Origin of the sequence: Alkalicoccus urumqiensis (assembly GCF_002993335.1) — a bacterium.
GTDB classification, from domain to species: Bacteria; Bacillota; Bacilli; order Bacillales; family Salisediminibacteriaceae; genus Alkalicoccus; species Alkalicoccus urumqiensis.
Map to the genome: position 1 here is coordinate 1 of NZ_PVNS01000006.1, position 57,028 is coordinate 57,028.

Genomic DNA, 57,028 nt, shown 5'->3' on the forward strand with positions numbered 1-57,028 from the left:
CGTCATTCCGAAGGAATATTTTCCTCCGATAACGAGGGCAGAATACAAAATGATAGTTTAACAGAGAGACAGTTGTATTGGTTTTTCTATATTGATTTTCCATAATGCCACTGTATCATTTTAATGTGTTTACTGCAACATTTCCCCCGAGAAAAACGAACGATTCATCCTACGATTTAAACCGTAGGCTTTCTCGTTCGGAAGTCCGTAAACAAAACAAGGAAATAGAAGCCGGCTTGTGGAAAAGAAAACGAAAGGGAGGCGGGGACGATGATCCGGACGAGTATCGCACGGCACGAGCGCGGGTGGTCGATGACAGAACATACGCATAAGGAGGGGGAAATCAGTGTCGTTCTGTCCGGAGAGCCGTACGCAGCGGTCAACGGCGAATTGGTACGGGCGGTTCCCGGTACGGTGCTGCAGTTTGCGCCGGGAACTCCTCACGCCTTTCAGGCAGACGGGCGGGTCCGGTTTGCGGTGCTTCATACAGAGCAGCGGATTCAGGAAACGTCAGTCACGTATTTGAGGCCGGGAGATGCGGCGGTTTACGAGCAGCTTTTCCGCAGGTGGCTCATGGATGCAGAAGGGGCCGAAGCACTGCAGCATGCCTGGATGGAGCTGCTTTGTACCTTTGCCTCAGCCCACGCTTCCAGCTCCCATGCGTATCCAGTCACGGTAGCCGCGGAAGCGCTGGCCGAAGGAAGCGGAACCATTGGCGAAGCTGCGGCGGAGGCCGGATGGTCGATTTCCTCGTTCCGGCGCCGCTTTATCGAACAATACGGCATGGCGCCGAAGCAGTATCAGCAGCTCCACCGCTTGAACAAAGCCAAGCAGCTGCTCCGGGAAGGAGAGCCGGAGGTGGAGCGGATCGGTCAGGAACTCGGTTTCCAGACGGTCCATGCATTCAGCCGCTGGTTCAAACAGCAGACCGGGATGGCTCCGACCCGCTGGTACCAGGCGCAGCACGATGCGCGAAATGGATAAACAAAAGACCAGAACGGATAAAGACAAGGACTCCGGCGGCACCTATACTGAACGTATCCAGCCAAAAGGAGGACCCACACATGAAAATGACGATGGGAAAAAACACGATGGAGCTTCCCTCCAGAGAACTAACGACACTACGGGATTCGACGGACCTGTTGGAGGATACCAGTGCGCTTCAGGAACGACTGCAGGAGGACGGCTGCCTGCTTCTGCGCGGGTTTCATCCGAGAGAAGAGGTACAGCGGGCGCGTCTCGGTATCCTGGAGGAATTGGAGAAGGAGAAGAAGCTCGACAACACGAAACCGAAGGAAGAAGCGTGGGCGGCAGCGGGCGCAGGCGGCGCGTTTTACGGCGGGTCCCGGGCAGAGGGGCCCCGCTCTCTCAAGCCGTTTTACGATCTCGTCGAGCACGAGCGGGTGCTTTCGTTCTTCAGCCGGCTATTCGGTGAAGAGGCGGTGGCGCTCGCCTACAAGTGGCCGCGTGCGGTACCGCCCGGCGGAAGCACCGGTGCCCATTATGACAACGTCTATATGGGCCGCGGAACAGAAAAACTGTACACGATGTGGCAGCCGCTCGGTGATATTTCCTATAAAGACGGACCGCTTGCCATCAGCCTCGGATCACACAAACTGGAAAAACTGAAGCAGACGTACGGCCGGATGGACGTTGATATCGATCATGTCGAAACCGGCTGGTTTACGCACGAACCGCTGGAAATGGTGGACCGGTTCCACACGCAGTGGGCGACAACCGAATTCCAGATGGGCGATGTGCTTCTGTTCGGTATGTATACAATGCACAGCTCGTTCAACAATGAGAGCCCGCGCTTCCGCATCAGCGCCGATACCCGCTTCCAGCCGGCTTCGGAACCGATGGACGAGCGCTGGATCGGCGATCATCCGAAAGGGCACTATGCCTGGGGAAAAGAAAAACCGCTCGTCCCCGTTGAAGAAGCACGCCGCTGGTGGGAGGAAGAACTGAAGTAAACGTTGTAATAGAACAGAGGCAAATTCAACGCAGATTCATAGTTATTGCTTTTTGTTATAGGACACTTCTCCGCTCCCCGGCAGAAGCTTGCCGTGGGCTTGTCTTCCAGCCGGGCGCTGTCTGCACGGCTGCAGCGCATGAGCGGAGCCGGCCTATGGTTTGAGCCGCAGGGCAGCGCTCATCTGCCATGCGGCGCGGCCGCGCGGAGCCATGCTTCTTCAATCGAAGCATAGTCCAGCTCCAGCGCCTGCTCTGGTTCCTTCACCCCTGCCGGGCACTCCGAAGTGATTTCGTTGATGGCAAAGCAGACTAAGTGACTCATAATAACGGCAGCACAAGCTGTCTGATTTATTCAGCAGAGGGCCTTCAAAAAACCTGTTTTCTGCTATAGACTGGCAGTTTCCTGCTAGTTTACGATGATTTCTCAGCCGAAACCGGAAGTCGTCGACTCCGGGAGGATCCGAACGAGGCGAAAATCCACGCCGCGTCAAGCGGCTGAAAGCACGAGCGGAGCCGGCCTTTGGTTTAAGCCGCAGGGCAGCGATTTTCTGTCATGCGGCGCGGCCGCGCGAAGCCGTGCCTCTTGTAATTGAAGTATTGTCCAGCTGCAGCGCCCACTTGCTCGAGGTTCCTTCACCCCTGCCGAAGAAAGCAAAGAGCAGCTTTCGTCGGCAGGGCCTCCAGGACAGGTCGCTCGTGACCAGGGCGCTTCCGCTTTTCAGATTCCCTCCGGAACGCGTACGGGTGCAGGTGAAGGCAGAGGTATACTTATTCACTCTCTATTACTCTGTCTCCACTCTGAACAGACTGTGTAAACGCAGTCTGTTTTTTTGATTTGCAGAAGCGGAACTTTCGGAGAAAAAAAGGAAGCTTTCCTGCCGTGGAGGCGGTCCGGCAGGGTTGGAAAAAATTATTCAAAAAAATTATGAAAAAGGGTTGCAATCTATTTTCGTTGTTATATAATAAAAAACATATTAAACAACTGTTATAAAACAGTAATCAAAACCAGCAGGGAGGGATTGGATGAGCTGGACAGAGGTGGAAGGCATTCATATTCATGAAACGCTGTACCAGTTTTTAGAACAGGATGTGCTGCCGAAGACATCCATGGAAACAGCTTCTTTCTGGAAGGGGGCTGCCGCACTGATCCGGGAAATGCAGCCGCAGATCCGGGACGTGCTTCAAAAACGCGAAGAGCTGGAACAGCGTGTACATCAGTATCATAAGGAACATCCCGGCCGCCCCGATCCCGAAGCCTACCGATCGTTTTTAACATCGATCAACTATCTGGAAGAAGCGGCTGAACCGCAGCCGGTGCAGACGACGAATATCGATCCGGAAGTGGCCGAGCAGGCCGCACCGCAGCTCGTCGTCCCGCTCTCCAACGCGCGCTATGCGCTGAACGCATTAAACGCCAGATGGGGAAGCCTTTACGACGCTCTTTATGGAAGCGATATCATCGATGAAACAGAAGGTGCAGAGAAGGGCAGTACGTACAATCCGGCAAGAGGTGCCAGGGTGACGGCGTATGCAAAGAAGCTTCTGGATCAGTGGTTTCCGCTGGAAGAAGGAAGCCACGCGGAAGTTTCCGCCTATACCCGGAAAGAAAATGAACTCGTCGTTACACTTGAAGGCGGAAACGAAACGGCGCTTCAGGAGCCGGAACGCTTTATCGGCTCGAGCGGGGAGGATACATTTTACTTCCTTCATCATAAGCTTCACACCGCCATTCATATTGACCGCAGCCACCCCGTCGGCCGGGCGGATCCAGCCGGCATTAAGGACATTGAAATGGAAGCGGCGCTCACTGTCATCATGGACGCGGAAGACAGCGTGGCTGCCGTGGACGCCGACGATAAATGCACGGTGTACCGGAACTGGCTCGGCCTGATGGAAGGCACGCTCCGCGCCGACATGGAAAAAGGCGGCCGCACCGTGACACGGGAGCCGGCACCGGATAAAATCTACCGGAACAAAGCCGGCGGCGAAAGCCGTCTCCGTGGACGGGCACTGCAGCTCATCCGGAACGTCGGTCACCTGATGACGACCGACATGATTCTCGATGAAAACAGAGAACCGGTATCGGAAGGACTCGTCGACGGGCTTGTCACCGCCTTGATCGGCTCACTTGATCATCGGCAGAATCGGCCGAATTCTCCTGCCGGCTCCATTTACATCGTCAAACCAAAAATGCACGGCCCAGCAGAGGCCGCCCTGACCGACACGTTGTTTTCACGGATCGAGGAATTACTTGGACTCCCGGCGTATACGATCAAGGTCGGGGTGATGGATGAGGAGAAGCGGACGTCACTGCAGCTTCGGGGGGCTATTCAGGCGGTGAGGCGGAGAATTTTCTTCATTAATACCGGCTTCCTGGACCGGACCGGCGATGAAATTCATACGGCGTTTTACGCGGGACCGATGATCCGGAAGCAGGAGATGAAGGATGCGCCGTGGCTTGCGGCCTACGAAACGGCGAATGTGGAAGCCGGGATGGAGGTGCTTCTGCATCAGCGGGGCCAGATCGGCAAAGGAATGTGGGCGATGCCGGACGAGATGAAGCAGATGCTCGAACAGAAGCAGTCCCAGCTCCGCGCCGGCGGCAGTACCGCCTGGGTGCCTTCGCCGACCGCGGCAGTGATCCACGCGATTCATTACCACGAGGTGGATATGGACGACGTGTATGAGTCGCTTCCGCCGGCTGCCCCGGAGAAGATGCTGATCGTCCCGGTCGAGGAAAACCCGTCGTGGACCGATGAGGAGATTCAGATGGAGCTTGAAACGAACGCGCAGGCCATTCTCGGCTACGTTGTCCGCTGGGTGGACCAGGGGATCGGCTGCTCCAAAGTGCCGAACCGGGAAGGAACGGCGCTGATGGAGGACCGGGCGACGCTCCGGATCGCAAGCCAGCATATGGCGAACTGGCTGTACCACGGCATCTGCAGCGAAAACGACGTGCACGAGGTGATGCGCCGCATGGCGGCACTCGTGGACGAGCAGAACGCAGGGGACCCGGCGTACCGGCCGATACATCCGGATCTGGAGACGCATCCAGCCTATCAGGCAGCGCTTGAACTCGTCCTGGAAGGGCACCGGCAGCCGAACGGCTACACAGAACCGATTCTGCACCGGAAACGAAGAGAAGTGAAAGAGGCACAGAAACAGCATTCCTAATTATGCGGACCGGTGAGAGCCGGTCTGACTACCAAATTGGAGAGGGGTAATTACAATGAGAATGATGACACGCGAAATGACGTCCGCAGAGGAATTGGTTCGGAAGTGGATGATGAACCAGCAGGAAATCGGCCGCACAACAGAGGATATGAAGCATACGCGCTTTGTTTACGGCAGCCGGATCATGGAAATCGGGGAAGATGGTACGATTCGGGAGCGGAGCGAAGGCGATGTCATTATTTTCCGCTCTCCGGAACAGCCGCAGCCACCGGCGCATCTGTGCCGCTGCTGTTCGATGGAATATGACACAGAGAAAGATGCACTGCAGTGCTGCGCATACCTGGACTAATTTTTCTGTCTTATCTGTTATATAACATAACTTAAAAATAAAAACTGTTTGGTACAGGAGGAGATAGTATGACACAAAGAAATGAACTGACAGCCATGTGGGAAAGCAGCCGATTTGAAGGAGTGGAGCGCCCGTACACGCCGGAGGAAGTTCTCCGGCTCCGTGGATCGCTGCAGATCGAACATACACTGGCCCGGCGCGGCGCAGAGCGTCTCTGGAGCTCCATGGAAGAGAAGCCGTACATTAACGCGCTCGGCGCCCTCACCGGCAACCAGGCGATGCAGCAGGTGAAAGCAGGACTCGAAGCCATTTACTTAAGCGGCTGGCAGGTCGCCGCTGATGCGAACCTCTCCGGGGAAATGTACCCCGATCAGAGCCTGTACCCGGCAAACAGCGTGCCGCACGTCGTACGCCGCATCAATCAGACGTTCCAGCGAGCCGACCAGATTCAGACGGCGGAAGGCGGCGGGGAAACAGACTGGTTTGCGCCGATCGTCGCTGACATGGAAGCTGGATTCGGCGGACCGCTCAACGTTTTTGAACTTGCCAAGCAGATGATCGAAGCCGGCGCAGCAGGTGTTCACCTCGAGGATCAGCTCTCCTCTGAGAAGAAATGCGGCCATCTCGGCGGAAAGGTGCTTCAGCCGACGCAGGTAGCTGTCCGGAACCTGATTTCCGCGAGGCTTGCAGCGGACGTCAGCGGGGTGCCGACCGTCATTATCGCCCGCACCGATGCGAACGCAGCGAACTTGATCACGAGCGATGTCGACCCGTACGATCATGAATTTTTAACCGGGGAACGGACGGCGGAAGGATTTTTCCGGACGACACCGGGGATCGAGCAGGCGATTTCACGCGGCCTGGCCTACGCGCCGTACGCAGACCTTCTCTGGTGTGAAACGAGCGAGCCGGATCTCGACGAGGCGCGCCGCTTTGCGGAAGCGATTCATGAGAAGTTCCCTGGCAAAAAGCTCGCCTACAACTGCTCGCCGTCGTTCAACTGGAAAAAGAAGCTGGAGCCGGAGGTTATTGCCTCGTTCCAGGAGAAGCTCGGAAAGATGGGCTACGCGTTCCAGTTCGTGACACTCGCCGGTTTCCACGCGCTGAACCACAGCATGTTTGAACTGGCGCTCGGCTACCGCGACCGCGGCATGGCTGCCTACTCGGAGCTGCAGCAGCGTGAATTTGCATCCGAAAAAGACGGCTACACCGCGACGCGCCACCAGCGGGAAGTCGGCACCGGCTACTTCGATGAAGTATCGCAGGTCATTTCCGGAGGCACCTCCTCCACGCTCGCCATGTCGCACTCCACCGAAACCGCACAGTTTTAAATGGATAGCCGCCCGGGGTCCCAGCCGATCCCGGGCGGCTTTTTTGCTTTGGGGAAAAGTGTGGGGGCAGCGGGTGTAGCTGCCGGTGGATAGGAGTTGATGGCTAAGTTGGAATTTCATGGTGCGTTATGGGAATTCTCACAGGAGAAGTGGGAATTTCGGTACTGGAAGTTGGACTTTCCGATCGGTTTGGGAATGGGTTCCGGAGTTATAGGACTCGCAGCGGGAGTTGTGGGACTCCCGGCCGCCGTTGTCGGACTGGCACCGTCCGTAATGAGACTCCGCCGGGAGCCATACCCCAAACAACAGCTGCAGGCGAGCCCGCAGCAGCCGTGCTCCGGAAAGAAAAAGATAAGACACATGCCGTTGTCCCGGTCATTCAGCCAGTTTTTGTTGAGCGCTTTCTGCTAAGCTGGGCGTAACGTTCTGTTCGTGAGTCCCGAAAAAGAAAGGGTGTTTGGATGAAAAGGAAGGTTCTCGTCTGGCTGGTGCTGATTGCCATTTTTGCTGCAGGAACAGGTGCAGGAGCTGCGACAAGCAAGATGATCGAAGTGTATTACAACGTCAATGACATTAAGATCAACGGGGAATCGGCGATGCCGTCGAATCCGGACAACAATCCATTCATCTACAACGGCACCACGTACGTACCGCTCCGGTTCGTCAGCCAGGAGCTCGGTGAAACGGTCAAATGGGACGGCGCGACGAAAACGATCACCATCGGCGGCCCGTCGGAAGGTGCCGGCACGGTCGGAAATGGCGTGCAGTATTTGACGTATCAGCAGGACCACTTCCAGGGACAGGGGAAACTGGGTGTGGACGGCAGAGTGATTCACAGTGACTGGTTCAGCCTGGCAGGATCCATTACTTCCCACGAAGGGAAATCATACGGGACTTACTTAGCTCTCGGCTTCAACAGCACTGCATCAAAAAATGTGTATTATGAACTTGCAGCAAATAATCAATACCGGACGATGACCGCAGAACTTGCGATTGTCGATGAAACGAAAAATAGAAGCGGTACCGGCCAGGTGAATATTTACGCAGACGGCCGGAGAGTGGCTTCAGAAACCATTCAGCCGGGAATGCGGATGAAAAATCTCAGCGTGAATGTAAACGATGCAGATGTCATTAAAGTGGAGTATGTCAGCATGGACGGCTATCCGCCTTCTGCTCTCCTCGGCAACCTCCAGTTCAACAAATAACATAACAAAAAGCGCTCCGGTCGTTTCCGGAGCGCTCTTATTATGGCTTTACCAGTCGTTTTCCTGCGCGAGCATGGCGACGGCCATGGCATTCATGTCCCGGCTGCCGACGGTTTCGGCGTACTCGGCCGTGATGATGCCGCTTGTGGAAAGCAGGCAGCGGATGTGTGCAGCCAGGTCCGGATGGACGGTGCCGCCCGCCTTTTTGTACGAACGAAGCAGCCGGTCCAGGCTGTCTTCGCCGAAAAGGAGCAGGTGGGAGGCAAAGTCGGTCGACACGTCGCCCGCGCCCGCTTCGGTCCAGTCGATCAGTCCGGTGACGGCGGAGCTCCGGTCGATCAGAATATGACCGGGGTGGAGATCGCCGTGAAACACGCCCGGCGCATCCGGCCAGTATGCTTCCTGCTCAAGCCACGTCGCCCAGCGTTTCTTCCGCGCAGGATGCACGGTGTAGGTGCGGAGGGTCCAGTCGATGCGGCGCTCCATCTCCGCGCGGAAATCCCGTACGATACGGATGCCGGCCGCTTCGGCTGCATGTACCGGCACGGCGTGCAGGGAGGCGAGCGTCGAGCCGAGGGAATCGTAGTAAGCCTCCGGGAGGTTTCCGCGGTCCAGCACCCAGCGGTAATCCTGAAGTTCCGGGTCGATCGTTGCGGCAGGCGTCCCCGGCACAGCCGGATACGCGATCAGCTCCTCTGAGAAAATCCGCCAGTCGGGAACGGCAAACGTGACGTGCTCTTTCAGCACGGCGAGCAATCGTCTTTCTCTCTCCGCATGACGCATCGATGCCTCAGAGCGCGGCAGGCGGAGGATCCACTGCTGTCCGCTCTGATCCGCTGCATGAGCGGCCAGGAAATCGACGCCCGATTCGTTCAGTTTTACGGTCGTATCGTTCAAAAGAAGCCCGTGTTTCGCTGCAAGCTGTATGATGTCTGTTTGATTCATTCGTTAACGCCCCGCTTTCTTCATTTTTTTCACGAAAATGAAGAAGCGTATCGGATTCTTCCGGGAAGCATACACAGCCCTCCTCTAAAAAATTAAAGCAGCCGCTCGTTCCGTTTTTCCATCCGTTTGAAATGATAGAGGAACCGCTCTTCCTCCTGCTCGTTCAGCTCGTACGTGCCGAGGGTGCCGCTGTTTTCACGGAGGGCGAGCAGCGCACGGTGCTGGATCTCTTCGCAGGCCATTGTTTTTCCAAGAATCTCACTCAAGGAGGCCATCGTTTCCGGAACGATATCCGGGTAGTGGTATTTCACCGGTCCGCCGGAGGCCGCCTGGCGGTAAAATTCCCGGATGACCTCGGCCCGGGCCGCCCCGCTTTCTTCCATCGCCAGGTAAATCTGCACGGCGATGCCGCCGCGGATCCGGCGCTGGGAAATGCCGGCGAATTTCCGTCCGGCAACGCTTAAGTCATACCGTCCGGGGCAGTAGGACGTTTCGATTTCGCCGTCTTCGATCTTCCCCTCCAGCTCCGGAAGAAGCGAGCGGATGAAAGCGACCATCGCTTCGTAGCCTTCATCAATCGAGAGCGCGCTTGAATCGGGAAAGAGGAGCGAGAGGTTGTAGACGTGCCGGTCGAGGACGACAGCCAGTCCGCCGGAGTTGCGGACGATCACTTTGTAGCCCTGGGAATGCAGGAAGTCCACGCCTTCCTCGATGCCGGGCAGGCGGCTGTCCTGAATGCCGAGCACGATCGTTCGTCCGTGCACCCAGCTTCGTGCAATGCCGGTATCCTCCAGTCTTCCGGCCGTTTCACATAATGTATCGTCCATCGCAAACGAAGCCATCGGATTCATCGACAGCCCGGTGACAGACTGATCGATCATGAGCCACTGCTTCCTCTGCAGGACGGAGGGGATTGATGTCATGAATACGTTCGTCCTTTCTCTGTTTCACTGCCAGCCATTATATCACGCAGCGCGGATTCCTGTGGAAAAAGATTGCCCCGGCCGCACGGGAAAGGTACAATAATTCCTGTCATGAATCATACATAGAACGGGTATAGAACAGAAGCCGGGAGGAGGAGCTGCCATGGGACGTCCGGATGGCCAGTTAGTAGAAGAAAAGGTATTTAAAGATCCGGTCCACCGCTACATTCACGTGCGCGATGAGCTGATCTGGGAGCTGATCGGGACCCGTGAATTCCAGCGGCTCAGACGGATCCGCCAGCTCGGCACGACCTACGTCACGTTCCACGGGGCGGAGCATACGCGCTTTAACCATTCCCTCGGCGTCTACGAAGTGATGCGGCGGATGGTCGAGAACCTCGAGAAGAAAATGACGTGGGATGAAGACGAGCGGCTCGTCTGTCTCGCCGCGGCGCTGCTGCACGATATCGGCCACGGTCCGTTTTCCCATTCCTTTGAAAAGGTGTTCGGAACGGACCACGAGGACTGGACGAGAAGGATCATTACCGGGGACACCGAAGTGAATGCGGTCCTCTCCCGTATGGGGAGTCGTTTTGCGGAGAGGGTTGCGGACGTGATTGGGAAAACGTACGAGAATAAGCTGATCGTCAGCCTGATTTCGAGTCAGATTGATGCCGACCGCATGGATTATCTGCTTCGGGATGCGTTCTACACCGGGGTGAGCTACGGTAATTTTGATATGGAGCGGATTCTTAGAGTGATGCGGCCGCAGGAGGATCAGGCGGTGTTTAAGCTGAGCGGCATGCACGCGGTGGAGGATTACATCATGAGCCGCTACCAGATGTACTGGCAGGTGTATTTCCACCCGGTGACGCGGAGTGCCGAGGTGATTTTGAGCCGCATTCTGCACCGGGCGCGGGAATTAATGCGCGGCGGCTATCCATTTCGTCAGGAGCCGGTCCACTTTCAGTCGCTGTTTTCCGAGACGCTGTCGATCCGGGATTATATCCGGCTTGATGAATCGCTCGTGCTGTACTACTTCCAGGAGTGGGAGGACGAGGAGGATCCGATTCTGCGGGATTTGTGCCGGCGCTTTATGAACCGGCATTTATTTAAGTATGTGGAGTGCGACCCGAGCAAGCAGATGCTGATCTGGCCGGAGCTTCAGGAGCTGTTCCGGAAAATCGGGCTCGATCCATCCTACTATTTGATCATTGATTCTTCGTCGGATCTCCCGTACGATTTTTACCGGCCCGGAGAAAAGGACGAACGCCTGCCGATTCATCTGCTGATGCCGGACGGTTCGCTGAGCGAGCTGTCGCGCCAGTCGGATATCGTGGAGGCGATCTCCGGAAAGAAACGGACGGACCACAAGCTGTATTACCCGCGTGACCTTTTGGAGGATCAGTCGGAATACGCCGAGGAAAAACGCCGGATTTTGACGCTTTTACATGCACAGGAGGGATCATAATGCTGCAGGAACATGCCAAGCTGCTCGCCCTATTGAAAGAGACCGATGAGGTGACCGGGCGGAAAAAACTGCAGAAGCTGGTGTACATAGCCAAGCGGCTCAAGCAGCCGTTCCAGGAGAAATTTCAGTTTCATATGTACGGACCGTATTCCGAGGAGTTGACGCTGCAGATGGAAGAGATGGCGCAGGCTTCGTTTATTCAGGAAACGCACGAGCAGAAGGGCGGCTACTATCAGTACCGCTATTCGCTGACGCCTGCCGGGGAGGAATTTCTCGACGCGGCGATGCCGGAGGGAGCCGGTCTGGATGCGGAGCTTTTGGAAACGCTGAACGAGCGGAGTGCCAAGTTTTTAGAGCTCGTGTCCACGGTGCTCTATTTCGACCAGCTGCCGAAAGAGGAAGTCAAGGCGAAGGTGTATAAGCTGAAAGCCCGCCAGAACTACAGCGATGAAGATATCGATGAAGCCTACGCGTTTATCGATGCGCTCCGGAAACGCTGAGCGGCATAAAAAGACTGTCAGACGATTTTTTGTCTGACAGTCTTTTCGAATCGATTACTGGTCGGCCGGCCGGACGCCTGCTTTCCCGTAGTTGTTCGGAGACATTTCTTCAATAACGACGGTGACTTTCTCGGCAGGAGCCTGCGTCGTGCTCGTGACGGCTTCTGTCACTTGTTCCACGAGTGCTTTTTTCTGGTCGTCGGTGCGCCCTTCCAGCATTTTTACGGTTACGATCGGCATAAAATCCTCTCCTTTTATTAATATGGAATGCAGCATTTGTGCCGCTGTGTTTCAGTATACTAGAAATTTACCGCCGGCGCCCGGCTTGCCAACCGCCGGTTCCGCTGTGGTAAACTGGAGAGAGGGAAAACACGACAAGGAGGATGAATCCACATGAATGAAGCAGATCGGAAGAAGAATGAGAAAATCAAAAAAATGAGCGGCAGTTTCAATATATTAAGCAACGATTCCACCGACGGCCACGGCGGCTACGGTGTCGGTACGATCAATTTGAACAACGTCACCCCGGTATTTGTTGATCCGGAGGAAAACACCGCATTTATCGACATGGGGGCGCTTCACGCGCGGAGTGACGTGGAGAAGCGGATCAAGTTTCTAAAGGACAGACAGGAAGTACCGAACGGCAAGCTGTACTGGCTCGTCTGGGTGACAGTCGAGCATCTTGACGGAAAACCGGCCTATACGGGTGTCGGTGCCTGCGAGATGATCGTCGACCGTTCGATCCGCCGCGGCTACAAGAGCATGCCGGAGCACGTGAACAACATGGATAAATCGATGAAAGGAAAAATTGCCGTCGATCATATGGACGACCGCTCCAAGGGCGTTCTCCGCCGTTTCCTGAAAGACTTTAATCAGGAGTACTGGGATGCGTCGACCGATGAATTGAAAAACCATCTCCACACAGACGACGAATAGAGCACGGCCGGCAGCGCTGAGAAGCTGCCGGCTTTCTTTCTGCCGGAAGCCTGTTTGTGAACAAAGTGTGACGAAGGGGTGTTTTCCATTGAGTCCCACCCTCAGATTTAGTACACTTTAATTCACACGCAAGCACCATACTAAGACAGGAAAACAGACGAACGGGACCCACACACTCCCCTTCGTCTGTTTTTCTTTTTGTGTTTTTAAGTAGATGGCTGCGGCGGGTTCAGCCCGCAGCGGTTATAAACGTATTGCCGGCCGCGTCAAGCCGTGCTTCTGCCGGGCAGTGCCAATCGTCAAATGAGAACTTGTGTTCCCTTTTAAGTTGTGCTATGATAGCGTTAACAATGACTCGGGCGTTCACTAAAGAAAGGGGCTGTTCCTGATGAATTGGCAGCGCATTGTTCCGCATATCTGGCTGGAGGAGAAGGCAGTGGAGGCCGGCAGACTGTATGCAGAAGCATTCCCGGATAGTCAGTTTCTCTCCCATATCGTACTGCCGGATACCCCGTCCGGCGATGCAGAAGTGGTCAACGTGGAGATCTGCGGTCAGCTGTTTCAGCTTCTCGGCGGCGGTCCGCTCCATGCGCACAATCCGTCGATTTCCTACATGGTGTCGTTTTCCGACAAGAAGGAACTGGACCGATCGTGGGAAAAGCTTCAGGAGGACGGACAGATCATGATGCCGCTCGATGCCTACCCGTTCAGCGAGCGTTTCGGCTGGGTGCAGGACAAGTACGGTGTGTCGTGGCAGCTCATGTACGCGCCGCATGCGGAGGTGCAGCGTGTCACACCGGCGCTCATGTTTACCGGTGAACAGGCCGGAAAAGCGGAGGAGGCTGCGGCGCATTACATGGCGCTCGGCGGCGGAGAAATGATGGAAGGGCACTTCATGCGTCACGGTTCCGGAATGGAATTCGATGAAGAAGGGACGATTGCCTATGCACGGTTCTCGGTGGATGGCAGTCAGCTTGTTGTGATGGACAGCGCCTATCCGCACGGATTTTCGTTCAACGAAATGCATTCGCTGATCTACCAGGGAGCGTCGCAGGAAGAGCTGGACCGGGCGTGGGAGCACTTGAGCGCCGATCCGAAGGCTGAGCAGTGCGGCTGGCTGAAAGACCGCTACGGCGTTTCATGGCAGGTCGTTCCGGTGGAGATGAACGATATTATGGAACGTGCGGACCACGAGCAGCTGCGGCAGCTCGTGCAGGTGTTCCTGCCGATGAAAAAGCTGGACGTGGATGAAATCAAAAAGGCCGTATCTTTCTCCTGAACAGCAGGAGAATGCCAAAGCATACGTACGAATCAGCCGGAGCGGATGGGACGCTTCGGCTTTTTTCTTTGAAAGAAAGCCGCTGATTTCTGCTTTTCCACCAGGAGCACTTGCGGTCCGGTCCGATTTCCGCTATTTTTGGAAAGGAAGATCGAATGACAGGACGTTCGTGAACGAATGAGGAGGAGAAAACATGAGTATCTGGTTTACCGAAAAACAGACCGAGCATTTCGGAATTACCGCCGAAATTACACAAACCTATGTCAGTGAGCAGACGGAGTTTCAGAAGCTGGACGTTGTGGAGACGAAGGAGTTCGGCAATATGCTGCTTCTCGACGGCATGGTCATGACGACGGAGAAGGATGAGTTCGTCTACCATGAAATGATGGCCCACGTGCCGCTTCACACGCATCCGAACCCGGAGCACGTGCTCGTTGTCGGCGGCGGGGACGGCGGCGTGATCCGCGAGATTTTAAAGCATCCGGAAGTGAAAACAGCGACGCTCGTCGAAATCGACGGCCGTGTGATTGAATGCTCGAAGGAGTACCTGCCGTCCATCGCAGGTTCGCTCGACGATCCGCGCGTGACGGTGAAAGTAGCGGACGGCTTTATGCACATCGCTGAAAGCACGGAAGCGTATGATGTCATCATGGTTGATTCCACGGAGCCGGTCGGCCCGGCGGTAAATCTGTTTACACGCGGGTTTTACGAAGGGATCTCCAAAGCGCTGAAGCCAGACGGTGTATTTGTCGCGCAGACCGACAACCCGTGGTTCCAAAAGGAACTGACAGGAAGCGCGTTCCGCGACATTCAGGAGACGTTTCCCGTCACCCGCCTGTACACGGCAAACATTCCGACGTACCCGAGCGGCCTCTGGACGTTTACGCTCGGATCCAAAGTCTACGACCCGCTTCAGGTGGATGAAGAGCGCTACCACGCGTTTGAAACGAACTATTATACGCGCGCCATCCACCACGCTGCATTCGTGCTGCCGAAATTCGTGCAGGATGTGCTGAGAGGAGACGCGTAAATGTTTTTCGACGAAAAATATTCCGGCCGGAAATACATTCTGGCTGATAAAACGTATGAGGAGGCGCCGATCGTCTTTTTCGGACTGCCGATGGACTACACGGTCAGCTTCCGTCCGGGCTCTCGTTTCGGACCGAACCGGATCCGCGAGGCGTCGATCGGTCTGGAGGAATACAGCATCCACCAGGACCGGAGTCTGGAAGACATATCGGTTCATGATGCCGGCGACATGCTTCTGCCGTTCGGCAACGCCGCCAAAAGCCTCGAGCAGATGCGCACGTACGCCGGTCAGCTCTACCGCGACGGCAAGTTTCCGCTCGCTGCGGGTGGCGAGCACCTCGTCAGCTGGCCGCTCATTCAGGCGGCGCACGCCGAATATCCGGATCTTATTCTCATCCATATCGATGCCCATGCGGATCTGAGGGAGGAATATGAAGGCGAGACGCTGTCGCACTCCACGCCGGTCCGGAAGGCGTGCGGCCTGCTCGGTCCGGAAAATGTCTATTCGTTCGGCATCCGCTCCGGCATGAAAGAGGAGTTCGACTACGCGCGGGAGTCAGGCATGCACCTGAGCTTATTTGACGTTAAGAAGCCGCTGCAGCGCGTGCTTCCGTCCCTTCAAGGAAAAAACGTCTACGTAACCATCGATATCGACGTGCTCGACCCGGCCTATGCTCCTGGAACCGGGACGCCGGAAGCAGGCGGCATCACTTCCCGGGAGCTTCTGGAAGCGATCGGGCTGATAGCCGATGCGGATATGACGGTCGTTGGAGCGGACCTGGTCGAAGTGGCGCCGGCCTATGATCCGGCAGAACAGACGTCTGTTGCCGCAGCGAAGTTTCTGCGCGAGATGATGCTCGGCTTTCCGAAAGACAGAGAGTGCCGGTAACGCGGTCCGCGCCGGCCTTTTCAATCGAACGCGGCGTTTTCCCCGGCACGGCCCTTGATTGGGGGTTGTGTTCTCCGTTATAATTAACGGGTTATGAGGAAAGGAACGGGTGAATACGCAATGAATAAGATGGATGTAGCGATCCGGATTCAGACGACGATCCGGGACGGAAAGCAGCGCGAGCGTCATACGATGGACTGCGAGGGGGAGCTGATGTGGCGCGGGAGTCTTCTCGTTCTCCGCTTTCAGGAGCCGCACGAGGAGGAGACGGACCGGACGCACCAGACGATGCAGCTCCGGGACGGGCGCCTCTCCGTGCAGCGGAAGGGTGCTGTGGAGATGAATCAGCGCTTTGTGGAAGGTGTGAAAACGGAGGGGACGTTTACGAGTGCGGCCGGACCGATGCTTATGGAAACCGACACAGAGACCGTTGATTATACGTGGAATGAAGCGGAGCAGCAGGGGCGGATTAATCTTGTCTACGTGCTCCGCCTGGCCGGGCAGCAGACCGGCACATACAGTATGGTAGTGACATTTGAGGAGGGACGCCAGGGATGAGCCAGATGGAGGAACTGAAAGGAAAACTGAAGGAACAGCTGCACCAGGCAGTGGTAAGCGCCGGACTTGCGGATGCGTCCGAGATTCCGGAGATCGTTATTGAAACGCCGAAGGATAAAGCACACGGAGATTTTGCGACGAACCTTGCGATGCAGCTCGCACGTGTGGCGAAGAAGGCACCGCGCGCGATTGCGGAGGATATCGCCTCCCACGTTGACCGGAGCGAAGCAGGCATCCGCGAGCTCGATATCGCCGGACCCGGCTTTATTAACTTCTTTATGCAGACTGACTACCTCGGGGACATTATCCAGAGCGTGCTGACGCATCCGGAAGCGTTCGGCACCTCCGACATCGGCGGCGGTAAGAAAGTCCAGGTGGAGTTCGTTTCCGCGAACCCGACCGGCACACTCCACCTCGGCCACGCACGCGGCGCCGCTGTCGGCGACTCGCTCTGCAACCTGCTTGAAGCAGCCGGATACGACGTCGAGCGGGAATACTACATCAACGATGCCGGCAACCAGATCGACAACCTCGTCTACTCGCTGGAAGCGCGCTACCTGCAGGAAGTCGGCGAACCGGCCGAAATGCCGGAGGACGGCTACCAGGGGGAGGACATCATCGGTTTCGCGAAGGAAATCGTCGAGAACTACGGCGACCGCTTCAAAGACAGCGATGTGGAAAAACGACGCGCCTTTTTCCGGGAATACGGCTTGAAGCGCGAGCTCGACAAGCTGAAGGCGGATCTCGAGGAATTCCGTGTTTCCTTTGACCACTGGTTCTCTGAATCCTCCCTGTACGATGAAAACAAAATTCAGCCGGTACTCGATGATCTTGCCGCACGCGGCAAAACGTACGAGGCGGACGGCGCAACATGGTTCCGTTCGACGGAATACGGCGATGACAAAGACCGTGTCCTCATCAAAAACGACGGCACGTTCACGTACCTGACGCCGGATATCGCGTACCATAAAGACAAGCTGAACCGCGGCTTTGAAGAGCTCGTCAACATCTGGGGCGCCGACCACCACGGCTACATTCCGCGGATGCAGGCAGCGATTCAGGCGCTCGGCTACGAAAAAGAGCAGATGAGCGTACAGATCATCCAGATGGTCAACCTGTTTGAAAACGGGGAGAAAGTAAAGATGAGCAAGCGTACCGGAAACGCGGTGACGATGCGTGAGCTGATGGAAGAAGTCGGCATCGACGCGACGCGCTATTTCTTTGCGATGCGCGCAGCGGAGACGCACCTGGACTTTGACCTGACACTTGCCAAATCGGAATCGAATGAAAATCCGGTCTACTACGTGCAGTACGCACACGCACGCATCTGCAGCATGCTGCGCCAGGCAGACGAGAAAGGCTTCACGGTCAACCCGGATGCCGATCTGTCCGTACTGGAGAGTGAAAAAGATCTCGATCTGATGAAGAAAGTAGGCGAATTCCCGGAAGCAGTCGCAGACGCAGCTACACGCCGCGCCCCGCACCGGATTACGAACTACGTCTACGATCTCGCCCAGACACTGCACAGCTTCTACAATGCAGAAAAGGTCATCACCGACAACGAAGAACGGACACACGCACGGCTCGCCCTCGTCGAAGCCGTCCGCATCACCCTGAAAAAAGCCCTCGCCCTCGTAGGCGTAAACGCACCAGAAAAAATGTGACAAACCGCCGGGCGGTCTATGCCCGGCGGTTTTCGCATGAGCGGAGGCGGCCTGTGTCCTGAGCCGCCGGGCAGCGCTCTCCTGCCCTGCGGCGCGGCCGTCCGGAGCCATGCGTAAGAAAAGCGGGAACGGGCTGGAAGAAGAGAGAACCTGTCCGGGCGGTCTATGCCCGGCGGTTTTCGCATGAGCGGAGGCGGCCTGTGTCCTGAGCCGCCGGGCAGCGCTCTCCTGCCCTGCGGCGCGGCCGCCCGGAGCCATGCGTAGGAAAAGCGGGAACGAGCTGATAAAAAGCAAGAATCCGGACGGGCGACCGTCCGGCTGTCTGCAGTGTTTCACGTGAAACAGCTGTGATATGATGGAAGAAACTTCTTCTGGAGGGGGTCTCCGGCAGTGCGGATGACGATTAAGCAGATAGCAGAGCTTGCGGGTGTATCGAGGGCGACGGTATCGAAAATTATTAATGACTACGATGATATTAACGATAAGACGAAAGAGCGTGTCAAAAAGATTATGGAGGAGCATAATTACCGTCCTTCCTATTCGGCACAGACGCTTGCCCGAAAGAAAACGAACGTCGTCGGCGTCGTGTACGCCGGGGAAGTCAACGCCGATTTCAATCACCCGTTTTTCGTGGAGGTGCTGAGCGCATTCAAGCGGACGATCGGTACATACGGCTATGACATGCTTTTTTTCTCCAACGAAAAATTTCACACCGGCAGTGAAGATTTTCTCGCGCGCTGCCTTCATTACAACGTGGACGGCTGCGTCATCATTAACGGAGGCAATATCCAGTCCTCCGTATACGAGCTCGACCAGAGCGATATTCCGTGCGTCGGCCTCGATCTGGAGCTGACCGGTCCGAAATCCAGCTACGTCATGTCCGACAATGACCAGATGATGGGTCTCGTCGTCGACTATATCCAGCAGCAGGGATGGGAAAACGCCGCCTATGTCAGCGGCATGCAGACGTCCATCATCGCCACCATACGGGATCAGAGCTTTTATAAAGCAGCGGCGGATGCCGGGCTGACGCTGAAGAAAGAGTGGATCTTGGAAGGGAATTTCTCCGAACAGGGAGGCTTTGATGCCATGAAGCGGCTCGAAGCCGGAGGTCCGCTCCCGGACGTCGTTTTCGCTGCGGGGGATATGATGGCGTTCGGGGCTGTAAGGGCGTGGCAGGAGTCGGGACGCGGGTTCGATTCCATGGCGTTTATCGGGCTGGATGATATTTTTGCGTCGCGGTACCTCGGACTGACAACCGTCCGGCAGCAGCAGGAAAAGCTTGGGGAGAGTGCAGCCCACAGCCTCTTCGGCTGGATGGAAAACAACGTGGTGGACCGGGAAGTGCTCATTCCGGGGGAACTCGTCGTGCGCGCTTCGACGACAGCAAAAAGATAGAAGAAGGCAGCCCGTGTATCTGTCTTTTTGCATCGTTTTCTAAAAAAGCGAGTCTTTTTCGCCTATCCTGCGTCTACAGAAACAGAAAGGGGCGGTCGGGATGAGAAAAGAGAAGCGAAGCACGAAGTGGAAAGTCGGTGGTGCGGTAGGAGCTGCGGCTGTTATTTCCGCGCTGCTGATCTATGATGCAGGAAGTCCGCAGGAAGAGGCAGCGGATCCGGCCGGCGGCGAAAGCGGTGCGCAGGAAACGTCTGAGGAGGAAGCAGAAGCCGCGCATGCAGAAGAGGAGACGGAATCGGCAGAGCCACAGGAGGACACGGCGGAACCTTCTGGGCCGGATGAACCGCAGAAGGAGCCTGCGGAGTCCGAAGAGCCGGTCCGGGTGAAACCGACGTTTGAAAAGCTCGACTTTGAAGACAGCGGTGCGTCGTCATTTACCGTGGAATTCACGCAGCAGGAAAACAGCTGGCAGGAGACGTACGTGCCGTTTTCCCCGGAGCTGATTCCGGTGGAAGGCTATATCCCGGAAGGCTGGGAAGTGACCGAAATCGAAGAAGCGGAGGACGGGGTGCCCGACCGCGTGTCGATCGAAGGGACGCTGATGGTGGAGTATTTTGAGCCGGAGGCCACGGCGGAGGATGTGGAAGCGCACTTTGACCACTTGTTTGACGGCGGGTACATTTTCGAGGAGGAAATCACTACGTTGTCCGAGGATGAATTTCCCGAACTCGAGGGAGGGCTTCCCGAAGACTTCATCGAAACGGGCTATATCTTTGAAGTGGCCGGCGAATTCTATTTTGAGTTGTACTACGGTCAACTGAACGGCCGCTACTTATCTATTTTTAATCAGAATGCGCACTATGAAAGCGAATTGTGGGGGCACGGCGATGTCTTTTTAAACGTGCTGTCGCCGGCGGAATAATACGAAAAGGCTTCTCTTCGGAGGAGTCTTTTTCTATCTGAATTAAACAAAATTTCGAATCGAAACGAACTATTTTTCATGAAATACAAAAAAACACTAGATGTACGTACCTCTATCTGTTAGAATAAGTGAGGTTAGAAAAACTGACAAGGTGTATTTATAAAAAGGAAGGTGACCTACATGCAGGAAGTACTGCTTGCCCTGCTCGCAGGACTGATCGTTGGACTTGTTTTTGGTATCGTCAAACTGCCGATTCCGGCACCACCCGCACTTCCGGGAATTATGGGTATCTTTGGAATCTATTTCGGCTATAAACTATATGAATGGGCGTCCGTGACCTTTTTCGCGTAACCCTCCCCCTGACTGCTCATACAAAGCAGAAGGGGGCTTTTTTTGTGCCCTGCTGGAGACATCGGTATACTGAACACAGAAGGAGGAATCAGAAATGAACGTACATAAAATTGAAACAGAAGAAGAACTGGAGGCGGCGTTCCGCGTCCGCAGGGACGTTTTCATCACGGAGCAGCACGTACCGGAAGCAGATGAGTTTGATAAGTGGGACACGCTGACGTCCGGTGCTGTGCATATTCTGGCGGGAACGGCCGGGGAGCCGGCGGGAGCGGCACGGTTTCATATGAAAGGCAGTCAGGCCAAGCTCGAGCGGATCTGTGTCCAGAAAGCGTTCCGCGGCAGAAGGCTCGGCAGCCGGATTCTGGAAAAGCTCGAAGAAGAGGCAGTGCGCGCCGGTGCGTCGTCTTCCATTCTTCACGGCCAGACACATGCGGAGGCTTTTTACCACCGCCACGGGTACGTGACGACGTCCGAGCCGTTTGATGAGGACGGCATTGAGCACGTGCGCATGGAGAAAACACTCCGCTGATTGTGGACAGTTGTGCCTTTGTTGACAATGTTCAGAAAACAGCGTACGCTCAAAGATAAGGTCGGCTTTTTCAAAAGGAGCCAATTACCGGCCTGCTCACTGAAGCGGCTCTGACAACATGATACAGATGTGCACTGGAGGTGCCCTTTAAGAGGGCTGAGATCGAAGCGGATAACTTCGGGACTCCCAGAACCTGATCCAGTTGATACTGGCGGAGGGAAGTGACGGAACGAGAGGACCAGTACAGGCGCTTCCCTGCAGCAATGACAGGGGGCGTCTTTTTTTGCGTTCCGCCCTTTCTCACACAGAGTGGAGGAGTAATGATGGAACTACACGCAATCTCAACAGGAACGATGCCGCCGGCTCTCTGGTGGCAGGCCGCGCAGGCGGTGCAGTTCGCCGGTGCGGACGCGGTGCATCTCCGGGAGCCGGACTGGACAGCATCGGAAGCAGATGCCGTGATCCGCTCCTGGAGCGGTCCGGCCCGTCTCATCCTGAACACGAAAACGGCGTATACGGTCCGGCCGGAGGGAATTCATCTGCCGGAGCACGCCCCGCCGGAGACGGTGCCGCACAGCCGCTCGGTCCACAGCCCGGCAGCCGCGGAACAGGCCGTGTTAAACGGCGCAGAACGCCTGATTGCCGGACCGGTCTACCCTCCGCGTTCCAAGCCGGGGGCGGGCATCGGGATCGAGGCATTCTCCCGGATCGTCCGGAAAGTGAACGTACCGGTGATCGCTGTCGGCGGCATCAAACCGGAGCATATGGAAGAGCTGTATCAGGCAGGAGCCGCCGGAGCAGCCGTCATCACCGGCATGATGGGGGCGCCTGATCCGGAAAACAGCACACGGCAGTACCGAAAAGAGGTGGAACGATGTATGACCTTCTCGTCATCGGCGGCGGAATTCAAGGATTAAGTGCGGCCTGGCATGCAGCCCAATCCGGCGCGGATGTTCTCGTTGTCGAAAAAGGAACGGCGGCAGGCGGAGCGACAAAAGCAGCCGCAGGCATGCTCGGCGCACAGACGGAGCGTCATGCCGGTGAAGCGCTGCAGCGTGCGGCAGTAAGCGCGCGGGACTACTGGAAAACGTGGGCGGCGGAAATAGAACGGACGTCGGGGAAATCGACGGGGCTCCGTCTTCACGGAGCCTACCGGACCGCAAGCTCTCCGGAATGCATCCACGAGCTCCGTTCGGCAGCCGTGGAACAGAAAGCGCTCGGCCTGGAGGTACAGTCACGGTTTCCAGATGGCGCCGACGTGAAAGAAAGCGTCTTTTTCCCGCAGGAAGCGCAGGTGGATGCCATTCAGGCAGCGGCTGCCATTGCACAGGGGATCAAAAACGCCGGCGGAGAGATTCGAGAAAAGACAACCGTCCGCGCGGCGGTCTTATCGGGAGACGTCTGGCAGGTGGAGACAGAAAGCGGCATCTATCAGAGCCGGTACGTCCTTCAGGCGCCGGGCATTTCCGGAGCAGTGAAAGGGACCAGCCTTTCAGGAGCCGTGCTGGAACCTGTCAAGGGGGAGTGTCTCGCCGTCCGCCCTGCTGTACAGCCGTTTAAGGAAACGATCGTGGATGAACACATTTATCTTGTACCGAAAGCAGACGGCCGCATTATTATCGGCGCGACAGAAACGCCCGGGGACGAAACATTGGACGTGCATGCCGGCGCAGCAGCGCAGCTGCTTTCAAGGGCCGTTGCTCTGTACCCGGCTCTTGCCGACGCAGCGCTCATCCAGCACTGGGCCGGCGTCCGCCCGCGCAGACGAGGTGGACCGCCGCTCGTCGCGGAAACGAAGCCCGGCTTGTTTACGACGATCGGTCACTACCGGAACGGAATTTTATACGCCGGCTGGACCGGCAGGCTGCTTACCCGGTGGATGGACACCGGCAGCCGCCCGGAAGAGCTGGCGCCATTTTCACCGGAGGAGGTAACGAAATGACACTGACGATTAACGGCGAAGAGCGGACGATCGGCGGAGAAGGAATGAGTGCTGCAGATCTCGCCGCGCATTTAGGTCTTGAAGGCCGGATTGCCATGGAGCGCAACGGCATGATTTTAAAGCGGGACGAATGGGAAAACGAAACGTTGGAACAAGGCGATACAATTGAGATCGTTCAATTTGTAGGAGGAGGCTGAACAAATGAGTGTACTTCAGATCGGCGAAAAAACGCTGCAGTCCCGGCTGCTGCTTGGAACAGGAAAATACCGGACACCGGAGGAGCAGGTCGAAGCAGTGGAGGCTTCCGGTACGGGCGTGCTGACGTTTGCGGTGCGCCGCATTCCGCTCGATAATGCGCGTGAGGAAACGTTTCAGGGGCTTGACCTTGCACGCTACGAGATGCTTCCGAACACGGCCGGCGCGGACACGGCGGAGGAAGCACTCCGCACCGCACGGCTCGCGAGGGAAGCAGGGCTCTGCGACATGATTAAAGTCGAGGTGATCGGCTGCAGCGAAACGCTTCTTCCCGATCCGGTAGAGACGATCAAAGCGACGAGAATGCTCGTGGAGGACGGCTTCACGGTGCTGACGTATACGTCCGATGACGTCGTGCTCGCAAAACGCGTACAGGAGGCCGGATGCCACGCCGTCATGCCGGCCGCAGCACCAATTGGTTCCGGACTCGGCATCGTAAACCCGTACAACCTGAAGCAGATTATCGCGCAGGCACAGGTACCGGTCATCGTCGATGCGGGCATCGGCACGCCGTCGCACGCCGCGCAGGCGATGGAAATGGGCGCAGACGGGGTCCTCTTAAACTCCGCTGTAGCAGGCGCCGGTGATCCGGAGAAAATGGCGGAGGCGATGAAAGCAGCGGTGACGGCGGGAAGGCTCGCCTTTGAAAGCGGTCCGATCCCGCCGCGGGACACCGCTTTCGCCTCCAGCCCTCAGACAGGGGTGAGCCGGCCATCGTGATGAACCGGTATAACCGCCAGGAGCAGGTTCTCGGAAGCAGCGCACAGAAGCGGATCGAAGAAGCTGCCGTGCTGGTCGCAGGCGCCGGGGCGCTCGGCAGTGCTGCTGCAGAAACTCTCGTCCGCGCCGGTATCCGGAAACTGATCCTTATCGACCGCGACCATGTGGAGCTCTCCAATCTGCAGCGCCAGCAGCTGTACACGGAAGCCGACGCTGAAGCCGCGCTTCCGAAGGTGGAAGCAGCTGCCCGGCGGCTGTACGATATCCGCTCCGACGTGGAAATCGAGACGACGGTCGGGGAGCTCACGCCGTCGTTTCTGAAAGAGCACCGGGACATCGATCTGGCCGTCGACGCGTTCGATAACCGCGAAGCGCGGCGGCTGCTGAATGACGCAGCGCAGAAATACGGTTTTCCGTGGGTGTACGGCGCAGTCAGCGGCACGATCGGCATGGCCGCACCGATTCTTGCCGGCGGACAGCCGTGCTACCGCTGCCTGGAACAGGCCGTGCCCGGTCCGGAGGAGTCGTGTGATACGGCCGGCGTCGTTTCGCCTGCCGTTCAGTGGACGTCTGCGATCCAGACAGCCGCGGCCCTCCGGATACTCGGCGGCAGTGAAGACGTAACGCCGGTGCTGCAGTGGATGGATGTGTTCACCGGACGAACGAAAGCGATGGACCTGAAGCGGCTTGCAGCGGAAGACTGTCCGGCATGCGGCAGCAGACCGGACTATCCGGCTCTTCAGGAGAACATGCCGTCGGTACGCATGCTCTGCGGCCGGCGTACGGTACAGATCCAGCCGGACAGGCGCATCCCGTTTTCCCGGGTGAAGGGGAAAGGAATGGATATTCCGTGGAGGGAAAATGAGTTTGTGCTGCAGCTGTATCCGGAGGGATGCCGGATGGTGGTGTTCCGGGATGGACGTGTGCTGGTGCATGAGGCGCCGGATGAGTCGGAGGCGCTCCGGCTGTATGAGCAGTACGTCGGTCTGATGGTTTAGGGCGGTGTGAAAACGGCTATATCGTCTGGGAGGAAGCGCGGAAGGGAGATGGCAGAATGGAAGAGCATCAGAAGTGGATCGAGAAATGCATCCGCATGGCGGTGGATAATACGAAGCAGGGGCAGGACCCGTTTGCGGCGGTGGTCGTGAAGGACGGGGAGGAAGTGGCGTCCGGTGTGAATGACGGAAAAGCTGCATTTGACCCGACGGCGCACGGCGAAATCCGCGCGCTCCAGGCGGCCGGCCGTGCACTGGAAAGCCGGGACTTATCCGGCTGCGTGCTGTATACGAACTGCGAGCCGTGTCCGATGTGCTATGCCGCTATTTTCTGGAGCGGGATTACGGACGTGTACTACGGCCTGTCGGTCGCGGAGCAGAATGCGTTTGACGACAAGCCCCAGCAGCTGTACGACGAGCTCCGGAAAGACCCCGGAGAACGCAGCATTCAGCCGAAAGCAGTGGAGACAGCAATGGATCCCATGGCCCCGTTTGAATAACATGGAAGGAACCGTCCGGTGAGAGCCGGGCGGTTTTCTCTTTGTTAGAGGCCCGGGCGGTTTCGTTGCGGTCTTCGGCCCTCCTGTGGCGGTCCGGGGATGAACTGTGGCGATCTTCGGTTTTCGTATGGCGGTCTTCAGCCTGCGCGTGGCGATCCTCACATGGCATGGCGGTCTTCGCAGGTGCTGTGGCGGTCTGATGTGCGGGCGTTGCGATCTTCTGTGCTGCCATGGCGGTCCTGCTGGAATCCACCCCGGATCTGGTCAGAGGGGGCGGTGTCTGCCCGCGGGTATCAGTGGATTAGGCAGCAGCTGTTTGATGTCCTTCAGAAAACGCCGGACCAGAAATGGAGCTCTGCGGACCAGCATGGCTCGTTATCGGAACATCCCGGCCAGGATCGGCCTTCCCCGGACCAAGCGCGTCATAGCGGACCATCTTCAGCCGAAATCGGAACAGGTTTCACCTCTTACCGGCCTAGAAAACAATCCCGCCGGATCACCGGCCCCCGGCCCCCGCGGCGGCCCATCTGCTTTCCTCTGCTCCTGATCCCGGCTCTGGTCAGAGGACGGACAGCGCCCGCAGTCATCCGCACTGCAGAAGCACTTTCTCCCGGCGCCCGCACATGCTACACTGAACACGGAAAACGAAGGGGAGAGAAGCATGCAGATTCATGTACTGGCTGCGGTGTTTGCCGGCGGAGCGCTCGGCACACTGCTCCGCGTTGGGTTGAATACATTATTTATCGAAGCGTCGTTTCCGTACGCAACGATGACGGCGAACGTGACCGGAAGCTTTCTGCTCGGTGCGGTAACGGCTCTGGCGCTGACAAAAAACATCCCGCTCTGGCTGAAGGCCGGAGCGGGTGCCGGGTTCTGCGGCGGATTTACAACGATGGCAACGCTCGCGCTTGATACGGTGGTAACGTCCGGGTTGCACGGAGGAGCTGTGCTTCTGTATCTCGGCGGAAGTGCCGTCGGCGGTATTGCGGCCGCGGCGGCAGGCTTTTTTCTATGTTACCGGCGGGGAGGGAAAAGCGTATGATGATCCTTCTTCTCGCACTGGCCGGAGGGGCCGGGGCGCTCCTCCGCTACGTTCTCGGCATCGTTTTATCCGGCTGGACGAAAGACGCTGCTATTCCGGCACCGATGCTGATCGTGAATACGGCAGGCTCCTATGGCCTCGGCCTGTTCTGTGGCCTGTACCTTCAGATGGTGCCTGTGATACAGCCGGAGGATCCAGTCTACCTGATCGCAGGGGTCGGTTTCTTCGGTGCCTTTACGACGTTTTCCACGTTTTCCGTGGAAACATTCCAGCTGCTGCGGCAGAAATCGTGGATGCCGGCACTCTGGTACAGCACGCTTACGATTATCGGCGCCGTACTGGGCTTCCTGCTCGGATATGCGTCCGCTGCGTTTTAACACATCCAGACATGCAGAAAGGCTGCCGGAAGATTCCGGCAGCCTTCGTGCTGTAAAGTCATGGTGTGAAAGTCATGCTGTTAGTAAAGATATACCCTTTTACATTCATTGCAAACTTGTTTTACAGCCAGGATGAAAAAACCATGGCAATCCGTTCGCGGAGTTTATCGACCCATGTTCTTCCATTGAGATCTTCGAGTGTAATCGGCTCCCCGAACGTTTCAAAATCATCGACCATATACTCCGTGACGCGGGGCACCCATTCGCTGCTTTCGATCATCAAGTTCACTTCATGGTTCATATAGAAGCTTCTCATATCAAAATTGGCGGTGCCGATATCCACGACTTTTTCATCGATCATTATGACTTTAGCGTGGTAGAAGCCCTGATTGAACTGGCGGACTTCGACGCCTGCCTCCAGCAGCTCGCGGAGGTAGGAGAACGCTGCATCCTTCACCAGGATGTGGTCGGGGTACTTCGGAAAGAGAAGCCGGACGCGGACGCCGCGCTGAGCGAGACGGACGACTTCGTTGTGCATTTCACCGTCGGGAACGTAATACGGTGTACCGATAAACACCGAATGCTCCGCCCGCTGAAACAGGCTGCGGAAATGCTGAGGAAGATGCGCGCCGTCCGTGGAGAGAAGGTACATCGGCATCGGGTTTTCCGGTTCGTACTTCGGTTTCTGCAGCGAAATGGTTTCGCCGGTCGCCGTTTTCCAGTCCCGGGCAAACTGATGACCGAGCATCTGCACCGCCGGACCGCGGATGTGAAGATGGTAGTCGCGCCAGATACCGATTTCCGGATCGTCCCCGGCATATTCATCCCCGACGTTAAAGCCGCCCATGTAGGCGTGCTCACCGTCGATAACCGTCACTTTCCGGTGGTTACGCTCATTCAGCGAATAAAAGAAAAAGGGAAACGATGGCTTCTGGGAATAGGCAAATTCAACGCCGGCGTTTTTCAATTTTTTCTTCGTTTCGCCGCGGACCTCCGAGGCAATCCAGTCCACGAGAAGCCGGACGTGAACGCCTTCCTGCGCCTTCTGCGTCAATACCTGAATAATTTCCGAGCCGAGCCGGTCGTCGCGGAAAAAATACTTGTACATATAAATGTTGTGCTCTGCCCCGCGGAGCCGTTCCATCATGTGCTCATACAGCTTTGTCCCGTTACGGAAGAAAGCCGCTTCCCCGCTGGACGATTCCGGCGGCCGGAAATCACCTGACTGTTTCTCATGCTGTTTTCTGCCGAAGTACAGATCCAGTGATATCCAGGTAATGACAGCCGCAGCTGCCCAGCGTAAAGTGCTTTTCTTCATATATATAGTCCCCCTTTTCATTTTGCTCTACCCGAAACTTTCTTTATCATAACAGAAAACAAAAAAAAGAGAGAATTTTTATGAATGAATACTCATTCATTGTCATTTTATGCTATACTGAATCATATCAGCTGAAAAGAAATGAATTTATAGAAAGGGGCGTTATCCTCATGAATCCAATCGTAATTAACTGGATCATGTTCCTTCTTGTAACCGCTTACGCTGTTTTCCTGTTCGCCCGGCTCGTTCAGACGCGGATGGCGTACATCAAAATGGGCAAGAAACCGGAATTTATCCTGTCGATGAAAGAACGCCGGGATGCCATGATCACGATGGTATTCGGACAGAAAAAACTGCTGAAAGACAAAAAGAGCGGGATCATCCACGTGATGTTTTTCTACGGGTTTCTGCTCGTACAGTTCAGCGCCATTGATGTGATCTGGAAAGGACTGAATCCCGGGAGCCACCTGCCGCTCGGCCCGCTGTATCCGGTGTTTACATTTTTCCAGGAAATCGTCGTTGTCATGATTCTCGTGGCGGTTGTCTGGGCATTCCACCGCCGCTACGTGGAAAAGCTCGTCCGCTTAAAGCGCAACTTCAAAGCCGGACTCGTGCTGATTTTTATCGGCGGCCTCATGGTATCGAAGCTGATGGCCAAAGGGATGGAATTTATCTGGCTCGGGAAGGACTTAACGGCCGCGGAGCCGATCGCTTCGGGAATCGCAGCCGCGGCTTCTCCGATCGGTGCCACCGCAGCCGGTGCCGGATTCTTCGTTTTCTGGTGGGCGCACCTCCTGTTCCTGCTGACGTTTCTCGTCTACATTCCGCAGTCGAAGCACGCCCACCTTGTGGCAGGGCCTGCCAACGTCTGGCTGGGGCCGACGCATAAACGCGGCCAGCTCGAAGCCATCGATTTTGAAGATGAGGATGCAGAGAAGTTCGGTAAAAATGAGATTGAAGATTTTGATCAGAAGCAGCTTCTCGACCTGTATGCCTGTGTGGAATGCGGACGCTGTACGAATGTGTGTCCGGCGACCGGCACAGGAAAAATGCTGTCCCCGATGGATTTGATTCTAAAAATGAGGGACCATTTAACGGAAAAAGGCGCTGCGGTCACGTCCCAGTCTCCGTGGATGCCGGCGTACGCGTTTTCCCACACGGATGGCAATAAGCTTGCCGCAGGAAAAGAAACAAACATCAACCCGTATGACGTGAGCCTGATCGGCGACGTTATTACCGAAGAGGAGCTGTGGGGATGTACGACGTGCCGCAACTGTGAGGACCAGTGTCCGGTCATGAACGAGCACGTCGACAAAATCATCGACATGCGCCGCTACCTCGTACTCACCGAAGGAAAGATGGACCCGGATACCCAGCGGACAATCCAGAACATTGAAAAGCAGGGCAATCCATGGGGTATCAACCGCAAAGAGCGCGAGAACTGGAGAGAAGGACGGGACGATATCGATGTACCGACCGTGCGCGAAATGAAAAAGCGCGACGAGGAGTTCGAGTACCTCTTCTTCGTCGGATCGATGGGCTCCTATGACAACCGAAGCCAGAAAGTCGCTCAGTCGTTTGCGAAAATTATGAATGAAGCCGGCATTAAGTTCGCGATTCTCGGCAACAAAGAAAAGAACTCCGGGGATACGCCGCGCCGCATCGGCAACGAGTTCTTATTCCAGGAGCTTGCCGCGGCAAACATTCAGGAATTCGAGAAAAACGACATTAAAAAAATCGTCACGATCGACCCGCACACGTACAATACTTTCAAAAACGAGTATCCGGATTTTGGACTCGAGGCAGAAATCTACCATCACAGCGAGCTGTTATTCCAGTGGATCCAGGAAGGGCGTATCAAGCCGACGCACGAAGTAAACGAGCAGATCGTCTACCACGATTCCTGCTACCTCGGCCGCTACAACGATGTGTACGATCCGCCGCGTGAGATCCTGAAGTCCATTCCGGGGGTTGAGCTCGTCGAGATGGAGCGGAACAGAGAAAACGGCATGTGCTGCGGAGCCGGCGGCGGCATGATGTGGACCGAAGAAGATACCGGAACACGCGTCAACGTCGCCCGCACCGAGCAGGCACTTGCGACATCGTCCTCGATGATCGGCTCCGCCTGCCCGTACTGCCTCACGATGATGAGCGACGGAACGAAAGCGAAAGAAGTAGATGAAGACGTGAAAACGATGGACGTAGCCGAAATTCTGGAGCGCTCCCTCGTGAAAAAAGAAGAACCGGCAGCCGTCTGACCGGAAATCCCACGGGCCGTCTGCGGACCCCGTGGGATTTTTACTGCTTTTCCGGCATTGTCTGACCGGACGGCGAAGCGGACGTCGGCCCGTCCGTTATGAACGTCAAACCGCGGCTTGTGAACGTTTAACAGCGTGTTATGATACACCGTCTCCTGAGAAGCGGACGTTTTCCGGCGGGCGGGGAGCCAGTACGCTGATCCGGAGAGCTCGTTTTCTGTTCCGCTGAGGGGGAGAACCTGTTCCGATTTCGCGGAGAATTGGTCCGATAGGACGCAGATGGTCCGGCAGCAGCCGTTCCTGTTCCGATACGCTGCTGTCCTGTTCCGCTGATCCTTCTTTCTGGTCCGCGGGAGGGCCGCGATGGTCCGCTTTTTCAAAAGAACAGCGTCACTGCAGGAGCGGCCGGCCACCCTGTTCACCGGCGGACAGTCTTTCAAAGAACAGGGTGCCTTTTTCCGCTGAAATGATTTACAATAAAAGTATGTAAGCGCTTTATTAAGTGACGATAACCCCGGTGCAGCCAATCTGCCCGTTTTCGCAGTGAGAAAAAACTGAGCGAACGCTCGGTCATTTTATCAGGAGGGATGAACGATGACAGAAACAGTAATCGTAAGCGGCGCCCGCACGCCTGTCGGAAAGCTCGGAGGCGCGCTGTCTTCGTGGACAGCGGCCCAGCTCGGCGCCCACGCCGTGAAAGCAGCGCTCGCCAGAGGAAATACGCCCGCAGAGCAGGTGGAAAACGTCATTATGGGCTGCGTGCTCCAGGGAGGACAGGGGCAGCTGCCGTCGAGACAGGTAATGGAGAAAGCCGGTATTCCGTGGCAGACCGAAACGGAGACGATCAACAAAGTGTGCGCTTCCGGCATGAGAAGTGTCACGCTCGCCGACCTGATGATCCGCTCCGGAGATTACGACACGATCGTGGCCGGCGGCATGGAGTCGATGAGCCAGGCGCCGTTTTTCGTCAAAGGGGCACGCTTCGGCTTCAAAATGGGGGAGCAGAAATTCCACGACCTCATGGTGCACGACGGACTGACGTGTACATTCACCGGCGTCCATATGGGAAACTACGGTAACCAGACGGCACAGAAACATTCGATCAGCCGGGAAGCGCAGGACGAATGGGCGGTGAAAAGCCATACGCGTGCGCTTGAAGCGAGAGAGGCCGGCCGCACAGACGAAATCGAGCCGGTGGAAATTCCGCAGCGGAAAGGCGATCCGGTCCGCGTCACCGACGACGAAGCGCCGCGGGCAAATACGACCGTTGAAGGACTGCAGAAATTAAAGCCGGTGTTCGGCGCAGACGGAACGATTACCGCCGGAAACGCGCCGGGGGTCAACGACGGTGCCTGTGCCATGGTGCTGATGAGCCGGGAGAAAGCGGCCGCCGGAAGTCACGACGTCCTCGCCGTGTTAAAAGACAGCGCCCGCGTAGCAGTCGAACCGGAAAACTTCCCGGAAACCCCGGGACTCGTTATCAACAAGCTGCTGGAGAAAACGGGCCATTCGCTTGATGATATCGCCCTGTTTGAAGTGAATGAGGCGTTTGCCGCGGTGTCGCTTGCCAGCGGAAAAATTGCCGGGCTCGATGCAGAAAAAGTGAACGTCAACGGCGGTGCGGTTGCGATCGGCCACCCGATCGGCGCGAGCGGCGCCCGGATTATTCTCACACTCGCCTATGAACTCCGGCGCCGCGGCGGAGGGCTCGGTATCGCGGCCATCTGCAGCGGCGGCGGCCAGGGGGATGCCGTGTTAATCGACGTACCTGCACAGGAGGGATAAACGATGGAAATCAACCAGGTAATGGTCATCGGCGCCGGTCAGATGGGATCCGGAATCGCCCAGACTGCCGCATCTTCAGGTTTGGAAGTCCTGTTATACGATGTAGAAGAATCCCGCGCCGAAGCCGGCCGGGAGTCGATCGGGAAGCGCTTGAAAAAGCAGGTGGAAAAAGAACGCATGAACGACGCCGATAAAGAACGAATCATGCGGCGGCTCGCCGTGACGACGTCCATGGAAAAAGCGTCAGAGGCGGACGTTATTATCGAAGCCGCGGTGGAGAACATGGACGTGAAAAAAACGATCTTTGCCCAGCTCGATGCCTTTGCACCGGCGCACGCTGTGCTCGCAACAAACACATCGTCGCTTTCCATCACGGAAATTGCCGCGGAGACGAAGCGGCCGGACCGCGTCATCGGCATGCACTTTATGAATCCGGTGCCGGTCATGAAGCTCGTCGAAGTCATCCGCGGGCTGCAGACGTCCGACGCCACGCATCAGACGGTCACGGCACTTGCGGAATCGATGCAGAAAACGCCGGTGGAAGTGCAGGACTATCCCGGGTTTGTCTCCAACCGTATTTTGATGCCGATGATCAACGAGGCGGTCTACGCCGTCTACGAAGGCGTATCCACGCCGGAAGAGATCGACAGCGTCATGACGCTCGGCATGAATCATCCGATGGGCCCGCTCACACTCGCGGATTTCATCGGCCTGGATACGTGTCTTTACATTATGGAAACGCTGCAGGACGGCTTTTCCGATCCGAAATACCGTCCGTGCCCGCTTCTGAAAAACTATGTCCGCGCCGGCTGGCTCGGCCTGAAGTCCGGACGCGGTTTCTATCAGTATGAGGGAGGCTCCTCATGAACCTCACCTTTACCGACGAACAGCAGATGATGCAGCGGATGGTGCACCAGTTTGCTGAAGAGAAAGTGCAGCCGGAAACCGCGCGCATGGAAAGAGAGGACCGGTTTCCAGCCGAAATCGTCCGGGAGATGGGAGAGCTCGGCCTCATGGGCATCCCGATCCCGGAAAAATACGGCGGTGCCGGCATGGACGTCACGTCCTACATTCTCGCCATTCACGAAATCTCCCGCGTGAGCGCGGCCCTCGGCGTCATTTTATCCGTGCATACGTCCGTCGGCACGTACCCGATTCTCGACTTCGGCACCGACGCGCAGAAGGAGCACTATCTGCCGAAGCTCGCCTCCGGTGAATACCTCGGCGCCTTCGCTTTATCGGAATCCGGCGCCGGCAGTGACGCTGCGGCCATGAAAACGACAGCCGTAAAAAAGGGAGACAGCTACGTGCTGAATGGCTCGAAAATGTGGATCACGAACGGCGGCGCGGCGGATACATACATCGTTTTCGCCAAGACGGCGCCGGATAAAGGAAGCCGCGGCATCACCGCCTTTATCGTGGAAAAAGACATGCCCGGCTTCCACGTGCTGCCGCGCGAAAAAAAGATGGGGCTCCACGGCTCATACACGACGCCACTATCGTTTGAGGATCTGCACGTACCGGAAGCCAACCGTCTCGGGCAGGAAGGCGAAGGGTTCCGCATCGCCATGTCCAACCTCGATGCAGGAAGAATCGGCATCGCCGCCCAGGCGCTCGGCATTGCAGAAGGCGCGCTCGACGCCGCTGCGGCCTACGCCAAAGAAAGAAAGCAGTTCGGCCGGCCGATCGGGGACATGCAGGGCATCGCCTTCAAACTCGCCGACATGGCCGTGCGCGTCGAGGCGGCGAAACTCCTGACGTACCGGGCGGCGGATCTCCGCACACGCGGGGAAAAAGCTGGAAAGGAAGCCTCGATGGCCAAGCTGTTTGCCTCCGAAACGGCGATGAGCACCGCTATTGAAGCCGTCCAGATTTTCGGCGGCTACGGCTATACGGAAGACTATCCGGTGGAGCGGTTTTTCCGCGATGCCAAAGTGACGCAGATCTACGAAGGCACGAGCGAAATTCAGCGCATCGTACTGAGCAAACATATGCTGAAACACACATAGACCAAACAGAGGAAGGATGAGACATACATGCAGTTTCAACTGAGCGACGAACAGGAAATGATCCGGAAAATGGTACGCGATTTCTCCGAAAAAGAGGTGGCTCCGACGGCCGCGGAACGGGACGAAGAGGAGCGGTTTGACCGCGGTATCTTCGATCAAATGGCCGAACTCGGCCTCACCGGTATCCCGTGGCCGGAAGAATACGGCGGCATCGGCGCAGACTACTTAAGCTACGTCATCGCCGTCGAAGAACTCTCCCGCGTCTGTGCCTCGACCGGTGTCACGCTCTCCGCCCACATCTCGCTCTGTAGCTGGCCGATCTACACGTTCGGCACCGAAGAGCAGAAGCAGCAGTTTCTGCGTCCGCTCGCCGAAGGGGCGAAGCTCGGTGCCTACGCGCTGTCCGAGCCGGGATCCGGAAGCGACGCCGCCGGTATGAAAACGACGGCCGTAAAGGACGGTGACGATTACGTGCTCAACGGTTCGAAAGTATGGATAACCAATGGCGGCGAAGCCGATCTCTACATCGTTTTCGCCCTCACCGATCCGGAGAAAAAACATAAAGGGTGCACCGCCTTTATTCTCGAAAAAGGCATGGACGGTTTCACGATGGGCAAGAAGGAAAAGAAGCTCGGCATCCGTTCGTCCCCGACGCTTGAAATCATTATGGACAACGTCCGCGTGCCGAAAGAGAACCGCCTCGGGGAAGAGGGGGAGGGCTTTAAAATCGCCATGCAGACGCTCGACGGCGGCAGAAACGGCATCGCCGCCCAGGCCGTAGGCATCGCCCAGGGAGCGCTGGATGCGGCCGCCGGATACGCGAAGGAGCGCAAGCAGTTCGGTAAGCCGATCGGCCAGATGCAGGGCATCGCCTTTAAGCTTGCGGATATGGCCGTGAAGGTCGAAGCCTCAAGGCTGTTGACGTACCAGGCTGCGTGGTGCGAATCGGCAGGCGTGCCGTACGGAATGGCCTCCGCCATGTCGAAGCTGTTTGCCGGAGATTCCGCGATGGAAGTAACCGTCGAAGCGGTGCAGGTATTCGGCGGCTACGGCTATACGAAAGACTATCCTGTCGAGCGGTACATGCGCGACGCGAAAATTACGCAGATTTACGAAGGCACCAACGAAATTCAGCGCGTCGTCATTTCCAAAATGCTGCTTCAGGAGTAGCGTTGTGAAGAAAAAAGTTGATGTGGAAAAGCTGCTGGCAGGCGATGAGCGGATGCTCGGACGTGCGATTTCTCTCGTGGAAAACGACGAAGAAGGGACGCGGGAGCTGATGAAAGCCGTCCACCCGCACACCGGACGCGCGCAGATCATCGGCATCACCGGTTCCCCCGGCGCCGGCAAAAGCTCGCTCGTCAGCCGGCTGATCCATGAATTCCGTCAGGACGGAAAAACGACGGCAGTCTGCGCCGTCGATCCGACGAGTCCGTTTTCCGGCGGCGCGCTCCTCGGCGACCGCATCCGCATGCAGGACCACGACAGCGACCCGGGAGTATTCATCAGAAGCAGCGGCACCCGTGGAAGTCTCGGCGGTCTGTCCGAATCGTGCCAGGACATCGTCCGGCTCATGGATGCCGCCGGGTTTGACCGGATTCTCATTGAAACGGTCGGCGTCGGACAGGCGGAGCTGGATATTATGAAAACGGCCGACACGGTCGTTCTCGTCCTGTATCCGTCCGGCGGCGACATTATTCAGGCGTTCAAAGCAGGCATCATGGAAATCGCCGACCTGTTTGTCATTAACAAAGCCGACCTTCCGGGAGTGGGGAAACTCCGCTCGGAGCTTGAAGATCTGCTTCATATCAGCAGTTCCCCGGAGTGGCGCCGCATTGTAGAAACGTCCGTGCCTGAAAACCGCGGCATGAAAGAACTGATGGAAGCAGTCGATGCCCACCAGCTTATGCTCCGGGAAACCGGCGCACTCGACGAACGCCGCAGCCGGCAGCACGAAGGAGAAGTACGCCGCCGTCTGTACGAACAGTTCCGCCGGGAAGCAGAGCCGTTCGTCACCGAAACAGCCGCCCGGGAAAGCGACCCGTATACCGCCGCCCACGCGGCGCTCACTGCCTGGCTTGAATCGAAAGGAGGCCGATTGTAGTGCCGTCCCGAAAAGATATTCCGTCCATTGTGAAAAACCAACGGCTCGTCGACCAGCGCCGGCAGCAGATTATCCGCGCGGCGGTCCGCGCCTTTCATGAAAAAGGCTACCACCGCACAACGACAAGAGAAGTTGCTGCCGCTGCCGGATTCAGCATCGGCACGCTGTATGAATACATCGGTTCGAAAGAAGACATCCTATTCCTCGTCTGTGACGCCGTCTACGATGACGTCACCGCGCGCTGGAAAGAGCTGCAGCAGTCGGACGGCACCGGACTGGAGCGGCTCCGGCAGGTGATGGAAGCCTATTTCCGGAGTGTCGATGACCTGCAGGACGCTGTGCTCGTCATGTACCAGGAAACGAAATCCCTCTCCGGCGACGCGCTCGCCTATGTTTTGGAAAAAGAAACCCGCATGCAGCAGGTGTTCCAGCAGGAGCTCGCGGAGGCGGAAAAACTGGGCGTCATTCACCTGAGTGAAGAAGCCCGCCCCCTCTTCGCCCACCAGATTCTCGTCGCCGGCCAGATGTGGACGTTCCGGCGCTGGGCGCTCTCGAAACATTATTCCATCGACACCTACATCCGCCTGCAGATCGACCAGCTGTTCTACGGCCTGCGCGTGCAGGATGAACGAAAGGAGACGTGTGGATCATGACACAGACACCCGTACGTTTTGTCACCGCTTCAAGCCTCTTTGACGGCCATGATGCCTCGATCAACATCATGCGCCGCATGCTTCAGGCAGCCGGTGCCGAAGTTATTCACTTAGGCCATAACCGCTCCGTCGAAGAAGTCGTCCGCGCCGCCATTCAGGAAGATGTCCAGGGTATCGCCATCTCCTCCTACCAGGGCGGCCACATCGATTACTTCACGTACCTTTATGACGAATTAAAACGCCTCGGCGCCGGCCACATCCGCATCTACGGCGGCGGAGGCGGCGTCATCATCCCGTCCGAAATCAACCAGCTCCACGACTACGGCATCGCCCGCATCTTCTCTCCCGACGACGGACGCACTCTCGGCCTGCAGGGCATGATCGACCTCATGATCGACGAATGCAGAGACGCCGTCCGCCCTGTCACGGAGCTGAGCCGGGACGCGCTCAAAGATAAAGACAGCATCGTCCTCTCCCGCGCCGTTACCGCAGCGGAAAAACAGGCATTCGACCAGCCGCTGACCGACAGCGAACACGAATTCCTGAACAGCCTGTCCGGGGAAAACGACGTTCCCATCGTCGGCATTACCGGTACCGGCGGCGCCGGGAAAAGCTCTTTAACCGATGAGCTGATCCTCCGTTTTTTACGGACGTTTCCGGAGAAGCGGGCCGCCGTTCTCTCCGTCGATCCGACGAAGAAAAAAACCGGCGGTGCCCTTCTCGGAGACCGCATCCGCATGAATGCGATCCACCACGACAACATTTACATGCGTTCCATGGCAACGAGGGACAGCCGGCAGGAGCTGTCGAAAGCCGTCCGGACGACGCTTCCGGTAGTAAAAGAAGCGGGATTTGATCTCATCATTGTTGAAACGAGCGGCATCGGGCAGGGCGACGCGGCAGTGACGGACGTCGCTGACATTTCCATGTACGTCATGACGAGCGAGTTCGGCGCGCCGTCCCAGCTCGAGAAAATCGACATGATCGACTTTGCCGATATTATCGCCATCAACAAGTTCGACCGGCGCGGCTCGGAGGATGCGCGGCGGGAAGTGCGCCGCCAGTACCAGCGCAGCCACCTCCGCTTTGACGAATCACCGGAGGACATGCCGGTGTTCGGCACCGTCGCAAGCCAGTTCAACGACACCGGGACGACGCGTCTGTTTTACGAGCTGACCGTGCTTCTGACACGGTTCGACCCGGCGTTTCAAACCGACATTGGGAAAGATGCCGAATTGAAGCCGGGCCGCGCCGTGATTCCGCCAGAGCAGGTCCATTACCTGCGCGATATTGCCGAATCGGTGCGCGGCTACCATGCGACGACTGCGGAGGAAGCAGACAAAGCGCGGAAGCTGTTCCAGGCCGAAGGCGTACTCGAGCAGCTGGAGGAGGCGCCATCTTCTGTGACGGAGCTGAAAGACACACTCGAAGAAAATCTCCGGGAGGAAACGAAAACCCAGCTTGCCTCCTGGGAGCCATTGAAGGAAGCCTACGCGCAGGAGACGTTTACGTCCGTCATCCGCGGAAAGGAACTGCATACCGAAGCGCATACGTATTCGCTTTCCGGTCTGCGGATTCCGAAAGTGTCCCTGCCGAAGTTTCACGACTATGGAGAGATTATCCGCTTTCTGCGGAGCGAAAACGTTCCGGGCGCCTTTCCGTACACGGCGGGCGTGTTCCCGTTCAAGCGGAAAGGGGAGGACCCGAAGCGGCAGTTTGCCGGCGAGGGGAGCCCGGCCCGTACGAATCGTCGTTTTCATTATCTGTCGGACGGGGAGGATGCCAAGCGGCTCAGTACGGCATTCGATTCGGTGACGCTCTACGGGGAGGACCCGGGGGAGCGGCCGGATATTTACGGAAAGGTCGGAGAGAGCGGCGTGAGCATCTGCACGCTTGAGGATATGAAACAGCTGTATGCCGGATTCGATCTGACGGCGCCGTCGACGTCGGTGTCGATGACGATCAACGGACCGGCGCCGATTATTCTGGCGATGTTTATGAATACGGCGGTCGATCAGCAGCTGGAGCGGTTTGAGGAGGAGCACGGACGCGCACCGGATGCGGATGAGGCCGCACGCATCCGGAAGGAGACGCTCCACGTTGTGCGCGGCACGGTGCAGGCGGATATTTTAAAAGAGGATCAGGGGCAGAACACGTGCATTTTCTCGACGGAGTTCGCCCTCCGCATGATGGGTGATATTCAGCAGTATTTCATCGACCACCAGGTGCGCAACTATTATTCGGTGTCGATCAGCGGCTACCATATCGCCGAAGCCGGCGCCAATCCGATCAGCCAGCTGGCGTTTACGCTCGCGAACGGATTTACGTACGTCGAGTATTACTTGAGCCGCGGCATGGACGTGAATAAGTTTGCGCCGAACCTGTCGTTCTTTTTCTCAAACGGCCTCGACCCGGAGTACAGCGTCATCGGCCGTGTGGCGCGGCGCATCTGGGCGGTGGCCATGCGGGAGAAGTACGGCGCCGATGCGCGCAGTCAAAAGCTGAAGTACCACATTCAGACGTCCGGCCGCTCACTGCACGCGCAGGAGGTCGATTTCAACGATATCCGCACGACGCTTCAGGCGCTTATGGCCATCTACGACAACTGCAACTCGCTTCATACGAATGCCTACGATGAAGCGGTGACGACGCCGACCGAGGAGAGCGTGCGCCGGGCGATGGCGATTCAGCTCATCATTACGAAGGAGATGGGACTTGCGAAAAACGAAAATCCGCAGCAGGGAGCCTACATTATCGAAGAGCTCACCGATCTCGTCGAAGAAGCGGTGCTTCTGGAGATGGACCGCATGAGCGACCGCGGTGGTGTGCTCGGCGCGATGGAGACGCAGTACCAGCGCGGCCGGATTCAGGAAGAGTCGCTCCTCTATGAGACCAAAAAACACAACGGCGAACTGCCGGTCATCGGGGTGAACACGTATTTAAACCCGAACCCGCCGAAAGCCGAGTCGTTTTCCATGGAGCTTGCCCGGGCGTCCAAAGAGGAGAAGGAAGATCAGATCCAGCGGCTGCGCACGTTTCAGAAGGCGAACGCATCGAAAACAGACGAGGCGCTCCGCAGGCTGAAAGAAACGGCACTCGACGGAGGGAATCTATTCGCAGAGCTGATGGAGACGGTCCGTTATGCGAGCCTCGGCCAGATCACGCATGCGCTCTATGGCGTGGGTGGACGCTACCGCCGGAACATTTAACGGCCATTCTGCTGAAAAAAATGCCTGTTCCGCTGGAAAAACACCTTCCCGTATGTTTATAATGGAAGGTATGATTTAGAAGCGGATAGTGCCGATTTGTGCACTGGACGATACAGGATGAGAAAGGGTGTGCCTACCGATGGGTCTTAAGGATTACACGCAGGAACAGCTGAAGGAAATTTCCATGATCGATGTGACGTTTGAGCTGTTAACAGAGCATAACGAACCGGAGGATTACTCGGTTTTAATCAACCGCGTTGCTGAAATTCAGGAGCTCTCCGACGAACGGAAAAAAGAGCGGATTTCGCACTTGTACACGCAGATGTCGCTCGACGGCCGCTTTGTCAACTTAGGCGACAACCGCTGGGCGCTCCGTTCCTGGTACCCGTTTGAGCAGACAGAGGAAGAGCTGTCCCAGACGATGCCGAAGCGGAGAAAAGCGGCGAAGGAAGAAGCGGAAGCAGAAGGCTTCGATGATGAGCTCGAAGAAACGGACGAGTTCGAAGATATTGAAGATGAGCTCGATGAACTCGCCAATGAAGAAGATACCGACTTTGAAGATCTCGACGAAGAGGACTTCGGAGCGGACGGCGAAGAAGAAAAAGAAGACGACGAGGATGAGGAAGCAGAAGAAGAGGAAGAAGAGAAATAGCACGCATCCGGATACAGAATCGTGCTTGACTTTTCGATGCCGCCTCGCTAGAATCATGTTTGGGCTCCCTAAAAACGGAGCGTATCTGTACGTTCAGCGCCCCCTCTATGGAGGGGAGCGCTTTTTTTATTTTGCAGCAGCATTTTTCCGCCCCATGATCGATAAACGAGGAGTGAACAGCATGACAAAGTATATTTTCGTCACCGGCGGGGTTGTATCCTCGCTCGGCAAAGGAATCACTGCCGCTTCCCTCGGCAGACTCCTGAAAAACCGCGGCCTGACCGTCACCATCCAGAAGTTCGACCCGTACATCAACGTCGACCCGGGTACGATGAGCCCATACCAGCACGGGGAAGTGTTCGTCACCGATGACGGCGCCGAAACAGACCTGGACCTCGGGCACTACGAGCGGTTCATCGACATCAATCTCGGCAAATTCAGCAACGTTACGACGGGGAAAGTGTATTCCTCTGTTCTGAAAAAAGAGCGCCGCGGCGACTACCTCGGCGGCACGGTGCAGGTGATCCCGCACATTACGAATGAAATTAAACAGCGTATAGAACAGGCCGCCTCCCACGGAAATCCGGACGTTGTCATCACCGAAATCGGCGGTACGGTCGGCGACATTGAGAGTCTGCCGTTTTTAGAGGCGATCCGCCAGGTGAAAAGCGACCTCGGCGCAGAAAACGTGCTCTACATTCACTGCACGCTCATTCCGTACCTGAGCGCAGCCGGTGAAATGAAATCCAAACCGACGCAGCACAGCGTGAAGGAGCTCCGCAGTCTCGGCATTCAGCCGAACGTTATCGTCGTACGTACCGAGCGTCCGGTGCCGGAAGAGATGAAAGACAAAATCGCGCTCTTCTGTGATATCGATAAGCGCGCCGTCATCGAAGCACGGGATGCCGATACGCTGTACCAGGTGCCGCTCGATCTGCAGAAGCAGCACCTCGATCAGTTCGTCTGCGACCACCTGAAGCTGAATGTGCCGGAACCGGACATGAGCGAATGGCTGGAGCTCGTCGACCGTGTGCAGAACTTATCGAAAAAGATTACGATCGCACTCGTCGGAAAATACGTCGAGCTGCCTGATGCGTATCTATCCGTCGCCGAAGCGCTGAAGCACGCCGGTTTCGCCTTCGATGCCGACGTAGATATCAAATGGGTGAACTCTGAAGATGTGACGTACGCAAACGTTGCGGAAATGACAGAAGGCGCCGATGGGATTCTCGTGCCGGGCGGTTTCGGTGACCGCGGCATTGAAGGAAAGATTGCGGCGATCAACTACGCCCGCCAGCAGAACGTGCCGTTTCTCGGTATCTGCCTCGGCATGCAGCTGGCGTCCGTCGAGTTTGCGAGAAACGTGCTCGGCTACTCGGATGCGCATTCGTCGGAACTGAATCCGGAAACGACGCATCCGGTCATCGACCTGCTTCCGGAACAGAAGGATGTGGAAGATCTCGGCGGTACGCTCCGCCTCGGTCTGTACCCGTGCCGTCTGAAGCCGGATACGAAAGCGTATGAAGCGTACGGCGAGCCGGTGATCTACGAGCGCCACCGCCACCGCTACGAGTTCAACAACAAGTACCGCGAAGAAATGGAAGCAGCCGGCTTTACGTTCTCCGGACTGAGCCCGGACGGCCGCCTCGTCGAGATCATCGAGCTGACCGATCATCCGTACTTCGTGGCGTCCCAGTTCCACCCGGAATTCGTCTCCCGGCCGACACGGCCGCAGCCGCTCTTCCGTGAATTTATCCGTGCCGCCCAGGCGTAACCAGCACGGACCATAACGGCCGGAAGCAGCAGCTGCTTCCGGTTTTTATGATGCAGCGGAGAGGGGATTTTAAAGGATTTGAAGACCGCGGGCTGGTAGGCGCCCGCCTCTGCTTGGAACCGTTTGTTGGTTCTGGCAGCGGGGCAGCGCAGGGCGGTGCCGGTGGAAGGTGGTTTGGTTTTGAGGAAGTGGACGTTTTCCGGCAGTAACGAACCTTCTGTGCCGGTTACGGACGTTTCAGCAGGAGAAGTGATACATTTTTATAGAAGCGGACGTCCATGCCTCAGTTACGAACGTCGAGTCCCTGCTTACGAACGTTTCCCAGCGGGTTACGATACATTACACCGCGGGAAGTGGACGTTTTTTCGGGACGTCCAAGAAAAAAACGTAGAGAACATCCACCTGCAGCCAGGCCCGCTGCCTCTCTGACAGGACCGCCTGCAGTTCTAATAAAAAGCGGAAAAGACGCTGCCGTCTTTTCCGCTCCGTCTGCCTTCCACTCTCCAGGCGGAAGGACGTTATTCTTCTATCTCCTCCAGAAGGTCGTTTTCTTCGAGGATCTCCCGGAGGAGAAACAGGAGATCGTAGTAAAGGTGAAGGGATACGAGAAGATGGGGGCGGCCGGTCCGCTTTCCGCTTTCTTCCGGGATAAGGCCGCGCGTGACGCCGGTGGCGAGCGAAAAGCTTCCCGGCGGAAGGTCTTCCACCGCTTCCGGTGTGACGAGCAGAACGTGGCCCCCGTTCTCCAGAATGTTTTCAGTCAGCGGGCGGATGCTTTCCGCGCTGTCAGCAAACAGCCACACCATCTCCATCGGTCCGGCGTCTTCGGCACTGGTGAGGCGGACGGCACCGGGGAGCGGGTCGGCTCCGTCGAAAGCCTGGGCCTCGATCCCTTTCAGTTCGCCGGTGCCGTGGAGAAAGAACCTGCCGCCGGCGGCGATGCTCTGGGCAGCTGCGCGCGCGGCGTCCTCCATCGTTTCCTCCTGATCAGCTGTTTTCTCGAGCAGGCCGCGGAGCTGGGTCATAAAGATTTTATTCATGAGGATTCCTCCTTAAAACAGGTGTCGGGGAAAGTGTAGCAGGTGGAAAAAGAAAAAGCACGGAAGATGTCGAACGGAAAAGATTGAATTCGACCACTTTCTTCCTTATCATGGTAAATACAGTATGTGCGACTATCAGAAGGTACGAGGGAAGGGGTAAAGAATGAGCGAAAAGCTGCTTGTAGTAGACGATCAGTTTGGTATCCGTGTCCTGTTAAAGGAAGTATTCGAAAAAGATGGATACGAAACATATGAAGCGGCCAACGGTCAGAAGGCCCTGCAGATCCTGGAATCGGAGCATCCGGATCTCGTGCTTCTGGATATGAAAATTCCAGGAATGGACGGCATTGAAATTCTCCGGGAAATGCGCCAGCGGGAAATGAAAACGGACGTTTTCCTTATGACGGCCTATGGGGAAATGGAGCTCATTAAAGAGGCGAAAAGTCTCGGTGCGGTGACCCATTTTGCGAAGCCGTTTGATATTGATACCGTCCGGAGCCGCATCCGGGAATTTTTTGACGAAAAAGACGGCATGTAAGCGTTTGCGGCATAAATAATCGGATAATTCCGCGTGAAATCCTTCATTTCTATGCTATAATGTCCATGTGAGTTCACCTGACACAGGTTGTTCACAAACGTCCGAAACATACAAACGGACGCGTGATGCATGCATCATCGGCGTTTGTATGTTTTTGTGTGAACGGACACGTCCGGTGGGCAGAAGCACGTATATTCGAAGGAGGACTCAGCGAATGCCATTAGTGTCAATGAAAGAGATGTTGGAAACTGCAAAAGCGAACTCATACGGTGTTGGTCAGTTTAACCTGAACAACATGGAGTTTACGCAGGCGATTCTTCAGGCTGCAGAAGAAGAGAAATCCCCGGTGATTCTCGGTGTATCTGAAGGAGCGGCCAGATATATGGGCGGCTTTAAAGCAGTAGTCAAAATGGTGGAAGGCTTCATGGATGCGTACGATGTGACGGTTCCGGTTGCCATTCACCTCGACCACGGCTCCAGCTTTGAAAAGTGTGTGGAAGCTATCTACGCCGGATTTACTTCTGTTATGATCGACGGTTCCCACCACCCGCTGGAGGAAAACATCGCTCTGACAAAGAAAGTAGTGGAAGTAGCACACCTCTGCGGCGTTTCTGTAGAAGCAGAACTCGGACGCATCGGCGGACAGGAAGACGACCTTATCGTAGACGATGCAGAAGCAGCGTATGCGATTCCGGAAGAGTGCGAGCAGCTCATCAACGAGACAAACGTGGACTGCTTCGCTCCGGCGCTCGGTTCTGTACACGGCCCTTACAAAGGCGAGCCGAACCTCGGTTTTGACCGCATGGAGACGATCTCGAAGATGACAGCGGTGCCTCTCGTACTGCACGGCGGTACAGGTATCCCGACAAAAGACATCAAAAAGGCGATCTCTTTCGGTACAGCGAAGATCAACGTCAACACGGAAAATCAGATTTCTTCTGCGGCGAAAGTGCGCGAAGTACTGAACGAAAATCCGGACATGATCGACCCGCGTAAGTACCTCGGTCCGGCACGTGAAGCGATCAAAGCAACAGTGATCGGCAAAATGCGTGAATTTGGTTCTTCCGGCCAGGCAAAGTAATCGGTTGTTTTTCGGATGAAGAGAAGGGGCTGGAGGAACAGCCTCTCTCTTTGGTAAAAAAGAGAAAGCGTTATCATGCAGGCGCGGCAGGAAACCGGACGTTTCGTTAACTACGGATGGGAGGGAAAAGGAATGAAGTTTTTCATTGATTCAGCAAGCATGGAGGAAATTAAGAAAGCGGAGGCTCTCGGCGTCCTCGCCGGAGTAACGACCAATCCGTCCCTTGTTGCCAAAGAAGGAGCCGATTTCCACGAGCGGTTGAGAGAAATTACGGCGCTCGTGCCGGGATCGGTAAGCGCGGAAGTCATCGCCACAGATGCGGAAGGAATGATCCGTGAAGGACGGGAACTTGCGGCCATCGCGCCGAACATCACCGTCAAAGTACCGATGACACTGGAAGGCCTGAAAGCTGTGCGGACGTTCAGCGAATCCGGCATCCAGACAAACGTGACGCTTATTTTTTCCGCCAATCAGGCACTTCTCGCTGCGCGTGCAGGTGCGGCGTACGTGTCTCCTTTTCTCGGCCGCCTCGACGATATCGGTCAGGACGGGCTGGATCTGGTGGAGACGATCGCGGAGCTGTTTGACCGGCACGCCATCGATACCCAGATTATCGCCGCTTCCATCCGGCATCCGGTGCATGTGACAGAAGCCGCCCTCCGCGGGGCCCACATTGCCACCGTTCCCGGGAAGGTGCTCGAGCAGCTGACCCAGCATCCGCTCACGGATATCGGCCTTGAAAAGTTTTTAAGCGACTGGCAGAAAACGCAGAAGTAGGTTTTAACTTTCTTAAAAACGTGCACAGGTATCCAGAAGCTGCTTTCTCCTCGGAGGAGCCCGGCGGCCGGTACCTGTGCTGCGCTTCTTTTACCAGCCCCCACCCTCCGCTGCCATCACCGAAGACACCCCGGAAACGACATCCAGAAAAGGATCATTTCTGAAACAAGGAAGGGACGCACGTTATGGATAAATTATTAATTGAAGGCGGTCACCCGCTTCAGGGAAGGGTCTCCGTAGATGGCGCCAAAAACAGCGCCGTTGCACTGATTCCCGCCGCAATGCTTGCGGATTCCCCGGTGACAATTGACAACCTCCCGTCGATTTCCGACGTGGACATATTAAGTGCGCTTCTGGAGGAAGCAGGAGCAGAGACACATCTGGAGACCGGATCACTTACCGTGGATCCGTCCAGCATGATTCCGATGCCGCTGCCAAACGGAAGAGTGAAAAAGCTCCGCGCCTCCTATTATATGATGGGAGCGATGCTCGGCCGGTTCAACAAAGCGGTCATCGGGCTTCCCGGGGGATGCAACCTCGGCCCGCGGCCGATTGACCAGCACATTAAAGGATTTGAAGCCCTCGGAGCGAAAGTGACGAACGAACAGGGCGCGATGTACCTGCAGGCGGACAAGCTCCGCGGTGCACGGATCTACCTGGACGTCGTCAGTGTCGGAGCGACGATCAACATCATGCTCGCGGCCGTCCGGGCGGAAGGAAAAACCGTCATCGAAAACGCAGCGAAAGAACCGGAAATTATCGATGTCGCGACCCTACTGACGAACATGGGCGCAAAAATTAAAGGAGCAGGAACGAATGTCATCCGCATCGAAGGCGTCGACCAGCTTCACGGCTGCCGCCACTCGATCATCCCGGACCGGATCGAAGCCGGCACGTACATGATCTTTGCCGCTGCGGCGGGACGCGCGGTGACGATTGATAACGTCATTCCGCTTCACGTCGAATCACTCAGCTCCAAGCTCCGTGAAATGGGCGTCACCGTCGAGGCAGGAGACGACAGCATCTATATCGAACGGGCAGAGCACCTCACGCCGATCGATATTAAAACGCTCGTCTATCCCGGCTTTGCGACCGACCTCCAGCAGCCGATGACGTCGCTTCTCACCCAGGCGGACGGCGCCAGCATGGTGACCGATACGATCTACCACGCCCGGTTCAAGCATACCGATGAACTGCGCCGCATGGGTGCCGACGTCAAAGTGGACGGCCGCTCCGCGCTCATTTACGGCCCGACTGCGCTTCAGGGTGCACGCGTACGCGCGACCGACCTCCGCGCCGGCGCCGCGCTCATTGCTGCCGGACTGCTCGCAGAGGGCGTCACCGAAATCACCGACGTGCATCACATCGACCGCGGCTACGCCCGCCTCGAACAGAAGCTGAGCGGACTCGGCGCTGTCATCTGGAGAGAAGGCCTGAGCGAAGAAGAACTTCAGGAAATCGAAAACTCCTAGGGAAAATCACGCTTGCCCCTGAACCCCGGATATGCTTAGATAGAAAGTGCTGCCGGAAGCGGATGACGCCTCCGGCAGGCGCGTATCGTCATCCCCCGATCCCGGTAATCTCCCCCGGATAGTACATAATCCCAGCAGAAGCCGTACAGGCGCCACAATAATTTAAAGGTTTGGTGAAACAATATGGGTGTATCAATGCAGGAAATGGAGCACATGAAGCTCAAGGAGCTGTATGTGCTTGCCAAGGAGCACAAAGTCTCCTACTACAGTCAGCTCACGAAAAAAGAGCTTATTTTTGCGATTTTCAAGAAGCAGGCAGAAAACGAAGATCTTATGTTCATGGAAGGCATCCTGGAAATTATCCAGTCGGAAGGATTTGGCTTTCTCCGTTCGAACACATACAAACCGAGTCCACAGGACATTTACATCTCCGCCTCCCAGATCCGCCGCTTTAAGCTGCGAAACGGGGACCGCGTCTCCGGGAAAGTGCGGAAGCCAAAAGAAAACGAACGCTACTATGGACTGCTGCAGGTCGCGGCGGTAAACGGCGAAGATCCGGAAAACGCCGGCGAACGCCCGCACTTCCCACAGCTCACACCGCTCTACCCCGACCGCAAAATGACGCTGGAACAGAAGCCGAACATGGTCGCCTCCCGCGTCCTGGATATGATTTCTCCTGTCGGATTCGGTCAGCGCGGACTGATCGTCGCGCCGCCGAAAGCCGGAAAGACGCTTCTGTTAAAAGAAGTGGCCAACAGCATCGCAGAAAATCATCCCGACATGGAAATCATCGTTCTGCTGATCGACGAGCGTCCGGAGGAAGTGACGGACATGGAGCGTTCGATCAAAGGCGAAGTCGTCAGCTCCACGTTCGATGAAGTACCGGAAAACCATATCAAAACCGCCGAGCTCGTTCTCGACCGAGCGATGCGCCTCGTGGAATCGAAGAAAGATGTCGTCATTCTCATGGACAGCATCACGCGTCTCGCGCGCGCCTACAACCTCGTCATTCCGCCGAGCGGACGCACGCTCTCCGGCGGGATCGACCCGGCGAGCTTCCACCGCCCGAAGCGCTTTTTCGGTGCAGCGAGAAACATTGAAGAAGGCGGCAGCCTGACGATTCTCGCCACCGCGCTCGTGGAAACCGGTTCGCGTATGGACGACGTCATTTACGAAGAGTTTAAAGGAACGGGCAACATGGAGCTTCATCTGGACCGCCGCCTGGCCGAGCGCCGCATTTACCCGGCCATCGATATCCGCCGCTCCAGCACGCGCCGCGAAGAGCTTCTGCTTCCGCAGAAACAGATCGAAGACTTGTGGGCGATCCGCCGCACACTCAATGACCAGCCGGATTACATGGAGAAGTTTCTTAAAAAAGTCCGCGAAACGAAAACGAACGAAGAATTTTTCGCATCCTTCGATAAAGGCCGGCGTCCGGCCAAATCGACAAAATCAAACGACAGCTGATCAAAAGGCACCCGGAGCCCTGCTCCGGGTGCCTTTTCGCGCGGTTCGTGCCACGAACGATGGATTTCGTGCCATAGAGCGGAGGTGTCGTGCCAAAAACGGAGCCGGTCGTGCCAAAAGTAAAATTTCGTGCCAAACGCCGTGCGCCGCGTGCCAGAAGGCAGCTGGTTCGTGCCAGAACCGAACGGTTTCGTGCCACGACCCTCAAAACCACTAATCCACCGCCGGCCGTCACCCCGCGGCCGGCCCTTCACCTGCTCCGGAGCGGGCAGAGGGCTGCGGAGCAGCGGTTATTTGGGTTTTCTCGAATGGCACCGCGTCATTTCGCGAGCGTTTCGCGTCATCGTGAGCGTGTGCCGCGTCAAACTGGGAAGCGGGCGCGTCAGTTGAAGAACCGACCGCGTCATCAGCGCAAGACCGCGTCAAAAGCAGCTCCACGCGCGTCAATAGAACGGCGTACCGCATCAAAGCAGAGCCGTACCGCGTCAGCAGAGAAACAAAAAAGAAACCGCCGGCCAAAAATCAGGCCGGCCCTCTGCGGGAAAAATATGCCGAACCCCATTGCATTCAGCGGAAACGGTTGGTATAATCTTTCTATGTGTGAACGCCTATGCACTATCTTACTCTGTTTCGAAAGATTCAGGGCGGAAGGAGTTGAATGGACATGAAGCAGGCAATTCATCCAGAATACCGCAAAGTCGTATTTAAGGATTCGAGTACTGGTTTCACGTTCTTGAGCGGATCTACGTTAAACACGGATCAAACGATCGAGTGGGAAGACGGCAACACGTACCCACTGGTGACTGTGGAAGTTTCTTCTGATTCTCACCCTTTCTACACAGGGAAGCAGAAGTTTGCGGACGCAGGCGGCCGTGTGGACCGCTTCAAGAAGAAATACGGTATGTAAGAATTCACTTGAAACAGGCAGGATTTCCGTTCTGCCTGTTTTTTTATCGCTTTTTTGCCGAAGTGTGACAAAGGACGGTTGTCCAGCCGGCCTGCGGCGCGTAGGCTGAATGTATACATATTTCATGGAACAGGAGCGGTGCCCATGCATCTCACGCGAAAAGAAGGGTGGATCGAAGTGGTCTGCGGAAGCATGTTTTCCGGAAAATCCGAGGAACTGATCCGGCGCGTCCGGCGGGCCAGCTTCGGACGCCAGAAAATACAGGTCTTCAAACCACAGCTCGACGACCGCTACAGCGAACAGGAAGTCGTCTCCCACAACGGAACCAAAGTTTTTGCCTATCCGGTGACAGACGCCGAGGATATTTACACGCTGCTGCACAAAGATACGCAGGTCGTCGCCATTGATGAGATACAGTTTTTCGATGCCCCGATCGTCGACGTCGTCCAGACACTCGCCGATGACAACCGGCGCGTCATCTGTGCCGGACTCGATCAGGATTTCCGCGGCGAACCGTTCGGCTGCATGCCGGCGCTCATGTCACTCGCCGAAACCGTCACGAAACTTCAGGCCATCTGTCTCTCCTGCGGGTCACCTGCCAGCAGAACACAGCGGCTGATCGACGGACAGCCGGCCTCCTACAACGATCCGATTATCCTCGTCGGCGCTGATGAATCGTACGAACCGCGCTGCCGCCACTGCCATGAAGTGCCCGGCAGGCCGAAAACGACGCACGTTCACGCCGTCAATCTGGCACGAAGTGAAAACGACTAAACGGCCACAGCTCTCACCGGATGGTGGGAGTTTTTTTGTGACAATAACAGGTGAGTCGATGGATGTATTTTCCACGATCTGGTTGAAAGGGCCTCCCGGCTGAGGTACAATCAATCCGACAAACCTAAGGGGGAACGATCATGCTGAAACAGGGACTTGCCGCACTGGCACTCGGCACGGCGCTGCTCGCAGGAAGTGTACATAACGCAGACGCCGCCGAACGGGAATTAATGTTTATTATGGATACAAGGCAGTACTACGAAAACAACTCGGTGTACCTCGCCCAGGCACCGCACGAAATCATCAACGGGGTGACGTTTGTGTCCATGCGCTCCTTATCCGAGCGTCTCGGCGCAGAGCTTACATACAATCCGGCCACCCGTGCCTACACACTAGACTACCTCGGCACCACGCTCGGTTATGCTGCAGGCGCCGGGCATTTCTGGATCGATGGGGACAAAGCCTCCTTCCGAAGCGGCGAAGCCCACCTGAAAAACGGCTCGCTCATGGTGCCGCTCCGCGAAACGACCGAGGCGCTCGGCATGCGCGTCCGCCACGATAAAGGCGAAGGCAAAGTCTTTCTTAACTGGCAGACGGCACCGGAAGCCCCGGCTTCACTGGAACTGCATCTGCCGAAAACGACGTTTGCCATGGGTGAACCGATCCCGTATGAATGGAGAGCGGACGGCTTCGATCTGGACAGTGCCGATGTCACGTATACCAACAACGAACGCGGCTTTTTCACACCGGGAACGAAAACGATTCGTGCTGAGACCGTCGTAAACGGGCAGACGATCCGTGTGGAAGAGGAGATTGAGATAACCGGAGAACAGCTTTACAGCGAAGCGGAATTCGAGCGTCGTTTTTCCCGTCCGGGAGAGCTTGTTGATGTGAATGGGACGGCGGTTCTCGGGATGGAGCAGGTCGTTCCGCGCGCAGAGGCCGGGGAGCGTGTGCTTCTCCGGAGTAACAATCCGGAGCGTGTAACGGAGCCGGGGGTGTATTATGAGGATACGATCGACGGGAAGGCGAGAGTGCTGGTGCATCATGAGAATGCGCTGGACGTGCCGATGCGTCTGGAGGCTGTGGTGAAAAATCCGTCGGACGGGGAGCTTGCGGTGACGGAGACAAGGATCGGTACAGCTGGTCCGACGAAGTTTCCGAGTGCGTCCGGTCAGGCTGCCGTAGCGCGTTTTCTGGACAGCTCCCATATGAATGCGGTCGTCTACGCGCCGGGAGCAGAAGGGATCATCGGCTGGGAGCTGATCGAGAAGTGGATCGATCCGGGCATGACAGCGACGATGTATTTGGATGTGGAAACGGACGGGGAGGCGGAAGTACTCGTGCGGGCGGTGACGCAGAAGGAGCCGGAAGCGGAAACAATCGTGCCGCGTGCGGAGAAGCACACGCGGGGAACTTTCGCCGAAGGGGACCGGACACTCTTTCTGCAGGAGACTGCCGGGCGGACGCCGCAGCGTGTCGTGCTTGGTGACGGTGGCGTGGATCCTTATGTGACGGGAGTGGACGCGTATACAGGTCTTTCGGAGACGAACTTCGGCAACCGCGGTGTGCACTATACGCTTTCCGGCACCGTGGCTGAGGATACCGGCATTTTTGTCAATCCGCGCGGCGGCATTTACAGCGGAGCGTTTCTCGTAAACGGAGAGGTCGTCACCGGATCGCTGGCTTCCTCCGGAAAGGCGCTGAAGCTGTATCAGACAGGGGAGGAAGAAGAGGATGTCACGATCGAATTCATCCCGGCCTCCGGAAGCAACCTGCCGTTGCAGCTTCTGTTCCAGCCGCTCTCGGATACATCCCTTGAATAAGCGTCATGAGCTGTCCTCCGGGGCAGCTTTTTTCATGGCTGAGGTAAGCGGCGAGGCATGCTTCTTCTGAAAAAACGTTTCTCATAGGTAGGCGGCTGGAGCGCCGGGAGTCTGCGGCCGGTGGACGGGAAGTGGGAATCTGCCGGTGCGTTGTGGGAATCCGGGAGGGAGAAGCTGGACTTTTCGACTCGTTTGGGAACGACCCCCTGAGTTGTGGGACTGGCAGACGAAGTTATCGGACTCCAGGGCGCCGTTATGAGACTTTCCCCCTCCGTTATGAGACTCCGCCGCCGCTCCCCGGCAGCAGCACTTTCGTTTTTCGGATTACAGCCGGCGGTTCCAGGGGGCCGAACGCGATATAGGACTTTCCTCAAAAAAATTGATAAAAAAGATGCCTTTGGAACGAATCCTTTTTACACTGTCTGCGTCTACCCTGGTAGAACACAGCAGAGGGCCCTCCAAAAATCTGTGTCCACGTTAATCAGAGGACTGGGGGAAGTGTCAATGAAACAGGGATTATTTACAGCTGCCGCGTTTATCGCGGGGATGCTGGTCATGTTTGTGCTGCAGCAGGTGGTGTTTGCCGCAGAGGAACAGCCGGAGGTGGAGCTTCCGGTGCTGATGTACCATGATTTTCAACCGGGGAAGGCTGATTCGATTACCGTGCCGCCGGACGTGTTTGAAGAGCAGCTGGCTGCGCTTAATGAAGCAGGCTACACGAGTATCACGCTCGAAGAGATCCACGCGTACCGGGCGGAAGGAGCAGCACTTCCGGAGAAACCGGTGCTGATCACCTTCGACGACGGCTACCGCTCGAATTATGAGTATGCCTATCCGGCGCTTCAGGAAGCCGGCATGCATGCGGTCATCTTTGCGATTGCCGAAAGAAGAGAAAGCGGCGCGGACAACCACTTTACGTGGGAGGAAGCGCGGGAGATGGAAGCAGAAGGAACCGTGTCCATCCAGCATCATACATATGATATGCACTACCTGCACGAGGGTGAAACCGGCGCAGAAGAAGCGTCGCTCATCAGCCGGACGCCGGAGGAGACGGAGCTGGAATATGAAATGAGAGTCCGGGCTGATCTTGCCAAAGCGAAAGAGCTCATGGAAATGGAGCTGGATACACCGGTCACCGCTTTTTCGTTTCCGTTCGGTAAATACAACGAGTTCAGCGTCGATATTTCCCGGGAAATGGGGATGCCGCTTCTGTTCACGATTCATCCGGTCATGAACGAGCAGGAGCATCTGGAAGCCGGCATGCTGCACCGGTTTAACGTGCCGGGGGATATGAACGGAGACGAACTCATTGCGATGCTTGAAAACGAACGCCCGTAACTCGTTTTCTCAGGTACCTCTAAGGGTATAGACAAAAAGGAGGTGCTGTCATGAAGATGATCATTATCGGCGGCGACGCAGCAGGAATGAGCGCTGCCATGCAGATTGTACACAAACGAAAAGACGCAGAGATTACGGTGCTGGAGCGGGGAAACGTCTACTCCTACGCCCAGTGCGGCCTGCCTTATTACTTAAGTGATACGATTCCGGATACGGATGAGCTGATCGCGCGGTCGATTGACTTTTTCAGGGAAAAGGGGATCGATGCACGGGTGTTTCACGAAGTGACGCACGTCGATGCAGAGAAGCAGATGGTATACGGTACGAATCTGGAAAACGGGGAAGCGTTTGAGCTGCCGTACGATACGCTTCTTGCTGCATCCGGCGGAAGCCCGGATATGATACCGGTCGGCGGAGCGGAACTTGAAGGCATTCATACGATGAAGACGATTCCGGATATCGAGAAGATCAAGCAGGATTTTAAGGATAAAGAGCACATCACGATTATCGGCGCGGGCTACATTGGACTCGAGGCGGCGGAGAACCTCCGTGAAGCGGGGAAAAGTGTCCGGATTATCAACCGCTCGGACCGTCTCGGCAGCGGGTTTGATGAATACATCAGCGATGCGCTGAAAGCCGAGGCGCATGACTATGATGTGGAGCTCGTGCTGAAGGAGGACGTTCACGGCTTTGTCGATGACGGAAGCGGCCGCGTGCGCGCAGTACAGACGAACCGCGGCACGTATCAGACGGACGGTGTACTCGTCGCGGTCGGCATTACACCGAATACGTCATATTTGAACGGAACCGGCGTTCATCTGCATGCATCCGGCGCAGTGAAAGTCGACGCGTATATGCGCACGAACGTCAAAAATATTTATGCAGCGGGAGACTGCGCAACGCAGTACCACCGCGTGAAGGAAGTGGACGACTACGTTCCGCTCGGCACCCACGCGAACAAGCAGGGACGTATCGCCGGAGCGAACATTTCCGGAGAGCGGAAGACGTTCCAGGGCATGCTCGGCACGGCGATTTTCCGCTTTTTCCGGCTGACGGTCGGCCGCACCGGTATATCCATGGTCGAAGCTGAAGAGGCTGGCTTCGATGTTTCCTGTGAAACGTTCGAACCGTCGCCGATTGCCGGTTATTTCCCGGGCAATAAAGCATTCAAAATGGAAATGATTAAAGACAATCAGAGCGGCCGGCTCATCGGTCTTCAGGCAGCCGGCGTGCACGGTGTGGATAAACGTATCGATACGGCATCTGTCATGATCTACAATGAGATGACCGTCGATGACATTCAAAACCTGGATATCAGCTATGCACCGCCGTTTAATTCCACGTGGGACCCGATTCAAAAAGCGGCACGAAGATTATAAACGCACCTGCCTCCGGTCTCTGTACCGGGGGCGGTTTGCATTCCGGCCGGACAGGTTCTATACTGAAGAGAGGTATTTATAAGGAGAGGTGAAGTAAGGTGTTTGACCGCCTTCAGGCAGTAGAGGACCGGTACGATCAGCTGACAGAGTTACTGATGGACCCGGATGTAATTAATGATACGAAAAAGCTTCGTGATTATTCCAAAGAACAGTCGGATATTCAGGAAACGGTGGAAGCGTACCGCCGCTACAAAGATATTAAGCAGCAGTATGAGGACGCGAAGGAAATGCTTAATGAAAACGATCCGGAAATGAAAGAGATGGCAAAAGCTGAAATGGATGAGCTGTCCCCGCAGATTCCGGAGCTCGAGGAAAAGCTGCGTGTGCTTCTTATTCCGAAGGATCCAAACGATGATAAGAACGTCATCGTGGAAGTCCGCGGTGCAGCCGGCGGCGATGAAGCGGCGCTTTTCGCAGGCGACTTGTACCGGATGTATTCCCGGTACGCGGACCGCCAGGGATGGAAAATTGAAGTCATTGAAGCGAATGACACCGGACTCGGCGGCTTCAAGGAAGTCGTTTTCAGCGTGAACGGCAAAGGGGCATTCTCCCGGCTGAAGTATGAGAACGGGGCCCACCGCGTACAGCGTGTACCGTCGACCGAATCCGGCGGACGGATTCATACGTCGACTGCGACCGTTGCGGTACTCCCGGAAGCGGAGGAAGTGGAAGTGGATATCCACGAGAAGGATATCCGTGTCGATACGTTTGCCTCCAGCGGACCGGGCGGGCAGAGCGTCAACACGACGATGTCTGCCGTACGCCTGACGCACGTGCCTACAGGGACCGTCGTGTCCTGTCAGGACGAAAAATCGCAGATTAAAAACAAAGAGAAAGCGATGAAAGTTCTCCGTGCCCGGATCTACGACAAGTTTCAGCGTGAAGCGCAGGCGGAGTACGACGAGCACCGGAAATCGGCTGTCGGCTCCGGCGACCGCTCCGAGCGGATCCGCACGTATAACTTTCCACAGAGCCGCGTCACCGATCACCGCATCGGCCTGACGCTGCAGAAGCTCGATCAAATTCTCGAAGGCGGACTGGATGAAGTGATCGACCCGCTCATCATTGAAGAGCAGTCCCGCCTCATGCAGAATGCGGAGTAAGCAGATGATCGTACAGGAAGCCCTGAACCGGGCTTCTTCTTTTTTGGAAGAAGCCGGATATGAGAAGGAAATTGCCTATATTCTGCTCGCGCACCATACCGGATGGAGCCGGGCACGCCTCTATGCCGAGCTCCGATCACCGCTCCCGTCTGACATAGAAGCGCCCTATTTCCGCGATGTAGAAAAAGCGTGCAGCCACATACCGGTTCAGCATTTAACCGGTACCGAGATGTTTTACGGCCGGCC

At 56.5% G+C, this 57,028-nt stretch carries 55 protein-coding genes, 1 pseudogene and 1 riboswitch (1 of these 57 cut by a window edge); of the genes and pseudogenes, 49 read left to right on the forward strand and 7 right to left on the reverse strand.

Annotated elements, in window-relative coordinates:
- Nucleotides 1-103: pseudogene (locus C6I21_RS07295) on the reverse strand (IS200/IS605 family transposase); the annotation flags it as partial.
- A 167-nt stretch (nucleotides 104-270) separates the two neighbouring features.
- On the opposite strand from C6I21_RS07295, the gene C6I21_RS07300 reads away from it, so the two are divergent.
- Complete coding sequence (locus tag C6I21_RS07300) at nucleotides 271-984, forward strand: helix-turn-helix domain-containing protein (protein WP_105958801.1); 714 nt, start codon at nucleotides 271-273, stop codon at nucleotides 982-984.
- Between the two features lie 80 nt (nucleotides 985-1,064).
- A complete protein-coding gene (locus C6I21_RS07305; protein ID WP_105958802.1) occupies nucleotides 1,065-1,973 on the forward strand; it encodes a phytanoyl-CoA dioxygenase family protein in 909 nt (302 codons plus the stop codon).
- Nucleotides 1,974-2,152: 179 nt separating this feature from the next.
- Here the strand turns inward: C6I21_RS07305 and C6I21_RS16445 are convergent, their stop codons facing one another.
- A complete protein-coding gene (locus tag C6I21_RS16445; protein ID WP_181186152.1) occupies nucleotides 2,153-2,296 on the reverse strand; it encodes a hypothetical protein in 144 nt (47 codons plus the stop codon).
- A 701-nt stretch (nucleotides 2,297-2,997) separates the two neighbouring features.
- Between C6I21_RS16445 and C6I21_RS07310 the strand changes: the two genes are divergently transcribed.
- From C6I21_RS07310 to C6I21_RS16450, 4 genes are all read left to right on the forward strand, one after another.
- Entirely contained in the window at nucleotides 2,998-5,148 is a 2,151-nt protein-coding gene (locus C6I21_RS07310) for a malate synthase G (protein WP_105958803.1), read from the forward strand.
- 55 nt (nucleotides 5,149-5,203) lie between these two features.
- Nucleotides 5,204-5,497 carry a hypothetical protein gene (locus C6I21_RS07315; protein WP_105958804.1) on the forward strand — a complete coding sequence of 98 codons (294 nt, stop codon included), beginning with the start codon at nucleotides 5,204-5,206 and terminating at the stop codon, nucleotides 5,495-5,497.
- A gap of 68 nt (nucleotides 5,498-5,565) precedes the next feature.
- Complete coding sequence (gene aceA, locus C6I21_RS07320; protein WP_105958805.1) at nucleotides 5,566-6,828, forward strand: isocitrate lyase; 1,263 nt, start codon at nucleotides 5,566-5,568, stop codon at nucleotides 6,826-6,828.
- A gap of 461 nt (nucleotides 6,829-7,289) precedes the next feature.
- Entirely contained in the window at nucleotides 7,290-8,033 is a 744-nt protein-coding gene (locus C6I21_RS16450; protein WP_181186153.1) for a stalk domain-containing protein, read from the forward strand.
- Between the two features lie 48 nt (nucleotides 8,034-8,081).
- On the opposite strand, the gene C6I21_RS07335 is transcribed toward C6I21_RS16450, so the two are convergent.
- Nucleotides 8,082-8,978 (reverse strand): macrolide 2'-phosphotransferase, encoded by an 897-nt coding sequence (locus C6I21_RS07335; RefSeq protein WP_105958807.1) that lies wholly within the window; start codon nucleotides 8,976-8,978, stop codon nucleotides 8,082-8,084.
- 92 nt (nucleotides 8,979-9,070) lie between these two features.
- Nucleotides 9,071-9,901 carry a lipoate--protein ligase family protein gene (locus C6I21_RS07340; RefSeq protein ID WP_245411565.1) on the reverse strand — a complete coding sequence of 277 codons (831 nt, stop codon included), beginning with the start codon at nucleotides 9,899-9,901 and terminating at the stop codon, nucleotides 9,071-9,073.
- Nucleotides 9,902-10,064: 163 nt separating this feature from the next.
- Between C6I21_RS07340 and C6I21_RS07345 the strand changes: the two genes are divergently transcribed.
- On the forward strand, nucleotides 10,065-11,372 hold the full coding sequence (locus tag C6I21_RS07345; protein WP_105958808.1) for an HD domain-containing protein: 1,308 nt from the start codon (nucleotides 10,065-10,067) through the stop codon (nucleotides 11,370-11,372).
- On the forward strand, nucleotides 11,372-11,872 hold the full coding sequence (locus tag C6I21_RS07350; RefSeq protein WP_105958809.1) for a YwgA family protein: 501 nt from the start codon (nucleotides 11,372-11,374) through the stop codon (nucleotides 11,870-11,872). Before C6I21_RS07345 ends, C6I21_RS07350 begins: the two co-directional genes overlap by 1 nt.
- Before the next feature lie 54 nt (nucleotides 11,873-11,926).
- On the opposite strand, the gene C6I21_RS07355 is transcribed toward C6I21_RS07350, so the two are convergent.
- A complete protein-coding gene (locus C6I21_RS07355) occupies nucleotides 11,927-12,112 on the reverse strand; it encodes a 2-hydroxymuconate tautomerase (protein WP_105958810.1) in 186 nt (61 codons plus the stop codon).
- Between the two features lie 153 nt (nucleotides 12,113-12,265).
- Between C6I21_RS07355 and C6I21_RS07360 the strand changes: the two genes are divergently transcribed.
- The 18 genes from C6I21_RS07360 (at nucleotide 12,266) to crcB (ending at nucleotide 27,258) form a co-directional block, all read left to right on the forward strand.
- Entirely contained in the window at nucleotides 12,266-12,808 is a 543-nt protein-coding gene (locus tag C6I21_RS07360) for a YwhD family protein (protein WP_105958811.1), read from the forward strand.
- A 388-nt stretch (nucleotides 12,809-13,196) separates the two neighbouring features.
- On the forward strand, nucleotides 13,197-14,087 hold the full coding sequence (locus C6I21_RS07365; RefSeq protein ID WP_105958812.1) for a VOC family protein: 891 nt from the start codon (nucleotides 13,197-13,199) through the stop codon (nucleotides 14,085-14,087).
- 193 nt (nucleotides 14,088-14,280) lie between these two features.
- Nucleotides 14,281-15,117: a polyamine aminopropyltransferase gene (speE, locus tag C6I21_RS07375; RefSeq protein WP_105958814.1), complete on the forward strand. Its 837-nt coding sequence runs from the start codon at nucleotides 14,281-14,283 to the stop codon at nucleotides 15,115-15,117.
- A complete protein-coding gene (gene speB / locus C6I21_RS07380) occupies nucleotides 15,118-16,005 on the forward strand; it encodes an agmatinase (RefSeq protein WP_105958815.1) in 888 nt (295 codons plus the stop codon).
- Between the two features lie 120 nt (nucleotides 16,006-16,125).
- Entirely contained in the window at nucleotides 16,126-16,563 is a 438-nt protein-coding gene (locus tag C6I21_RS07385) for a YwiB family protein (RefSeq protein ID WP_181186154.1), read from the forward strand.
- Complete coding sequence (argS, locus tag C6I21_RS07390; protein ID WP_105958817.1) at nucleotides 16,560-18,227, forward strand: arginine--tRNA ligase; 1,668 nt, start codon at nucleotides 16,560-16,562, stop codon at nucleotides 18,225-18,227. The genes C6I21_RS07385 and argS overlap by 4 nt, the downstream gene beginning before the upstream one ends.
- A 396-nt stretch (nucleotides 18,228-18,623) precedes the next feature.
- A complete protein-coding gene (locus C6I21_RS07395) occupies nucleotides 18,624-19,625 on the forward strand; it encodes a LacI family DNA-binding transcriptional regulator (RefSeq protein WP_245411566.1) in 1,002 nt (333 codons plus the stop codon).
- Between the two features lie 100 nt (nucleotides 19,626-19,725).
- Nucleotides 19,726-20,547 (forward strand): hypothetical protein, encoded by an 822-nt coding sequence (locus C6I21_RS07400; RefSeq protein WP_105958819.1) that lies wholly within the window; start codon nucleotides 19,726-19,728, stop codon nucleotides 20,545-20,547.
- A 180-nt stretch (nucleotides 20,548-20,727) separates the two neighbouring features.
- Nucleotides 20,728-20,898, forward strand: coding sequence for a XapX domain-containing protein (locus tag C6I21_RS07405; protein WP_105958820.1), 171 nt, complete (start codon nucleotides 20,728-20,730; stop codon nucleotides 20,896-20,898).
- A gap of 94 nt (nucleotides 20,899-20,992) precedes the next feature.
- Nucleotides 20,993-21,427, forward strand: coding sequence for a GNAT family N-acetyltransferase (locus C6I21_RS07410; protein WP_105958821.1), 435 nt, complete (start codon nucleotides 20,993-20,995; stop codon nucleotides 21,425-21,427).
- A gap of 126 nt (nucleotides 21,428-21,553) precedes the next feature.
- Nucleotides 21,554-21,664: riboswitch (TPP riboswitch) on the forward strand.
- Between the two features lie 83 nt (nucleotides 21,665-21,747).
- A complete protein-coding gene (locus C6I21_RS07415; protein ID WP_181186155.1) occupies nucleotides 21,748-22,344 on the forward strand; it encodes a thiamine phosphate synthase in 597 nt (198 codons plus the stop codon).
- Nucleotides 22,302-23,369, forward strand: a complete 1,068-nt coding sequence (locus C6I21_RS07420) for an NAD(P)/FAD-dependent oxidoreductase (RefSeq protein ID WP_105958823.1) — start codon at nucleotides 22,302-22,304, stop codon at nucleotides 23,367-23,369. The genes C6I21_RS07415 and C6I21_RS07420 overlap by 43 nt, the downstream gene beginning before the upstream one ends.
- Entirely contained in the window at nucleotides 23,366-23,566 is a 201-nt protein-coding gene (gene thiS / locus C6I21_RS07425) for a sulfur carrier protein ThiS (protein ID WP_105958824.1), read from the forward strand. The genes C6I21_RS07420 and thiS overlap by 4 nt, the downstream gene beginning before the upstream one ends.
- A 4-nt stretch (nucleotides 23,567-23,570) precedes the next feature.
- Nucleotides 23,571-24,344, forward strand: a complete 774-nt coding sequence (locus C6I21_RS07430; RefSeq protein WP_105958825.1) for a thiazole synthase — start codon at nucleotides 23,571-23,573, stop codon at nucleotides 24,342-24,344.
- Entirely contained in the window at nucleotides 24,344-25,342 is a 999-nt protein-coding gene (locus C6I21_RS07435; RefSeq protein WP_245411572.1) for a ThiF family adenylyltransferase, read from the forward strand. The genes C6I21_RS07430 and C6I21_RS07435 overlap by 1 nt, the downstream gene beginning before the upstream one ends.
- Nucleotides 25,343-25,398: 56 nt before the next feature.
- Nucleotides 25,399-25,839 (forward strand): nucleoside deaminase, encoded by a 441-nt coding sequence (locus C6I21_RS07440; protein ID WP_105958827.1) that lies wholly within the window; start codon nucleotides 25,399-25,401, stop codon nucleotides 25,837-25,839.
- A 661-nt stretch (nucleotides 25,840-26,500) separates the two neighbouring features.
- The gene (locus C6I21_RS07445; protein WP_105958828.1) at nucleotides 26,501-26,881 is read left to right on the forward strand and encodes a CrcB family protein; all 381 of its coding nucleotides are present in this window, start codon (nucleotides 26,501-26,503) and stop codon (nucleotides 26,879-26,881) included.
- Complete coding sequence (gene crcB, locus C6I21_RS07450) at nucleotides 26,878-27,258, forward strand: fluoride efflux transporter CrcB (RefSeq protein ID WP_181186156.1); 381 nt, start codon at nucleotides 26,878-26,880, stop codon at nucleotides 27,256-27,258. The genes C6I21_RS07445 and crcB overlap by 4 nt, the downstream gene beginning before the upstream one ends.
- A 121-nt stretch (nucleotides 27,259-27,379) precedes the next feature.
- Here crcB and cls read toward each other — a convergent pair whose 3' ends face one another.
- On the reverse strand, nucleotides 27,380-28,576 hold the full coding sequence (gene cls, locus C6I21_RS07455) for a cardiolipin synthase (protein ID WP_181186157.1): 1,197 nt from the start codon (nucleotides 28,574-28,576) through the stop codon (nucleotides 27,380-27,382).
- A 170-nt stretch (nucleotides 28,577-28,746) separates the two neighbouring features.
- Between cls and C6I21_RS07460 the strand changes: the two genes are divergently transcribed.
- The 11 genes from C6I21_RS07460 to C6I21_RS16455 all read left to right on the forward strand — a co-directional run bounded on the left by C6I21_RS07460 (nucleotide 28,747) and on the right by C6I21_RS16455 (nucleotide 43,229).
- The gene (locus C6I21_RS07460; protein WP_105958977.1) at nucleotides 28,747-30,834 is read left to right on the forward strand and encodes a (Fe-S)-binding protein; all 2,088 of its coding nucleotides are present in this window, start codon (nucleotides 28,747-28,749) and stop codon (nucleotides 30,832-30,834) included.
- Nucleotides 30,835-31,428: 594 nt separating this feature from the next.
- The gene (locus tag C6I21_RS07465; protein WP_105958831.1) at nucleotides 31,429-32,619 is read left to right on the forward strand and encodes an acetyl-CoA C-acetyltransferase; all 1,191 of its coding nucleotides are present in this window, start codon (nucleotides 31,429-31,431) and stop codon (nucleotides 32,617-32,619) included.
- A gap of 3 nt (nucleotides 32,620-32,622) precedes the next feature.
- Nucleotides 32,623-33,486 (forward strand): 3-hydroxybutyryl-CoA dehydrogenase, encoded by an 864-nt coding sequence (locus tag C6I21_RS07470; protein WP_105958832.1) that lies wholly within the window; start codon nucleotides 32,623-32,625, stop codon nucleotides 33,484-33,486.
- Entirely contained in the window at nucleotides 33,483-34,628 is a 1,146-nt protein-coding gene (locus C6I21_RS07475) for an acyl-CoA dehydrogenase (RefSeq protein ID WP_105958833.1), read from the forward strand. Before C6I21_RS07470 ends, C6I21_RS07475 begins: the two co-directional genes overlap by 4 nt.
- Nucleotides 34,629-34,655: 27 nt before the next feature.
- Nucleotides 34,656-35,798, forward strand: a complete 1,143-nt coding sequence (locus tag C6I21_RS07480) for an acyl-CoA dehydrogenase (protein ID WP_105958834.1) — start codon at nucleotides 34,656-34,658, stop codon at nucleotides 35,796-35,798.
- A gap of 4 nt (nucleotides 35,799-35,802) precedes the next feature.
- Entirely contained in the window at nucleotides 35,803-36,732 is a 930-nt protein-coding gene (meaB, locus tag C6I21_RS07485; protein ID WP_245411567.1) for a methylmalonyl Co-A mutase-associated GTPase MeaB, read from the forward strand.
- Nucleotides 36,732-37,385, forward strand: a complete 654-nt coding sequence (locus tag C6I21_RS07490) for a TetR/AcrR family transcriptional regulator (protein ID WP_105958835.1) — start codon at nucleotides 36,732-36,734, stop codon at nucleotides 37,383-37,385. Before meaB ends, C6I21_RS07490 begins: the two co-directional genes overlap by 1 nt.
- Nucleotides 37,382-40,594, forward strand: coding sequence for a fused isobutyryl-CoA mutase/GTPase IcmF (icmF, locus tag C6I21_RS07495; protein WP_105958836.1), 3,213 nt, complete (start codon nucleotides 37,382-37,384; stop codon nucleotides 40,592-40,594). Before C6I21_RS07490 ends, icmF begins: the two co-directional genes overlap by 4 nt.
- 139 nt (nucleotides 40,595-40,733) lie before the next feature.
- On the forward strand, nucleotides 40,734-41,246 hold the full coding sequence (gene rpoE / locus C6I21_RS07500; RefSeq protein WP_105958837.1) for a DNA-directed RNA polymerase subunit delta: 513 nt from the start codon (nucleotides 40,734-40,736) through the stop codon (nucleotides 41,244-41,246).
- 181 nt (nucleotides 41,247-41,427) lie between these two features.
- Nucleotides 41,428-43,020 (forward strand): CTP synthase, encoded by a 1,593-nt coding sequence (locus tag C6I21_RS07505; RefSeq protein ID WP_105958838.1) that lies wholly within the window; start codon nucleotides 41,428-41,430, stop codon nucleotides 43,018-43,020.
- A 47-nt stretch (nucleotides 43,021-43,067) separates the two neighbouring features.
- Nucleotides 43,068-43,229, forward strand: coding sequence for a hypothetical protein (locus tag C6I21_RS16455; protein WP_181186158.1), 162 nt, complete (start codon nucleotides 43,068-43,070; stop codon nucleotides 43,227-43,229).
- Between the two features lie 309 nt (nucleotides 43,230-43,538).
- On the opposite strand, the gene C6I21_RS07510 is transcribed toward C6I21_RS16455, so the two are convergent.
- Nucleotides 43,539-44,060, reverse strand: a complete 522-nt coding sequence (locus tag C6I21_RS07510; protein WP_105958839.1) for a DUF2529 family protein — start codon at nucleotides 44,058-44,060, stop codon at nucleotides 43,539-43,541.
- 163 nt (nucleotides 44,061-44,223) lie between these two features.
- On the opposite strand from C6I21_RS07510, the gene C6I21_RS07515 reads away from it, so the two are divergent.
- The 12 genes from C6I21_RS07515 to prmC form a co-directional block, all read left to right on the forward strand.
- Entirely contained in the window at nucleotides 44,224-44,598 is a 375-nt protein-coding gene (locus C6I21_RS07515; RefSeq protein WP_105958840.1) for a response regulator, read from the forward strand.
- Nucleotides 44,599-44,812: 214 nt separating this feature from the next.
- Entirely contained in the window at nucleotides 44,813-45,679 is an 867-nt protein-coding gene (gene fba, locus C6I21_RS07520) for a class II fructose-1,6-bisphosphate aldolase (RefSeq protein ID WP_105958841.1), read from the forward strand.
- Between the two features lie 132 nt (nucleotides 45,680-45,811).
- The gene (gene fsa / locus C6I21_RS07525) at nucleotides 45,812-46,456 is read left to right on the forward strand and encodes a fructose-6-phosphate aldolase (RefSeq protein WP_105958979.1); all 645 of its coding nucleotides are present in this window, start codon (nucleotides 45,812-45,814) and stop codon (nucleotides 46,454-46,456) included.
- 185 nt (nucleotides 46,457-46,641) lie between these two features.
- Nucleotides 46,642-47,928, forward strand: coding sequence for a UDP-N-acetylglucosamine 1-carboxyvinyltransferase (locus C6I21_RS07530; RefSeq protein WP_105958842.1), 1,287 nt, complete (start codon nucleotides 46,642-46,644; stop codon nucleotides 47,926-47,928).
- A gap of 183 nt (nucleotides 47,929-48,111) precedes the next feature.
- Nucleotides 48,112-49,395, forward strand: a complete 1,284-nt coding sequence (gene rho, locus C6I21_RS07535; RefSeq protein WP_105958843.1) for a transcription termination factor Rho — start codon at nucleotides 48,112-48,114, stop codon at nucleotides 49,393-49,395.
- Between the two features lie 664 nt (nucleotides 49,396-50,059).
- Nucleotides 50,060-50,302, forward strand: coding sequence for a type B 50S ribosomal protein L31 (locus C6I21_RS07540; protein WP_105958844.1), 243 nt, complete (start codon nucleotides 50,060-50,062; stop codon nucleotides 50,300-50,302).
- Between the two features lie 144 nt (nucleotides 50,303-50,446).
- The gene (locus C6I21_RS07545) at nucleotides 50,447-51,076 is read left to right on the forward strand and encodes a thymidine kinase (RefSeq protein ID WP_105958845.1); all 630 of its coding nucleotides are present in this window, start codon (nucleotides 50,447-50,449) and stop codon (nucleotides 51,074-51,076) included.
- 140 nt (nucleotides 51,077-51,216) lie between these two features.
- Complete coding sequence (locus tag C6I21_RS07550; protein WP_105958846.1) at nucleotides 51,217-52,902, forward strand: copper amine oxidase N-terminal domain-containing protein; 1,686 nt, start codon at nucleotides 51,217-51,219, stop codon at nucleotides 52,900-52,902.
- Between the two features lie 504 nt (nucleotides 52,903-53,406).
- Complete coding sequence (locus C6I21_RS07555; protein ID WP_181186159.1) at nucleotides 53,407-54,240, forward strand: polysaccharide deacetylase family protein; 834 nt, start codon at nucleotides 53,407-53,409, stop codon at nucleotides 54,238-54,240.
- 50 nt (nucleotides 54,241-54,290) lie between these two features.
- The gene (locus C6I21_RS07560) at nucleotides 54,291-55,619 is read left to right on the forward strand and encodes an FAD-dependent oxidoreductase (protein WP_105958848.1); all 1,329 of its coding nucleotides are present in this window, start codon (nucleotides 54,291-54,293) and stop codon (nucleotides 55,617-55,619) included.
- A 98-nt stretch (nucleotides 55,620-55,717) separates the two neighbouring features.
- A complete protein-coding gene (gene prfA / locus C6I21_RS07565; RefSeq protein ID WP_105958849.1) occupies nucleotides 55,718-56,782 on the forward strand; it encodes a peptide chain release factor 1 in 1,065 nt (354 codons plus the stop codon).
- 4 nt (nucleotides 56,783-56,786) lie between these two features.
- Nucleotides 56,787-57,028, forward strand: the 5' portion of a protein-coding gene (prmC, locus tag C6I21_RS07570) for a peptide chain release factor N(5)-glutamine methyltransferase (RefSeq protein WP_245411568.1). It continues 598 nt past the right edge of the window; 242 of the gene's 840 nt are visible here — the first part of the coding sequence; it begins with the start codon at nucleotides 56,787-56,789; its stop codon lies off the right edge, out of view.

What these genes read in the sequence shown, in the direction of transcription:
- C6I21_RS07440 (WP_105958827.1), top strand. Translation starts at nt 25,399, where the DNA reads ATGGAAGAGCATCAGAAGTGGATCGAGAAATGCATCCGCATGGCGGTG.
- cls (WP_181186157.1), bottom strand. Translation starts at nt 28,576, where the DNA reads ATGAAGAAAAGCACTTTACGCTGGGCAGCTGCGGCTGTCATTACCTGG.
- C6I21_RS07340 (WP_245411565.1), bottom strand. Translation starts at nt 9,901, where the DNA reads ATGACATCAATCCCCTCCGTCCTGCAGAGGAAGCAGTGGCTCATGATC.
- C6I21_RS07420 (WP_105958823.1), top strand. Translation starts at nt 22,302, where the DNA reads ATGTATGACCTTCTCGTCATCGGCGGCGGAATTCAAGGATTAAGTGCG.
- fsa (WP_105958979.1), top strand. Translation starts at nt 45,812, where the DNA reads ATGAAGTTTTTCATTGATTCAGCAAGCATGGAGGAAATTAAGAAAGCG.
- argS (WP_105958817.1), top strand. Translation starts at nt 16,560, where the DNA reads ATGAGCCAGATGGAGGAACTGAAAGGAAAACTGAAGGAACAGCTGCAC.
- C6I21_RS07445 (WP_105958828.1), top strand. Translation starts at nt 26,501, where the DNA reads ATGCAGATTCATGTACTGGCTGCGGTGTTTGCCGGCGGAGCGCTCGGC.
- C6I21_RS07305 (WP_105958802.1), top strand. Translation starts at nt 1,065, where the DNA reads ATGAAAATGACGATGGGAAAAAACACGATGGAGCTTCCCTCCAGAGAA.
- C6I21_RS16450 (WP_181186153.1), top strand. Translation starts at nt 7,290, where the DNA reads ATGAAAAGGAAGGTTCTCGTCTGGCTGGTGCTGATTGCCATTTTTGCT.
- C6I21_RS07335 (WP_105958807.1), bottom strand. Translation starts at nt 8,978, where the DNA reads ATGAATCAAACAGACATCATACAGCTTGCAGCGAAACACGGGCTTCTT.
- C6I21_RS07360 (WP_105958811.1), top strand. Translation starts at nt 12,266, where the DNA reads ATGAATGAAGCAGATCGGAAGAAGAATGAGAAAATCAAAAAAATGAGC.
- C6I21_RS07350 (WP_105958809.1), top strand. Translation starts at nt 11,372, where the DNA reads ATGCTGCAGGAACATGCCAAGCTGCTCGCCCTATTGAAAGAGACCGAT.
- C6I21_RS07480 (WP_105958834.1), top strand. Translation starts at nt 34,656, where the DNA reads ATGCAGTTTCAACTGAGCGACGAACAGGAAATGATCCGGAAAATGGTA.
- C6I21_RS07435 (WP_245411572.1), top strand. Translation starts at nt 24,344, where the DNA reads ATGAACCGGTATAACCGCCAGGAGCAGGTTCTCGGAAGCAGCGCACAG.
- speE (WP_105958814.1), top strand. Translation starts at nt 14,281, where the DNA reads ATGAGTATCTGGTTTACCGAAAAACAGACCGAGCATTTCGGAATTACC.
- C6I21_RS07470 (WP_105958832.1), top strand. Translation starts at nt 32,623, where the DNA reads ATGGAAATCAACCAGGTAATGGTCATCGGCGCCGGTCAGATGGGATCC.
- C6I21_RS07555 (WP_181186159.1), top strand. Translation starts at nt 53,407, where the DNA reads ATGAAACAGGGATTATTTACAGCTGCCGCGTTTATCGCGGGGATGCTG.
- C6I21_RS07400 (WP_105958819.1), top strand. Translation starts at nt 19,726, where the DNA reads ATGAGAAAAGAGAAGCGAAGCACGAAGTGGAAAGTCGGTGGTGCGGTA.
- C6I21_RS07410 (WP_105958821.1), top strand. Translation starts at nt 20,993, where the DNA reads ATGAACGTACATAAAATTGAAACAGAAGAAGAACTGGAGGCGGCGTTC.
- rho (WP_105958843.1), top strand. Translation starts at nt 48,112, where the DNA reads ATGGGTGTATCAATGCAGGAAATGGAGCACATGAAGCTCAAGGAGCTG.
- rpoE (WP_105958837.1), top strand. Translation starts at nt 40,734, where the DNA reads ATGGGTCTTAAGGATTACACGCAGGAACAGCTGAAGGAAATTTCCATG.
- C6I21_RS07415 (WP_181186155.1), top strand. Translation starts at nt 21,748, where the DNA reads ATGATGGAACTACACGCAATCTCAACAGGAACGATGCCGCCGGCTCTC.
- C6I21_RS07310 (WP_105958803.1), top strand. Translation starts at nt 2,998, where the DNA reads ATGAGCTGGACAGAGGTGGAAGGCATTCATATTCATGAAACGCTGTAC.
- C6I21_RS07540 (WP_105958844.1), top strand. Translation starts at nt 50,060, where the DNA reads ATGAAGCAGGCAATTCATCCAGAATACCGCAAAGTCGTATTTAAGGAT.
- C6I21_RS07385 (WP_181186154.1), top strand. Translation starts at nt 16,126, where the DNA reads ATGAATAAGATGGATGTAGCGATCCGGATTCAGACGACGATCCGGGAC.
- C6I21_RS07545 (WP_105958845.1), top strand. Translation starts at nt 50,447, where the DNA reads ATGCATCTCACGCGAAAAGAAGGGTGGATCGAAGTGGTCTGCGGAAGC.
- C6I21_RS07355 (WP_105958810.1), bottom strand. Translation starts at nt 12,112, where the DNA reads ATGCCGATCGTAACCGTAAAAATGCTGGAAGGGCGCACCGACGACCAG.
- C6I21_RS07365 (WP_105958812.1), top strand. Translation starts at nt 13,197, where the DNA reads ATGAATTGGCAGCGCATTGTTCCGCATATCTGGCTGGAGGAGAAGGCA.
- C6I21_RS07460 (WP_105958977.1), top strand. Translation starts at nt 28,747, where the DNA reads ATGAATCCAATCGTAATTAACTGGATCATGTTCCTTCTTGTAACCGCT.
- C6I21_RS07530 (WP_105958842.1), top strand. Translation starts at nt 46,642, where the DNA reads ATGGATAAATTATTAATTGAAGGCGGTCACCCGCTTCAGGGAAGGGTC.
- C6I21_RS07510 (WP_105958839.1), bottom strand. Translation starts at nt 44,060, where the DNA reads ATGAATAAAATCTTTATGACCCAGCTCCGCGGCCTGCTCGAGAAAACA.
- C6I21_RS16455 (WP_181186158.1), top strand. Translation starts at nt 43,068, where the DNA reads ATGATGCAGCGGAGAGGGGATTTTAAAGGATTTGAAGACCGCGGGCTG.
- icmF (WP_105958836.1), top strand. Translation starts at nt 37,382, where the DNA reads ATGACACAGACACCCGTACGTTTTGTCACCGCTTCAAGCCTCTTTGAC.
- thiS (WP_105958824.1), top strand. Translation starts at nt 23,366, where the DNA reads ATGACACTGACGATTAACGGCGAAGAGCGGACGATCGGCGGAGAAGGA.
- fba (WP_105958841.1), top strand. Translation starts at nt 44,813, where the DNA reads ATGCCATTAGTGTCAATGAAAGAGATGTTGGAAACTGCAAAAGCGAAC.
- C6I21_RS07560 (WP_105958848.1), top strand. Translation starts at nt 54,291, where the DNA reads ATGAAGATGATCATTATCGGCGGCGACGCAGCAGGAATGAGCGCTGCC.
- speB (WP_105958815.1), top strand. Translation starts at nt 15,118, where the DNA reads ATGTTTTTCGACGAAAAATATTCCGGCCGGAAATACATTCTGGCTGAT.
- C6I21_RS07395 (WP_245411566.1), top strand. Translation starts at nt 18,624, where the DNA reads ATGACGATTAAGCAGATAGCAGAGCTTGCGGGTGTATCGAGGGCGACG.
- aceA (WP_105958805.1), top strand. Translation starts at nt 5,566, where the DNA reads ATGACACAAAGAAATGAACTGACAGCCATGTGGGAAAGCAGCCGATTT.
- crcB (WP_181186156.1), top strand. Translation starts at nt 26,878, where the DNA reads ATGATGATCCTTCTTCTCGCACTGGCCGGAGGGGCCGGGGCGCTCCTC.
- C6I21_RS07475 (WP_105958833.1), top strand. Translation starts at nt 33,483, where the DNA reads ATGAACCTCACCTTTACCGACGAACAGCAGATGATGCAGCGGATGGTG.
- C6I21_RS16445 (WP_181186152.1), bottom strand. Translation starts at nt 2,296, where the DNA reads ATGAGTCACTTAGTCTGCTTTGCCATCAACGAAATCACTTCGGAGTGC.
- C6I21_RS07465 (WP_105958831.1), top strand. Translation starts at nt 31,429, where the DNA reads ATGACAGAAACAGTAATCGTAAGCGGCGCCCGCACGCCTGTCGGAAAG.
- C6I21_RS07515 (WP_105958840.1), top strand. Translation starts at nt 44,224, where the DNA reads ATGAGCGAAAAGCTGCTTGTAGTAGACGATCAGTTTGGTATCCGTGTC.
- C6I21_RS07345 (WP_105958808.1), top strand. Translation starts at nt 10,065, where the DNA reads ATGGGACGTCCGGATGGCCAGTTAGTAGAAGAAAAGGTATTTAAAGAT.
- C6I21_RS07430 (WP_105958825.1), top strand. Translation starts at nt 23,571, where the DNA reads ATGAGTGTACTTCAGATCGGCGAAAAAACGCTGCAGTCCCGGCTGCTG.
- C6I21_RS07315 (WP_105958804.1), top strand. Translation starts at nt 5,204, where the DNA reads ATGAGAATGATGACACGCGAAATGACGTCCGCAGAGGAATTGGTTCGG.
- C6I21_RS07550 (WP_105958846.1), top strand. Translation starts at nt 51,217, where the DNA reads ATGCTGAAACAGGGACTTGCCGCACTGGCACTCGGCACGGCGCTGCTC.
- C6I21_RS07300 (WP_105958801.1), top strand. Translation starts at nt 271, where the DNA reads ATGATCCGGACGAGTATCGCACGGCACGAGCGCGGGTGGTCGATGACA.
- C6I21_RS07505 (WP_105958838.1), top strand. Translation starts at nt 41,428, where the DNA reads ATGACAAAGTATATTTTCGTCACCGGCGGGGTTGTATCCTCGCTCGGC.
- C6I21_RS07405 (WP_105958820.1), top strand. Translation starts at nt 20,728, where the DNA reads ATGCAGGAAGTACTGCTTGCCCTGCTCGCAGGACTGATCGTTGGACTT.